Raw genomic sequence first — 56,188 nt, 5'->3', positions numbered from 1 at the left:
CGAAGGCAAGTTCGCAACGCTGCAGTTCAAGGAAAGCCTGTCCGACTCGCAGCCGTTCCGCCGCATGCTCGTGCGCCTGAAGCGCGAGATCATCACGATGAAGAAGCCGGCGATCAAGCCGGAACTCGGCCGCGCGCCGTTCGTCGACGCCCGCACGCTGAAGACGTGGCTCGACCGCGGCCACGACGACACGGGCCGCCCGGTCGTGATGCTCGACACGCGCAACGCATTCGAAGTCGACGTCGGCACGTTCGACGACGCGCTCGACTACCGGATCGACAAGTTCAGCGAATTCCCGGAAGTGATCGACGCGAATCGCGCCGACCTCGAAGGCAAGACGGTCGTGTCGTTCTGCACGGGCGGCATCCGCTGCGAGAAAGCGGCGATCCACATGAAGGAAATCGGCATCGAGAACGTGTACCAGCTCGAAGGCGGGATCCTGAAGTACTTCGAGGAAGTCGGCGGCGCGCACTATCACGGCGACTGCTTCGTGTTCGACTACCGCACCGCGCTGAACCCGCAACTCCAGCCCACCGGGAACGTCACGTGCTTCGCGTGCCGCGCGGTCGTCACGCCGGAAGCGCAACAATCGCCGAGCTACGTGCCCGGCCAGTCGTGCCCGGCCTGCGCGCAGGCAGCCAGCGCCGCGTAACCGCGCGCTGCCCCGCGCCCCGATGACCGCCTATCGCGGCCGCTTCGCGCCGTCGCCCACCGGCCCACTGCACTTCGGCTCGCTGGTCGGCGCGCTCGCAAGCTGGCTCGACGCGCGCGCACACGGCGGCGCATGGCTCGTGCGCATCGAGGATCTCGACGGCCCGCGCACGGTACCCGGCGCGGCCGACGACATCCTCGCGACGCTCGCGCATTTCGGCATGACGCCCGACGAGCCGCCCGTCTGGCAAAGCACGCGCGATGCCGCGTACACGTCCGCGCTCGAACGGCTCGTCGCGGCGGGGCGCGTCTACCCGTGCGGCTGCACGCGCAAGGAAATCGCCGATTCGCTGCGCGCCGCGCACGAGCGCCACACGACGCTCGCCTACCCGGGCACCTGCCGCACCGGCCTGCACGGCAAACCCGCGCGTGCGTGGCGGTTGCGCGTGCCGGACGGCGACGATGCGATCGTCACGTTCGACGATCGCTGGCAGCACGCGCAATCGCAGAACCTCGCGACCGAAGTCGGGGATTTCGTGCTGAAACGCGCGGACGGCCAATGGGCCTATCAGCTCGCGGTCGTCGTCGACGATGCCGATGCGCACATCACGCACGTCGTGCGCGGCGCCGACCTGCTCGACTCGACCGCGCGCCAGATCCACCTGCAGCACTGCCTCGGCGTGCCGACGCCGCAGTATCTGCACGTGCCCGTCGTCGTCGATGCGAACGGCGAAAAGCTCAGCAAGCAGACGGGCGCGGCCGCGCTCGAACGCGACGATCCGCTACCGGCGCTGCAGGCCGCGGCCGCGCACCTGGGCCTCGCGCCCGACGGCGCGCTCGCAGGCACGACACTCGATGCGTTCTACGCAGCCGCGACGGCCGCGTGGGCGACGCGCTTCGGGCCGCAGGCCGGCTGACGCGCGGCAGCACGCCGGTTTCGCGGCGATCGGGCGCCCGCCGGGTGCCGGCTGCATCGCTCGCCGCCGGCGCCCCACGCCCTCTTCCGCTCCCCCATCGAACCACGGCCCCAATGAAAAACGGGCACATGCTCATCGCATGCACCCGCTTCTCCTGCAGCGCTCGCGCGCCGCACCGTCACGTCCGCCGGGCTTACTCCGATGGCTTGCGCGGCATCCCGAACCCGCCGAGCAGCGCGGCGACCTGACGCTTCGGCCCCTTCTTCTCGGGCTGCTGCGCAGGCTGCGCGTCGTCGTGCTGCTTCGCCGGCACCGACGGCTCGTACGGCTTCAGGAAGAAATCGTCGACCGGCGCTTCGTGGCGACGGTGATGACCGCGCTCGGAGCCGCCCGGCCGGCGCCCCGACGCGCCGCGATGTTCGTCGCGATCGCGACGGCCACCCCGTTCGCCGCCCCGTTCGCCGCCCCGTTCGCCACTGCGCTCGCTGTTGCGATCGCCGCCGCGGTCATTGCCGCGGTCGTTACCGCGCTCGTCGTGACGATGGCGTGCCGGCTTGTCGATCGCGAGCGTCTGAATGTCGAGCGGACGCTTGATCAGCTTCTCGATATCGGCGAGCTGCTTGCGCTCGTTCGGGCTGCACAGCGACAGCGCGTCGCCCGTCGCACCCGCGCGGCCGGTACGGCCGATCCGGTGCACGTAGTCTTCCGCGCTGAACGGCAGGTCGAAGTTGATCACGGCCGGCAGCTCGGCGATGTCGAGGCCGCGTGCGGCCACGTCGGTCGCGACCAGCGCCTCGATCTCGCCGCGCTTGAACGCGTCGAGCGCCTGCATCCGTTCGAGCTGCGTCTTGTCGCCGTGGATCGCCGACGCGACCACACCGTCGCGCTCGAGATTGCGCGCGAGGCGGCTCGCGCCGATCTTGCTGTTGCAGAACACGATCACCTGCTTGAGGCCGCGATCGCGCAGCAACTGCACGACGGCCGCCTGCTTGTCGCCTTCGGCGACGTCGTAGACGATCTGCGTGACGTTCGCGTTCGTCGAGTTGCTGCGCGCGACTTCGATCGTCTGCGGGTTACGCAGGTAGGTCGACGCGAGCTTCTTGATTTCCCCCGAGAAGGTGGCCGAGAACAGCAGCGTCTGGCGTTCCTTCGGCAGCAGGTTCAGGATGCGCTGCAGATCGGGCAGGAAGCCCATGTCGAGCATCCGGTCGGCTTCGTCGAGCACAAGGATCTGCACCTGGCCGAGATTCGCCGTCTTCTGCTGCACATGGTCGAGCAGGCGGCCCGGTGTCGCGATCAGGATCTCGACGCCGCGGCGCAGCTCTGCCGACTGCGGGTTCATATCGACGCCGCCGAACACGACCGCGCTGCGCAGCGGCGTGTGCTTCGCATACGCGTGCACGTTCGCGGCGACCTGGTCGGCGAGTTCGCGGGTCGGCGTGAGGATCAGCGCACGCACGGGGTGGCGCGCCGGTGACGCGCTCGTGTTGGCCTGCGGCAGCAGGCGCTGGATGATCGGCAGCGAGAAGCTCGCGGTCTTGCCGGTACCCGTTTGCGCGGCGCCCATGACGTCGCGGCCGGCGAGCACGACCGGAATGGCCTGCGCCTGGATCGGCGTCGGCGTCGTATACCCCTGCTCCGCAATGGCTTTCAGGATATCGGCGGCAAGGCCGAATTGATCGAAGGTTGCGTCGACGGGCTTGGCGACAGAATCGGACATGGTGGCGTTTCGCTCAAAAGGCGCGGCGGGGACATCGTGCGTCAGGCCGGCCGGGCCTGCGCTCATCACAATTCGGAAATAGACGGAGCCGCGGCGCGCCGCGCGGCGCCGCTCTGGCGCTTGGGACCGGTTCAATGCGAACGCTGGACGCCAGGCCGTGCGGACTCCGTTCGGCGCGAATGCCGGCGGAAAGGGGCGTATTGTAGCACTGCGCGGCCGTCTGTCCGTGACAACGCCGCGAACAGCCGCAACGATGGTTCGCGCGGCGGGCCCGGGCAGGCCGGCGCAGTCGACGGATGGCCGATCGGGCCATCTCGATTGGCCGGTGGGCGATTTCAGGGGTCTGATCGCGGATCGCCTTGCCTGACCGCCCGCTGCCAACCTGCCACCCCCGCCCGCGTGCCGGGCCGTCAGGCCCGGGAGCCGGCCGCCGGCAGGCACCGGCTGGCACGATCCACGTTCGCGCCGGGCGCTCAGCCCTTCTTCTTTTTCTTCTCGACCTGTACACAGTCGCCCAGCAGCGGCGGCGAATTCTGGTCGGCGATCTCGTCACGCAGTGTCGCTTCCTTGCCCTTCGTCCACCACGTATAGCGGCCGGCCTGGTAGCGCGCGCCCGACGCCGACACGGTGTCGACGAACAGCATTTGCTTCCCGTTGACCGGCACGAGCGCGAAGCTCTGGCCGTTGCCCGCGAGCCAGTACGACACGCGCACGGGCTGCTTCTGGTTCGCACACTGGTAGACGGCGAACTGGCGCGAATCGGCGTCGATCTCTTCGACGGTCAGTTGCGCGGCATGCGCGACGGACACGGCAGTGCCGGCAAGCGCGAGCGCGGCGAGGGTTTGGCGAATCATGCAGGTCCTCTCACGAGACGGGTGAAAACGCGCCTTCGCGGGGCGCGCGATTATTGTTGGCGATCGCGTCGGGTATCGTGATCAGGGATCGATGACGTCGGCACACGCGTCGGTCGGTGCGGCCGCGACATGGCCGACCAGCGGTACGATCTTGAGCCCGGCCGAGGCCACCCGGCACGGTGCGGCCGCGAGGCCGCAACCCGCGAGACTCGCGGCAAGCGCCAGCGCGGCGGCCAGCTTTCCGATACGCAGCCACGTCGGCGTCATCGTCCTCTCCTGGTTACGTCAGCGAGCCGACACGGGCCGGACGGCCGCGGCGGCACGCTTCGCGCGTTCGCGGGCTTCGTCGACGGTCGCACCGGTCGCCAGCGCGACGCCCATGCGCCGCTTCGCAAAACTTTCCGGCTTGCCGAACAGGCGCAGGTCGGCGCCCGGCACCGCGAGCGCGTCGCGCACGCCTTCGAAGGCGATCCCGCGCTCGTCGAGCCCCCCGTAGATCACGGCCGACGCGGCCGGCGTACCGAGCGCCGGATCGACCGGCAGCCCGAGAATCGCACGCGCGTGCAGCTCGAATTCCGACTGGCGCTGCGACGCGAGCGTGACGAGGCCCGTATCGTGCGGCCGCGGGCTCACCTCGGAGAACCACACGTCGTCGCCGCGCACGAACAGCTCGACGCCGAACATCCCGCGCCCGCCGAGCGCCTCGGTAACCTTGTGTGCGATCTCGCGCGACTTCTCGAGCGCCGCTGCGCTCATCGGCTGCGGCTGCCACGACTCGACGTAGTCGCCCGCGACCTGCACGTGGCCGACCGGCTCGCAGAAGTAGGTACGCGTGGCGTTCGTCGCCGGATCGATCGCGCGCACCGTGAGCTGCGTGATCTCGTAATCGAAATCGATGAAGCCTTCGACGATCACGCGGCCGTGGTTCACGCGGCCGCCCGCCATCGCGTAGTCCCACGCCGGCTTCACGTCGGCTTCGGTCTTCACGACCGACTGCCCCTTGCCCGACGACGACATCACGGGCTTCACGACGCACGGCATGCCGATCTTCGCGACGGCCGCGCTGAACGCTTCGAACGAATCCGCGAACGCATACGGCGACGTCGGCAGGCCGAGTTCCTCGGCGGCGAGCCGGCGGATCCCTTCGCGGTTCATCGTGAGCTGGGTCGCGCGCGCGGTCGGGATCACCTCGGCGAGGCCGGCCGCCTCGATCGCCGCGAGCGCGTCGGTCGCGATCGCCTCGATCTCGGGCACGATCAGGTGCGGGCGTTCGGCTTCGACGATCGCCCGCAGCGCGGCGGCGTCCGTCATGTCGATCACGTGCGCGCGATGCGCGACCTGGTGGCCCGGCGCATCCGGATAGCGGTCGACTGCGACGACTTCGACGCCGAGCCGCTGCAACGCGATGATGACTTCCTTGCCGAGTTCGCCGGCGCCGAGCAGCATGACGCGCGTGGCCGAGGGTGAGAGCGGCGTACCGAGCCGCTGACCGATCTGCATGTGATTTCCCGCTTCTGGTGGAGGACGAAAACGGCTCCGATGTTAACACGCGCGTTGGTGCCCGTTTTGGGCGTTTCGACGTGCCGGTGCCCGGCCGCGCACGGCGCGTGGACGGGCCGCGAACGTTTTCATGCGCGAAGTGTCGGCTCGCCTGCCGCGGGGCGGGTGCGTTACTCTTACGCCTTGATCAGAATCCGATGAGGAACGAGGCTCATGTCCCACCTGTCTGCCGCCGCACGCGCACGCACCGGCCTGCTTCGCCCGTTGCGCGCGCCGCTCTGCGCGTTGACGCTTGCCACGCTTCTCGCCGCCTGCGCGATGCCGACCCACCCCGATTCCGCCGCCCCTGCGCCCGACCCGTACAACCCGGCCGCCGTCCAGCTGCTCGACGACACGAGCTGGGAACTCACCAGCTGGCTGAACGCCGACGGCACGCAGCGCGCGATCCCGCACGGCGACAACGGCGAGCCGATCAAGCTCGCGCTGTCGACCGACTCGGGCATCCGGCGCGCCAGCGGGTTCTCGGGCTGCAACCGCTACATGGGCACCTACGCGATCAAGAACGGCCTGTTGAGCTTCGGGCCGCTCGCCGGCACGCGGATGGCCTGCCCGAATACGCTTGGCGGCCAGCTTGAGGCTGCGTACCTCGACGCACTCGCCCACATCGACAAGACCGGCGTGCAGATGCGCGAGCCGCAGCAACTGCAGATCGTGACCGCTTCCGGCGCAACGCTGACCTTCACGCACCGGAGCCCCTGATGCACGGCGCGCGCGCAGGCCGACCGACCGCCTTCGCGTGGCGCGCACACGCGTCGCGCGGCGTGAATCGGATGCACGCCGCGTTAGAGTCTTGTTCCCCAGCCGGTTAAACTCGGCGGGTCGCGCCCCGCGCGCCCCTCCCCACTCCTGTTTCAAAGCATGCACACGGTTGTCTTCGGCTGGTTCGGCATCTCCGCCGTCTGGTTCCTCCTTCTCTTCTGGCGTCTCGTGCAGGCAATGCTGCCCGGCGGCGGCGGGCTCGCCGGCCGCGGCTCGATCCGCCTGTGGCTCGGCTTCGCTGCCGTGTTCGCGGCAAGCTGCACGCTGACGAGCCCGCTGTCGGGCCCCGACACGAACGCGCTCGGCCATGCGTTCTCGGCAGGCTTCGCCCACGTGCTCGGCCCGATCGGCACGCCGGTCGCGATGGTCGTGCTGTTCTTCGCCGGGCTGCCCTGGCTGACCGGCATCGGCTGGCGGCAGTTCGCCGCGTGGGTCGACACGTCGTTCGGTGTCAAGCTGTCGCGCGACGGCGGTGACGACGAGGCGCGCGGCATCGCCGACCTGCCGCGCAGCGCGCTGCATCGCGACGACGACGTCGTCCAGCCGGCCACCGCGCATACCGTCAATTCGATGGCGCCACGCCAGAACGGCCGGTATTCGCGCCCGACGCTGTGGAAACCCGACCCGCAGGCGCGGCCGAAGCCGCGCAGCAGCACGCCCGCGCGACCTCACGTGGAACCCGTCGCGCCGTCGGGCTGGTTGAAGCCGACTGCGTCCCAACGCAGCATGCCGACACCGCCCGCGCCGCCTCCCCCGGCCAGCGCGATGCCGCCGCCCACGACCGGCAGCACCGCCAGCCTCGCGCGCGCAGCAGCGAACTCGCAAGTTCCGCGCCCCGATCCCGCCCCGCTTCCTGTCGGATTCGAGCCCGTCCGCCCGCGGCCGACTGCCGCGCGACCGGCCACCGCCGCGTTGAAGCCGACCCCGCCGCGTACCGCGGTCACGCCGCGGCCGGCCCCTACGCAGCCGCAGTCGCAGCGGCCGCCGGTACGCCCAGTCGCAGGAGCCGGTTCGGCCGGCCTGCCACCGGATGCGGCACGACGTCGCCCGGCGCCGCAAACGCCGGCGCGTGCGCCGCTCTATGCATGGACGGAAAAGCCCGCCGCGCCGATCACGCCGGCGCCGAGCGTTCACGACACGCTGCGCTCGATCGAGGCCAGCACCGCGCAATGGGCGACGCTGAGCGGTGCGCAGTCGGCCGACGCAGCGCACGCGGCGGCCGCAGCCACCGTGGCTGGTGTGGCTGGTGTGGCCGCTGCCAGCATGGCAACGCCGGCAGCGGCGGCCGTGCCGGCCGGGATCGCCTCTGCGACCCACGGCTTCGCGGCGCATGACGCCGCTGTTCCGCTCGCTCACGATGCGGCGCCGGCGTACGACGACAACGCACCGATCGTGCTCGACGCATTCATGCCGGCAGCGCCCGCTGTCCATGCGCCGGTTGCCGATGCGGGCGCCGTGGCGTTCGACGCCGCCGCGCCACACGGGCTGTCGAATACCGGCATCGACGATGCCGCGTTCTCGCATCACGCCGATGACGAGATCCGGCACACCGACGATGCCCCCGCCGCGCCGGGATCGGAAGTCACGCCCGCGCCGTCGTTCGACGCGCCCATCGACCTCGCGCCGTGGGAAGACCTCGCCAGCCAGCCGGTTTCCGCGGTCGACGCGTCCGCCTGGAACCCGGTCGCCGAGTCATTGACGGCCGCGACGGGATCGGCCAATGCCGCCGCCGCGCAACCCAGGGCCGAGGCGGTTCGCGACATCGCCGCAAGCAACCCGCCGGCGTCCATCGATACCGACGACAAGGACACGGCGCAACCGGCTCCCGCAATCGATCGCGCGGCACCGGCTCGCGTGCCGCAGGGCAGCGCCGATACGCACACCGACGTGAAGCCCGCCGCGAACATCGCACCATTCGCGGCCCTCCCCTCTTCGCAGATCGCCGAAGCAACGCCGCGCGCAAGTGCCGAAGCCAGGCCGTTTGCGGCAGCGTCGGCACCAGCCGCATCGAGTATTGCACCGGAAGCCGCCAAGGATGACATGGTGGAACCTGCTGCACCGCTGTCGGTCACTCGGGGCGCCGCGCCTGCAGCGGCATGGACGTGGACGCCGTCGACGGCGCAACCTGCCGCGACGAATACGCCCATCGCCACGGAATTGCAGAAATCGCCGGCCGCTGCTCAACCGTTTGCCGCTGTGCAAACGGCTTCGGCTACCGCTGCGTCGCCGCTCGTCGGCACCGCGCACGGTTCGACCACGCAAGCACCTGCCTCCACATCGCGCGTTGCATCGGTCACCGCTGGCGCTTCACCGGATGGCGTGACCGGTACTGCATCCGGTTCTCGTGTTCAACCGGCCGTGCCGGCATCGACCGCTGCATCCGTCGCGTCGGCCTCTCCGATCGGCATGACCGGCGCTTCGTCGGCTTCGCTTTCGCAGCAGACCGCTTCAGCATCGATCGCGGCTTCCGTCGCGCCGGCATCCCCGATCGACGTACCCGGCACTGCGCCGGTGACGCCGGTCAGCGTGACGGGTACAACTTACGGTTCGTTCCCCCGCGAATCGTCGCCCGCATCGTCCGTTGTGCCCGCCGTGACGCCGTCTGCGACCGGCACGTCGGCTTCGACATCCGGCTCGACCGCACCGGCGCCCGCACCGGCTGCCACGTCAGCGATCGCTACCGCGACGCCCGTGAATGTGCCGGGCTCGATCACGGCACCGTCCTCCTCACCCGTACCGGCGCTTCAGGTCAACCCGGCAACCTCGTCGACGGGCACGGGTACGGCATTCGGCACATTCAGCACTTCCGGCGCAGTCACACCGATCACTATCGCCACGGCAACTCTGGCGCAGCCGATCGCCGGCTCGCCCGTCGCTCCAGCCGGCTCGCCGCCCCCCTTCAGCGCAACCGCCGCGACGCAAGCTCCATCGATCGCGTCCGCACCTGCAGCAATCGAGGCCACGACGTTCGCAGCCCCACTCGCCCCGGCCTCGTCGCCGGCAAGCTGGTCAATGTCGAATGTCTCCGCAACACCGGCGGCCCAATCGACCGCGGCATCGCCGCAGCCCGCAGCGAGCCTGTCCACACCGGTGGCTTTAGCGGCCGTACCGGCGACCCCCGCGGCCCCGCCGGCCGAAGCAACCACGGCCACGGCAATCGAACCTGCCGCGCCGGCCGCAGCCGGCTCACCGGCCCCCGACACCCCCGCGCGCCAGCCGCGCCCGAACGCGTTCGAATTCCACGCGCCCGCGTCGTTCAACGTCGAACTGCCGACACTCGACCTGCTCGAGCCCGGGTCCGGCGACATCGAAACGATCACCGAAGAACACCTCGCGCAGACGGCGCAGGTGATCGAACAGCGGCTGCAGGAATTCAAGGTGCCGGTGACGGTGGTCGGCGCGTCGGCCGGCCCCGTGATCACGCGCTTCGAGATCGAGCCCGCGCTCGGCGTGCGGGGCAGCCAGATCGTCGGGCTGATGAAGGACCTGTCGCGCGGCCTCGGCCTCACGTCGATCCGCGTCGTCGAGACGATTCCCGGCAAGACCTGCATGGGCCTCGAACTGCCGAACGCGAAGCGCCAGATGATCCGCCTGTCGGAAATCATCGAGTCACGCCAGTACCAGCACTCGGCCTCGCAGCTGACGATCGCGATGGGCAAGGACATCACCGGCCACCCGGTCGTCACCGATCTCGCGAAGGCGCCGCACATGCTCGTCGCGGGCACGACGGGCTCGGGCAAGTCGGTCGCGATCAACGCGATGATCCTGTCGCTGCTGTACAAGGCGACGCCCGAGGATGTGCGGCTCATCATGATCGACCCGAAGATGCTGGAGCTGTCGGTCTACGAAGGCATCCCGCACCTGCTCGCACCGGTCGTCACCGACATGAAGCTCGCAGCGAACGCGCTGAACTGGTGCGTCGGCGAGATGGAGAAGCGCTACCGGCTGATGTCGGCCGTCGGCGTGCGCAACCTCGCGGGCTTCAACCAGAAGATCCGCGACGCGGAAGCGAAGGAAAAGAAGATCGGCAACCCGTTCTCGCTGACGCCCGAGGATCCCGAGCCGCTGTCGACGCTGCCGCTGATCGTCGTCGTGATCGACGAGCTGGCCGACCTGATGATGGTGGCCGGCAAGAAGATCGAAGAGCTGATCGCTCGCCTCGCGCAGAAAGCGCGCGCGGCCGGCATCCACCTGATCCTCGCGACGCAGCGTCCGTCCGTCGACGTGATCACGGGGCTGATCAAGGCGAACATCCCGACGCGCGTCGCGTTCCAGGTGTCGTCGAAGATCGACTCGCGCACGATTCTCGACCAGATGGGTGCCGAATCGCTGCTCGGGATGGGCGACATGCTGTTCCTGCCGCCGGGCACCGGTTATCCGCAGCGCGTGCACGGCGCGTTCGTCGCCGACGAGGAAGTGCACCGGATCGTCGAATACCTGAAGCAGTTCGGCGAGCCGCAATACGAGGAAGGGATCCTCGACGGGCCGGCCGCCGATGGCGCGACGCAGGACCTGTTCGGCGATGCGCCCGACGCGGAAGCCGATCCGCTGTACGACGAAGCCGTCGCGTTCGTCGTGCGCACGCGGCGCGCGTCGATCTCGTCGGTGCAACGGCAACTGCGCATCGGCTACAACCGCGCCGCACGCCTCGTCGAGCAGATGGAGGCGGCCGGGCTCGTGTCGCCGATGGGCATCAACGGCAGCCGCGAGGTGCTCGTGCCGGCCGCGGCCGACTGAGCGCGGCGGCCGGGCGGCCGCCCGTCAATCGATACGGGCTCACCGGGAAACCGGCCGCCCCGGAAAACACAGGGCGCTGCCTCGGCAGCGCCCTTTTTCATTTACTGCACCGGCACCAGCTTGAAGTCGACCGGCTTGCCGACCGCCACCTTCTGCGGATTCGCGCCGAGCTGCCCCGTTTCGACATTGCGGCTGAACACGTAGAACGTATCGCTGTCCTGGTTGCCGACGATCAGCCACTTGCCGGTCGGATCGATCAGGAACTCGCGCGGCGTCTTGCCGAGGCTCGACTGGCGGCCGGCGTGCTTCAACCGGCCATCGGCCTGGTTCACCGCGTAGATCACCAGGTCGTTCGCGTCGCCACGGTTGCTGACGTACAGGAAGCGGCCGTCCGGCGACAGGTGGATCGCGCCGCCGCCGATCTTGCCATTGAAGCCCGGCGCGGTCATCGACACGGTCTCGACCGGCGTCAGCTTGCCGTCGTGGTAGCCGAACACCTCGACCGACGCATTCAGCTCGCTCGTCACGTACGCGAACCGGCCGTCGGCGCTGAACACCATGTGACGCGGGCCCGAGCCTGCCTTCACCGGCGTGTAGCGCGTGTCGGTCGGGCTGATCAGCCCGCGGCTGCCGTCCACCGTGTAGCGGTAGCCGTAGATCTTGTCCGCGCCGAGATCCTGCACGAACAGGTAATGGCCGTCCGGCGAAAACACCGTCGAGTGCACGTGCGCACCGTCCTGGCGGCCCTTCACCGGCCCCGCGCCTTCGTGATGCACGGTCAGCACGGACTGGCCGGCCGCGCCGTCGTCGCGCAGCGGAAACACCGCGAAGCTGCCGCCCGGATCCTTCGCAACCGAGTAGTTGGCCGTCACGAGGTACTTGCCGTCCGGTGACAGCGCGAGATAGCAAGGATCGTTCCCTTCCGACGACACGCGATCGATGAAGCTCAGTGCGCCCGTCTTCGCATCGAAGCGGAATGCGCTGACGCTGCCGCGCTGCGACGCGGGCCCGTCGTCGCCGGGCAGTTCGTTGACCGCATAGACGGTGCGACCGTCGCGGCTCGGCAACAGGTATGACGGATTCACGGTCTTCGCCGATGACACGGGCGCCACGCTGCCGGTTTTCGTATCGAAGCGGTAAACATAGATCCCGTCGCTGCCGCCGCCCGTGTAGGTGCCGACCAGCAGGTTGTAGACGCCGTCGGCCGGGGCGGGCGATTGCTGCGCAAATGCGTGGGTCGCGGAAAGGGAGAGCACGATCGCGAAACCTTTCATCCAGTGAGCGAGCCTAAGCGGGAACCCTCGTGTCGAAGCGCGTGCGTCACGCTCGCGTAAACGGTTGGGCATTGAATCCTCCTTGCATCGAGTCGCTTCAAGTGTTGAGATAGGACGAAACGCCGGCCATTCATGCGCTCCGCCGCCCGGCCGAGTATACGGGGCGGGGCGCCAGTGCGTGAAGCCTTGGCCACCGCCGTCCGCATTGTGAACTCGAAACCAAGGATCGCCTGCCCATGCCCGCCCTGATCGAAGACTACGCCCTCGTCGGCGACGGCCATACCGCCGCGCTGATCGCTAAAGACGGCTCCGTCGACTGGCTGTGCTGGCCCCGCTTCGATTCGGGCGCCTGCTTCGCGGCGCTTCTCGGCACTCCCGAGCACGGCCGCTGGCTGCTCGCGCCGGCCGCCGACGCCGCGATCACGCACACGACGCGCCGCTATCGCGGCGACACGCTGATTCTCGAAACCGACTACGAAAGCGCCGACGGTGCCGTCACCGTGATCGACTTCATGCCGCCCGGCAACGGCTGGTCCGAACTGGTGCGGATCGTCGTCGGCCGCCACGGCACGATGAAGATGCGCATGGAGCTCGTATTGCGCTTCGACTACGGCTTCTCGATCCCGTGGGTCACGCAGCTGACCCGCGAGGACGGCATGAAGGCGATCGCGGGCCCCGACACTGTCGTGCTGCGTACGCCGGTGCCGCTCGCCGGCAAGAATCTCCATACGCTTGCGGAATTCACGGTCAGCGCCGACGAGCGCGTGCCGTTCTCGCTCAGCTATGCGGCGTCGCACATGCGGCTGCCGCCCGCGCGCGATCCGCTGTCGATGCTCGCGCGCACCGAAAACTACTGGCTAGAATGGTCGGGCCGCTGCCAGGTGCAGGGCCGCTACGCGGCGGCCGTGCGCCGTTCGCTGATCACGCTGAAGGCGCTTGCGTACGAGCCGACCGGCGGCATCGTCGCGGCGCCGACCACGTCGCTGCCCGAGAAGATCGGCGGCAACCGCAACTGGGACTACCGCTACTGCTGGCTGCGCGACGCGACGATCACGCTGCTCGCGCTGATGCGCGGCGGCTACTACGACGAGGCGCGTGCGTGGCGCACGTGGCTCGGTCGCGTGATGGCCGGCTCGCCCGAGCAGATCCAGATCATGTACGGGATCGCCGGCGAGCGCCGGCTGCCGGAAATGGAGCTCGACTGGCTGCCCGGCTATCAGGATTCGAAGCCGGTGCGCGTCGGCAACGGCGCCGCGAACCAGCTCCAGCTCGACGTGTTCGGCGAGGTGATGGCCGCGCTGCACCTCGCGCGCGTGGGCGGCCTGCAGGCCGACGACACGGTCTGGTCCGTGCAGTGCGCGCTGCTCGACCATCTCGAGAAGATCTGGCAGGAACCCGACGAAGGGATCTGGGAAACGCGCGGCGGCCGCCTCCATTTCACGTTCTCGAAGGTGATGGCGTGGGTCGCGTTCGACCGCGCGATCAAGTCGGCGGAGATGTTCCGGCTGCCCGGCTCGCTCGACCGCTGGCGCGCGCTGCGCGACCAGATCCATGCCGACGTGTGCAACAACGCGTGGCACGAAGGCAAACAGGCGTTCGCGCAGAGCTACGGCAGCGACGAGCTCGACGCCAGCGTGCTGCTGATGCCGCTGCTCGGCTTCCTGCCGCCGGAAGATCCGCGCATCGTCGGCACGGTTGAAGCGATCGAGCGGGAATTGCTGCATGACGGCCTCGTGATGCGCTACCGCACGACCGATTACGACGACGGCCTGCCGCCCGGCGAAGGCACGTTTCTCGCGTGCAGCTTCTGGCTGGTCGACAACTATGCGCTGCTCGGCCGGATCGACGACGCGCACCGCCTGTTCAGCCGGCTGCTCTCGCTGTCGAACGACCTCGGGCTGCTGGCGGAAGAGTACGACCCGGTGGACGGGCGGCTCGTCGGCAACTTCCCGCAGGCGTTCTCGCACGTGGCGCTCGTGCATACTGCAATGAACCTGATGCACCACGAAGACGCGATGGCGCGCGCAGCCGGCCAGCCCGCGCCGGCCGTGGCGACGGGGCGCTGAACGGGGCGCAAACGGCTTGTTCAGAGAACGTCAAATCGCAAAACTTTGATGAAAAATCGGGGAAATGTTGCATTGCACCACCCATCGTTGTCCGATATGATCGACGCGATTGTCCGGCTGCAGTGCAACATGGCCGGCCACTGACCCACACGGCACGCCGCGACGCCTCACGCCGCCCTTGCGCACCGTCCCCCACGCGGGAGTAGTCTGCATGCTTTACCAACTGCACGAATTCCAGCGGGCCATGCTGAGCCCGCTGACGGCCTGGGCCCAGGCCGCGTCCAAATCGTTCGCCAATCCGTCCAGCCCGTTCTCGCTGATGCCAGGCGCGACGCGGATGGCCGCCGCGTACGAACTGATGTACCGGCTCGGCAAGGATTACGAGAAGCCCGAATTCAACATTCATCAGATCGTCAAGGACGGCCACAACATCCCGATCGTCGAGCAGACGATCGTCGAGAAGCCGTTCTGCCGGCTGCTGCGCTTCAAGCGCTATTCGGACGACGCCGACGCCGTCACGCAACTGAAAGATGAACCGGTCGTGCTGGTCTGCGCGCCGCTGTCGGGCCATCACTCGACGCTGCTGCGCGACACCGTGCGCACGCTGCTGCAGGATCACAAGGTCTACATCACCGACTGGATCGACGCGCGGATGGTGCCGGTCGAGACCGGCCCGTTCCACCTGCACGATTACATCGCGTATATCCAGGAGTTCATCCGTCACATCGGCGCGCGCAACCTGCACGTGATCTCGGTATGCCAGCCGACGGTGCCGGTGCTTGCGGCGATCTCGCTGATGGCGAGCCGCGGCGAGGACACACCGCTCACGATGACGATGATGGGCGGCCCGATCGATGCGCGCCGCAGCCCGACATCGGTGAATTCGCTCGCGACGCAGCACTCGACCGCGTGGTTCGAAAACAACGTGATCCACACGGTGCCCGCGAACTACCCGGGCGAAGGCCGCCAGGTGTATCCGGGCTTCCTGCAGCACACGGGCTTCGTCGCGATGAACCCGGAGCGGCATGCGCAATCGCATTGGGACTTCTACCAGAGCCTGCTGCGCGGCGACGAGGACGACGCCGAAGCGCACCGCCAGTTCTACGACGAGTACAACGCGGTGCTCGACATGGCGGCCGAGTATTACCTCGAGACGATCCGCGTCGTGTTCCAGGAATTCCGGCTGGCCGAAGGCACGTGGGACGTCGAAGGCGAGCGCGTGCGTCCGCAGGACATCAGGCACACCGCGCTGATGACGATCGAGGGCGAACTCGACGACATCTCCGGCAGCGGCCAGACACACGTCGCGCACGAGCTGTGCACGGGCATCCCGCAAGACGATCGCCGCAGCCTGACCGCCGAGAAGTGCGGTCACTACGGGATTTTCTCGGGCCGCCGCTGGCGCACGATCATCTATCCGCAACTGCGCGACTTCATCCGCGAGCATGCACCGGAGCCGAAGCACGGCGCGACGAAGGATGTCCCCGATGCGCCGGCTACCACGACGCTCGCGGCCGTACCGGCCAGCAACGCACCGGCTGAAGCAACGCGCGCCACCGCGGCAAAGCGCACGCGCGCGAAGGCGCCGGCCAAGGCCGCCGCCCCTGCCACGGCCGCACCGGCCGCAAAACGCGCCGCCGGCAGCAGCCCGCGCGCCAAGACCGTGCGCGCGCGCAAGGCCGCCTGACGCACCGCGTTCCGACGAAAAAACGCCGCCGTTGCCTGCGCACGGCGGCGTTTTTACATCCGGCGGCCGCGTCAGCCCGGTCGGCGCATCAGCGGCGCAGCAGATACGCGAGCAGCACCTCGGTGTTCATCCGAACCATTTCGGCGCGCTCGTCGGTGTCGGTGAAATCCCGGCCGAGCGTCGCGGCGAGCGTGAAGCGGTTCGACACGATGTAGTAGCCGAGCCCCGACAGCGTCACGTAGAAGCGCAGCGGATCGACGTCGGTGCGGAACAGCCCGGCCTTCTGGCCGCGCGACAGCACGTTGCCGAGCTTCGCGACGATCGGCGACATCATCTCGCGGATCCGCGTCGACTTGTGCAGGTAGCGCGCTTCGTGCAGGTTCTCGTTGTTGATGAGCCTGAGCAGCTCCGGATGGTCGCGGTAGTAGTCCCAAACGAAATGCGCGAGCCGCGTGACGGCTTCGACCGGCGCGACGCCGTCGAGGTCGAGCACGCGTTCGGCCTCGGTCAGCGCGGAGAACGCGTGTTCGAGCACGGCCGTAAACAGCTGCTCCTTGCTGCCGAAGTAGTAATAGAGCATGCGCTCGTTGGTTTCCGCCCGGCGCGCAATCTGGTCGACGCGTGCGCCGAACAGCCCTCCACTCGCGAACTCTTCGGCTGCCGCCATCAGGATGCGGCGGCGCGTACCTTCAGGATCTCTTTTGATTTTTGGCTGATTCATGGTGGCGTTTTGCTATGTGAGCCGCGTGATCCGGACCGGCACCCCCACCGCCTCGGCGCCGGCCGCCCTGGAACGGGCGCGCCGCGGACGGCCGCCCTCCTGCTGAGCCCCTGCAAAAAAGCGGTTCGATTATGCGCACAGACGGCGTCCAGCGCAATGCGGGAAATCGGCGATAATCGAGCTTTGGCAAACCTTTCCGGCCGCGTCCGACGCGGCCGAGAGCCATTCGGCGCCGCTGCGCCCGTTGTCACCGTGACCGACTCCAAAACACTCGCAGATCGCATCGAAGATCTGCTTCCCCAGACGCAATGCACGAAGTGCGGCTATAACGGCTGCCGCCCGTACGCTGAGGCGATCGCCGCCGGCGAGGCGAACTACAACCAGTGCCCGCCCGGCGGCGCCGAAGGCATCGTGCGCCTCTCGAGCCTGCTCGGCAAACCGGTGATTCCGCTGAACCCCGTCAACGGCAGCGAGCATCCGCGCGCCGTCGCCTTCATCGACGAAAGCCTGTGCATCGGCTGCACGCTGTGCATGCAGGCGTGCCCGGTCGACGCGATCGTCGGCGCGCCGAAGCAGATGCACACGATCATCGAGTCGCTGTGCACCGGCTGCGACCTGTGCGTACCGCCCTGCCCGGTCGACTGCATCGCAATGCTGCCTGTGACCGGCGATCGCACCGGCTGGGACGCGTGGTCGCAGGAACAGGCCGATGCCGCACGTGAACGCCACGACCTGCGGCTCGCGCGCCAGCGCCGCGAACGCGAGGCCGCCGAAGCCCGCGCCGCTGCACGCCGCGCGGCCAGCGCCGCGAAGCCGGCCGCGTCACACGCGGAAACGCAATCCGCCGCGCCAGCCGCCGCACCGGCCGCAGACGACGCCGAAGCGAAGAAACGCGCGATCATCGCCGCCGCGCTCGAACGTGCGCGCAAGAAGAAGGAAGAACTGTCCGGACAAGGCACCGGGCCGAAGAACACCGAAGGCGTGAGCGCGGCCGTCCAGGCGCAGATCGACGCGGCCGAGGCGCGCCGCAAACGGCTCGCCGAGCAGCAGGCCCAACGCGACGCCGAAGCGGCGGCCGCGAGCGGCAACGACGAAGAGAACGACGCAGGCAACGACGGCCCAGGCGGCCCGTCCGCACCGCCCGACCAGAGCGCTCCATGAACGCCAGCAAACGACACGCGATCTACGAAACGCTGCAGAGCCTCAATCCGCATCCGACCACCGAACTCGAATACTCGACGCCGTTCGAGCTGCTGATCGCCGTGATGCTGTCCGCGCAGGCGACCGACGTTTCGGTCAACAAGGCGATGCGGAAGATGTTTCCGGTCGCGAACACCCCGCGACAAATCGTCGCACTCGGCGAAGAGGGCGTCACCGAGTACATCAAGACCATCGGCCTGTACCGGACCAAGGCGAAGAACGTGGTCGCGACGTGCCGGATCCTGCTCGAGCGCTACGACGGCGAGGTGCCGGCCGATCGCGAAGCGCTGGAAGGCTTGCCGGGCGTCGGCCGCAAAACCGCGAACGTCGTGCTGAACACCGCGTTCGGCCAGCCGACGATCGCGGTCGACACGCATATCTTCCGCGTCGCGAACCGCACGGGGCTCGCGCCGGGCAAGGACGTGCGCGCCGTCGAGGCTGCGCTCGAGAAGTTCACGCCGAAGGAATTCCTGCAGGACGCGCATCACTGGCTGATCCTGCACGGGCGCTACGTGTGCAAGGCCCGCAAGCCCGAATGCTGGCACTGCGCGATCGAGCCGCTGTGCGAATTCCGACCGAAGACGCCGCCGCCCAACGAGTGACGCGCAACCGCGGTTGACGCGCCGCAAACCACCCGGCGGCCTGCGACAGGACACTCGATGCACGCGCCATCGGCCGTGGTTCTGCGGGCAAACCGCAGCCGCGACAGCGCGTAGCCACCCACGCCGCCGCTTTCCCCTTCCCGGCTACGCGTTGGACGTCGCCGTCGCATCGTCAGCCGCCGCGCCGCCCGCGCGCACGAGCGCCAGCACGGCGGCCAGAATCGCAACGCCGCCCGCCCACTGCAGCGGCGACAGCGCCTCGCCGAACAGCAACGCCGCGAGCGCGACCGTCACGACCGGTTCGAGCGTCGACAGCATCGACGTGCGCGCAGCCCCGAGCCGTTCGAGCCCGGCAAAGAACGCGAGCATCGCCGCGACCGTCGACACGAGCGCGATCGCAAGCATCGACGCCCAGCCACCGGCCGTCGCGGGCCAGCGCGGCGGCGCACCGAACGCCGCGGTTCGCACGACGGCGATCGCCACGAGCGTCGCGGTTGCCGACAGGCAGATGATCGCGGTGGTCGCGAGCGGATCGACGCCGCGCGTCGCCTTCGTGCCGCCGACGATGTACAGCGAATAGATCACCGCGGCGGCCAGCGCCAGCGCGATCCCGAGCGGCTCGCCATGCCCGCCGCCGACCATCAGCGCCGAACCCGCAACGCACAGCACGAGCGCAACGGCCTTCGCGCGCGTAAGGCGCTCGCCGAGCCACCACGCGGCCAGCAGCGTAACGAAGGCCGGATACAAGTACAGCAGCAGCGCGACGAGGCTCGCCTGCGCGTGCTGCAGCGCGCTGAAATAACAGAACGACTGCCCGACGTAGCCGAGCGCACCCATCGCCACGAGCGGCACAAGCGCGCGCCCGCGTGGCCACGCGACGCGGCGATGCCGTGCAATCGCCGCGAGCACCGCGCCGCCGATCGCGAAGCGCACGATCAGCAGCCCGAGCACGTCGACGCCGGCCGCATACGCGTAGCGGCCGAAGATCGCCATCGCGCCGAACGCGGCAGCGGACAGCGCAACGTAGAGCGTGCCCTGCAGGGCGGCGGACGACGGGCGGGGAGTGGCAGTCATGACGGAACGGGTGCGAACGGCGTGGTGACGTAAATCGTCGGAGTGTAACGGCGCGGCGGCGCCGAGCCTAGCCCGCGCTTACCCGTTCCCGGGCACCGGTGAAGGGCGGCAGGCAACCGGCCTGCGCCGCGCACCTGCGCGGCCCGCGGGCCGCCGCCACCACCACCGCCTCGCAACCCGCTCCCGCCCGCCGCCAGCGCCGCCCGCCGACCCGGCGTACAATGCGCGACGCGGCACCACGCCGTCCGAATCACGACGTTTCCCCACCATGTTCAATCCAAGCCGCGACGAAGTGCGTCGCTTTTTCACCGAGACCTGGCGCAAGCAGCGCGCCGGCGAGATCCTGACGCCACTGGAAGCGATGGCAGCCGACTGGATCGTCGAGCATCCCGAATACCACGACGAACTCGCCGACGCCGATGGCGCCACCGCGCGCGAGTACACGCCCGAGGAAGGCCGCACGAACCCGTTCCTGCACCTGTCGATGCACCTCGCGATCAGCGAGCAGCTGTCGATCGACCAGCCGCCCGGCATCCGCGCCGCGCACGACAAGCTCGCGGCCAAGCTCGACTCGACCCACGACGCGCAGCACGTGATCATGGAATGCCTCGGCGAGACGATCTGGGAAGCCCAGCGCACGAACACGCCGCCCGATACCGACGCGTACCTGCAGCGCATCCTGCGCCGCGCATCGCGCGACTGACCGCCGCGGCTCCGGCCCACGGGCGCCGGAGCGCGGGCAAAAAAATACCCCGCCGAGGCGGGGTATTTTTGCTGCGCGGGCCCGTCGGGCCCGTCGCACTTACTTCTTGAACACGAGATCGGTTTCTTTCAGCGACTCGATGTAGGCCGCGATGTCCTTCATGTCGCTGACCGACAGGCTCTGCACCTGCGCCTGCATGATCGCGTTATTGCGACCGAGCAGCGGATTCGTCAGGCCCATCTGGTACTGGCGCATCGCCCACACGAGATAGTCGGCATGCTGGCCGGCGAGGCGCGGATATTCGGCGTTGATCGGCTTGTTCATCTGCGCGCCGTGGCAGGCGGCACAGTTGTGCGATTCGACCAGTTCCTTGCCTTTCGTGATGTCCGCCGCGTGCGCGGTACCGATCGCGAGGCCGGCAGCCAGTGCAACCGCCGCCGTCTTGAATGCGTTGTTCATGAATGCTCCTGTCCCGCCGGTCAGATCGGCGGCGCGCGCTTTACTTGTAGGGATTGTCCTTCGTGTCGGCCTTCTGGACGGCGTAGTACGCCGCCAGATCCGCGATGTCCTGGTCGGTCAGCGAACCGGCGATCGCATTCATCGACGGGAAGTGACGATCCTTCTTGCGGTAGGCCTTCAGCGCGTTCTCGAGGTATTGCTGGTTCTGGCCGCCGAGGACAGGCACCCGGTAGACCTCCGGGTACGCCGCGCGGTAGTCCTGGATGCCGTGGCAACCGATGCACATGGCGGCCTTGCTCGCCCCGTCCTTCGGGTTGCCGACCACACCGGCCGCCTGCGCGCTGCCCGCGAGCGCCACGAGCGCTGCGACAACGACGTGTTTGCCGACGAATTTGTTCATAGCTCTTGTAACCTAGCTTGAGGGGAAACTGGCGCCGAAGCGGCAACGGCCCGCGCCGTTATGCTTGTCAGGTCGCCACGCAGGCCAAAAAAAACGGCCAGATTGTACCGCGTCGGCGGGGAACGCGTCCACCAGGCGCCCCGGGTTCGCCCCGCCACAGCCCCGCAACGATACGCGGGCGCGGCCCAACCGGACAGCCCTTCTGACTTATACTGGGTTTTTTCCCCCGATTGAGAAGAGCGCCGCCATGCGTTTCGAAGGGTCCTCGCACTACGTCGCCACCGACGATCTGAAGCTCGCGGTCAATGCCGCGCTGACGCTGCAACGCCCGCTGCTGATCAAGGGCGAGCCCGGCACCGGCAAGACCATGCTCGCCGAGGAAGTGGCCGCCGCGCTCGACATGCCGCTGCTGCAATGGCACATCAAGTCGACCACCAAGGCGCAGCAGGGCCTGTACGAATACGACGCCGTGTCGCGGCTGCGCGATTCGCAGCTCGGCGACGAGCGCGTGAAGGACATCTCGAACTACATCGTCAAGGGCGTGCTGTGGCAGGCGTTCGATGCCGAGCACCCGAGCGTGCTGCTGATCGACGAGATCGACAAGGCCGACATCGAATTCCCGAACGACCTGCTGCGCGAGCTCGACCGGATGGAATTCCACGTGTACGAAACACGTGAAACGGTCCGCGCGAAGCACCGCCCGCTCGTCATCATCACGTCGAACAACGAGAAGGAGCTGCCCGACGCGTTCCTGCGCCGCTGCTTCTTCCACTACATCCAGTTTCCCGACCCGGCGACGATGCAGAAGATCGTCGCGGTTCATTTCCCGGACATCCGCGAGGAACTGCTGCGCGCGGCGCTCGAGAGTTTCTTCGAACTGCGCGGCGTGTCGGGCCTGAAGAAGAAGCCGTCGACGTCCGAGCTGCTCGACTGGCTGAAGCTGCTGCTCGCCGAGAACATCCCGGCCGACGCGCTGCGCGGCCTGGATGCGAAGCAGATCGTGCCGCCGCTCGCGGGCGCGCTGCTGAAGAACGAGCAGGACCTGAGCCTGCTCGAACGGCTCGTCTACATGAACCGGCACAACCGGTAATCCTCCCTCACCCGCGAAGGCCCGGCCATGCTGCTCAATTTCTTCTACGCGCTGCGCGCAGCCAAGCTGCCCGTCTCGGTGAAGGAATACCTGACGCTGCTCGAATCGCTGAAGGCCGGGCTGATCTCGCCGTCGATCGACGCGTTCTACTTCCTCGCGCGAATGACGCTCGTCAAGGACGAGCAGTACTTCGACAAGTTCGACCAGGCGTTCGGCGCGTATTTCCACGGCGTGTCCGCACTGCCGTCCGAAGCATTCGACATTCCGCTCGACTGGCTCGAAAAGCGCCTCGAGCGCGAACTGTCGCCGGAGGAAAAGGCACAGATCGAAGCGATGGGCGGGCTCGACAAGCTGATGGAGCGCCTGAAGGAACTGCTCGACGAGCAGAAGGAACGCCACGAAGGCGGCAACAAGTGGATCGGCACCGGCGGCACGTCGCCGTTCGGGCACGGCGGCTACAACCCGGAAGGCGTGCGCATCGGCGGCCCGTCGAACGGCAACCGCACCGCGGCGAAGGTGTGGGAGGCGCGCGCCTATCGCGACTACGACGATTCCGTCGAGATCGGCACGCGCAACATCAAGGTCGCGCTGCGGCGGCTGCGCCGCTTCGCGCGCGAAGGCGCCGCCGAGGAGCTCGACCTGCCCGGCACGATCCGCAGCACCGCCGCGAACGCGGGCTGGCTCGACCTGCGGATGGTGCCCGAACGCCACAACAACGTGAAGGTGCTGATGCTGCTCGACGTCGGCGGCTCGATGGACGATCACATCAAGCGCACCGAAGAGCTGTTCTCAGCTGCGAAGGCCGAATTCAAGCACCTGGAGTTCTTCTACTTCCACAACTGCGTGTACGACCACCTGTGGAAGAACAACCGCCGCCGCCACTCGGAACGCACCGCGACGTGGGACGTGCTGCACAAGTTCACGCCCGACTACAAGCTGATCTTCGTCGGCGATGCAACGATGAGCCCGTACGAAGTGCTGCAGCCCGGCGGCTCGGTCGAATACAACAACCCGGAAGCCGGTGCCGTATGGCTGCGCCGCCTCGCCGACCAGTTCCCCCATCATGCGTGGCTGAACCCGGAGCCCGAGCGGCTATGGGAATACCGGCAGTCGGTCGCGGTGATCCGCGACCTGCTCGGCCATCGCATGTATCCGCTCACGCTCGCGGGCCTCGAAGCCGCGATGCGCGCACTCAGCAAGTAACGATCCCCACCAAGCTCGAAGGCCGCGTCCGAGCGGCCTCCCCCCGGAGATAGCATGAACCCCTCGCCCACCGCGAGCGCCAGCCGCGCCGGCGGCCGCCGCTTTTTCGCCGACACCTCCGTCTCGGCACTCGTCGCCGGCTTCGTCGCGATGATGACGGGCTACACGAGCTCGCTCGTGCTGATGTTCCAGGCCGGCCGCGCCGCCCACCTCACCGATGCGCAGATCTCGTCGTGGATCTGGGCGCTGTCGATCGGCATGGCGCTGACGACGATCGGCCTGTCGCTGCGCTTTCGCGCGCCTGTCGTGGTCGCATGGTCGACGCCCGGCGCCGCGCTGCTGATCGCGTCGCTGCCCGGCGTGCCGTACCCCGAGGCGATCGGCGCGTTCGTCGTCTGCGCGGTGCTGCTGACGGCCGTCGGCGTGAGCGGGCTGTTCGACACGCTGATGCGCAAGATTCCGGCCGGCATCGCCGCCGCCCTGCTCGCGGGCATCCTGTTCGAGATCGGCATCGAGATCTTCCGCGCCGCGCAGTTCCAGACCGCGCTCGTGCTCGCGATGTTCTTCACGTACCTGATCGTCAAGCGGCTCGCGCCGCGCTATGCAATCGTGACGACGCTGATCGTCGGCACGGCGGTCGCCGGCGGCCTCGGCCTGCTCGACTTCAGCCGCTTCCATATCGCGCTCGCGCAGCCCGTGTTCACGATGCCCGCGTTCTCGATCGCGTCGATCGTCAGCATCGGCATTCCGCTGTTCGTCGTCGCGATGGCGTCGCAGAACGTGCCGGGCATCGCAGTGCTGCGCGCGGACGGCTATCAGACACCGTCGTCGCCGCTGATCGCGACCACCGGCCTCGCATCGCTGCTGCTCGCGCCGTTCGGCTCGCACGGCGTGAACCTTGCAGCGATCACGGCCGCGATCTGCACGGGCCCGGAAGCGCACGAGGATCGCGCGAAGCGCTACACGGCCGCCGTGTGGTGCGGCACGTTCTACCTGATCGCGGGGATCTTCGGCGCGACGATCGCCGCGCTGTTCGCGGCGCTGCCGAAGGCGCTCGTCGTGTCGGTCGCCGCACTCGCGCTGTTCGGCTCGATCATGAGCGGCCTCGCGAACGCGATGCAGGACGTGAAGCAGCGTGAAGCCGCGCTCGTCACGTTCATGGTCACCGCGTCGGGCCTCACGCTGCTGTCGATCGGCTCGGCATTCTGGGGGCTCGTCGCGGGGATCGTCACGCAGGTGATCCTGAACGCACGCCGCCCCGCGTGACGCGGCGCCCGCTGCGGCGGCCATCGGACACGCCAGAACGTGCCCGACACGAATCAGGCCTAGAATAGCGGATCGGAGGCGGCGCCCGGCGCCGCTTCGCTTCGCCGCCGCGCTCGCGCGGCCCGTGAGAACCCGGCGCCTTGCGCCCTTCTTCCGAATCGCCATGACTACCGCACTCGACCAGCTGAAGCAGTACACGACCGTCGTCGCCGACACGGGCGATTTCCAGCAGCTTGCGCAATACCAGCCGCAGGACGCGACCACGAACCCGTCGCTGATCCTGAAGGCCGTCCAGAAGGATGCGTACAAGCCGATCCTCGAGAAAACCGTCCGCGATCATCGCAACGAAAGCACCGATTTCATCATCGACCGCCTGCTGATCGCATTCGGCACCGAGATCCTGAAGCTGATCCCGGGCCGCGTGTCGACCGAGGTCGACGCACGCCTGTCGTTCGACACGCAGCGCTCGATCGACAAGGGCCGCGAGCTCATCAAGCTGTATGAAGCAGCCGGCATCGGCCGCGAGCGCATCCTGATCAAGCTCGCATCGACGTGGGAAGGCATCCGCGCGGCCGAAGTGCTGCAGAAGGAAGGGATCAAGTGCAACATGACCCTGCTTTTCTCGCTCGTGCAGGCCGCCGCCTGCGCGGAAGCCGGCGCGCAGCTGATCTCGCCGTTCGTCGGCCGCATCTACGACTGGTACAAGAAGCAAGCCGGCGCAGCGTGGAATGAAGAGAACGACGGCGGCGCGAACGATCCGGGCGTGCAGTCGGTGCGCCGCATCTACACGTACTACAAGACGTTCGGCTACAAGACCGAAGTGATGGGCGCGAGCTTCCGCACGACCAGCCAGATCACCGAACTCGCCGGCTGCGACCTGCTAACGATCAGTCCCGATTTGCTGCAGAAGCTGCAGGACAGCAACGAGACGGTCACGCGCAAGCTGTCGCCGGAAGCGCTGCAGGACAAGCCCGCCGCGCGCGTCGCGATCGACGAATCGTCGTTCCGCTTCCAGCTGAACGACGACGCGATGGCAACCGAAAAGCTCGCCGAAGGCATCCGCGTATTCGCCGCCGATGCGGTGAAGCTCGAGAAGCTGATCGACTCGTTGCGCTGAGCCGCGATACGCGTCAGCGGCTGTCAGCAACCCTGACAACAGCCGTCAGCAAGCGCGCCGCACACGGCCGCGAACATCATGTTCGCGGCCGTTTTATTTTTCATTCCATCGTCAAGCACGCGCACTACAATCCACGTCACGGGTGCGCCGGCCGCCTCCCGACGCCCCCTTTCCCAGTCAGTCTTGCACGACGCCGAACCCGCGCAGATGCGCAGGCCGGCTCATTACAGGAGACAGCGATGCAAGTTCAACCGTACCTGACGTTCTACGGTCGTGCCGACGAAGCCCTTCAGTTCTACGAAAAGGCACTCGGTGCGAAGACGATGTTCAAGATGCACTTCAAGGACGCGCCGCCGAATCCCGACTATCCGATGACGCCGGAGATGGCCGACAAGGTGATGCACGCGAGCTTCACGATCGGCGACTCGATGATCATGTGCTCGGACGGCGACTGCAGCCAGCCCGGCGGCGGCATGCATGCCGGCTATTCGCTGTCGCTGAACCCGGCGACGGTCGAGGAAGGCCAGAAGCTGTTCAATGCGCTCACCGACGGCGGCGAAGTGACGATGCCGTTCGGCAAGACGTTCTGGGCGCTCGGCTTCGGGATGGCGAAGGATCGTTTCGGCGTGCACTGGATGGTCAACGTCGAGGACCTGTCGCAGCGCGAGGACCTCGCGAAACGCGCGCAGGGATAACACGAAAAACAAAGCCCGCCACCTTGCCGGTGGCGGGCTGTTTCATTGCGCGGCCGTGCAGGCGGCGTCAGCCTTCCACCACGTCGAGATAGTCCTCCGGCCGCGTGCGGTCCTCCGCATGCGCCATGCCCATCACGCGCACCAGCACGCTCACCACTACCGCGACCACCAGGTTCACGATCAGCGACCACACGGCCGCGTAGCCGGGAATCGCGAGACCGAACAGGTGGATCGTGAAGATCGATCCGGCCAGCTTCAGCGAGATCGCCATCCACGTGCCGCACACGATGCCTGCCGCCCAGCCGGCCAGCAGGCCGCGATGGTCGAGCACGCGCGTGTACAGGCCGAGCACGATCGCGGGCAGCGTCTGGATGATCCAGATCCCGCCGAGCAGTTGCAGCTGGATCGCGTAGGTCAGCGGCAGCCCGAGGATGAACGCGACCGCGCCGACCTTGACGATCAGCGACACGAGCTTCGCGACGTGCGTCTCCTGCTCGTGCGACATGTTGCGGTTCACGAACTCGCGGTGAATGTTGCGCGTGTACAGGTTCGCGGCCGCAATCGACATGATCGCCGCCGGCACCAGCGCGCCGATGCCGATCGCCGCGAACGCGACACCGACGAACCACGACGGGAAATACTGGAGGAACAGCGCGGGCACCGCGAAGTTCGGGCCGAACGCCTTGAAGTACGGCGCGTACTGCGGCATGTCCTTCACGCCCGACGCGAGCGCCATGTAGCCGAGCAGCGCGAGCAGGCCGAGCACGAACGAATACGCGGGCAGCATCGCCATGTTGCGGCGGATCGAGTTGCCGGACGACGACGACAGGATGGCCGTCACCGAGTGCGGATACAGGAACAGCGCGAGCGCCGAGCCGATCGCGAGCGTCGCATACGCGCTGTAGCCATTCAGGCTCATCGCGTCGGGCGCCTTCAGCAGCAGCTTCGCGGGCGGCACGCTCGCGAAGATGTGCCCGAAGCCGCCGAGCTTCGCCGGGATCACGATGACCGCCGCGGCGATCGTGATGTAGATCAGGATGTCCTTGACGATCGCGATCATCGCGGGTGCGCGCAACCCCGACGTGTACGTGTACGCGGCGAGGATCGCGAACGCGATGATCAGCGGCAGGTCGCCGACGAAGCCGGTCGTGTCGAAGCCGAGCGCACCGATCACGACTTCGATGCCGACGAGCTGCAGCGCGATGTACGGCATCGTCGCGAGGATGCCCGTCACCGCGATCGCGAGCGCGAGCATCCGGCTGCCGTAGCGCGCGTTGACGAAGTCGGCGGCCGTCACGTAGCCGTGCCGCTTCGCGATGCTCCACAGCTTCGGGAACACGACGAACGCGAACGGATAGATCAGGATCGTATAAGGCAGCGCAAAGAAGCCCATCGCGCCGGCGCCGAACACGAGCGCGGGCACCGCGACGAACGTGTAGGCCGTGTAGAGATCGCCGCCGAGGAGGAACCACGTGACGATCGTGCCGAAGCGGCGGCCGCCGAGGCCCCATTCGTCGAGATGGGCGAGATCGCCGCGCCGCCAGTTCGCGGCCAGGAAACCGATGATCGTGACGCCGATGAACAGCAGGACGAAGACGAAGGTTGCGCCGAGATTCATCGCGCACCTCCCTGCGGGCCGCTCGCCTTCCACGCGTTCTTGGTCTTGAAGTACACGAACGCGGTGATCACCGCGCTAATGAAGACCCAGAGCAGCTGGTACCAGTAGAAAAACGGAAAACCCAACCATTGCGGTTCGATCTTGCTGTACGACGGTACCCAGACCATCGCGATCAGCGGCAGTACCAGCAGCCAGAGCCAGCGCTTGGCGGCCCGGTTGGCGTCGGCATCGTGAGCCATGACGTCTCCTCATCTTTCCCGGTTATCGATCTTGTTGAGCGGGTACGGCGCCGAGAGGAGCGCAAAACGGGTAGGCTGCGGCTTCCCTGGCTTCGCGCCAGTATAGGAGCCGCGAGCACGCGGTCAAGCGGGGGCGAACCCGAGGTGATCCGCCCCTTGTCGCGTGGTTGCACCGGCATGCCGCCGGTGCATGAAGCGTCAGATCGCGAACGAGGCGTCGCGTGCGCCGGTCGTTTCTTTCAAAGCTTTCACCCACTTGCGTGCGGGCAGCTTCAGCGTGTCCTCGATCAGCTTCGCACGCGCGTCGAGCTGGGCGAACGACACATCGAGCGCGGGGCCCGAGAACGCGATCGCGATCCGGTTGCCGTCGTGCACTTCGGGCAGCGCGATCACGCGATGATCGAACGCCGCGTTCAGGTGCTTCATGTTGCGCACGAAGCTCGGATGATCGCCGAACAGGTTGATCGTCGCGATGCCCGCGTCGGCGAGGCAGCCGCGCACCGCGCGGTAGAACGCGACGCTGTCGAGCACGGGGCCGCGCGCGGTCGCGTCGTACAGGTCGATCTGGATCGCGCCCGTCGAGCCGCGGTTGGCCGGATCGTTGACGAAGTCCCATGCGTCGGCTTCGTGCACGGCGAGGCGTGCGTCATCGGGCGGCAGCGCGAACATCGTGCGTGCGGCGACGATCACGGCCGGGTTCAGCTCGACGGCGTCGACCTTCGCGTGCGACAGGAAGCGGTGCGAGAATTTGGTCAGCGCGCCGGTACCGAGCCCGAGCTGGACGATCCGCTCGGGCGTTTCGAGGAACAGCAGCCACGCCATCATCTGCTGCGCGTATTCGAGCTCGATGTGCAGCGGCTTCGAGATCCGCATCGCACCCTGCACCCACTCGGTACCGAAGTGCAGGAAGCGCACGCCGCCCTCTTCCGAGAACGTGACGGGCGCGAAGCGCGGCTTGCGCGGCGTTTCGAGCACGGGCACGTCGTCGTGTTCGTCGATGTCCGCGCGGCGCTTTACGCGCGGCGGCTGGAGTTTTTCGGAGCCGTTGTAGGCGGACGGTTTGCTGCGCTTGGACGCACGCGCCTCGGCGGACGCGCGCTTGATCAGTCGGGTCATGTTGAATCTCGCTGGGTGAAGCTGGTTTTAGCGGACGAGAGGATAGCATTGGCGGGAAGATGGTCGCAGCCAAAGATAGATCCGCCACTACGCACCGTTGATCTGTCACCTGTACTAACGCTCTGCGTGAACGACAATGCATCGCGATCGTGTTTGAGGAAGTTGCCCGATGAATACCGCCACCTGTCCATCCATCCCCGCCGATCCTGAACTGCTCACCGTTGCCGAACGCGGCCTGCGTGACGGCGAAACGCCGTCAAGCTTCGTCGAGCAATTGATCGGTGAAGGCATCGCGTGTGGCCGGCTTCGAAGCGAGTTCATCGCACGTGGCATTGCAGCCCGCGACGAGGCGCTATGCACGGGCCGGTATGTTTCGTCATCCGACGTGCTCGCGTGCGGCTGGAACGCCGGCTCGACGCGATGGGTGTTCGCCAGCGACACACTCGCTGACAAGAAGCCCGCGTAACAATCATCCGACGATGAGGAACCACATGGCCTCGAACGACAAGAAGATCTGGTTTCCGGCCAAACGCTACGGCTGGGGCTGGGGATTGCCTGTCGCGTGGCAGGGCTGGGTCGTGTTGTTGCTGTTCGCGATCGGGGTCATTGCAAGCGTGTGGCTGCTGCCGCCGCGCCGGTCGCCGATTGCGTACGGTGCCTGCATCGTCGCGTTGGTCGCGCTGCTGACCGCGGTGTGCTGGATCAAGGGAGAGACGCCCAAATGGCGATGGGGCAAGGACGATTGAGCATCAGGCGCGATATGCTCGCTTGCCCGATCGGCAAGTGAATTCGAACCTCCGCAACGACGCGAAGTCGTTCGGCTTCGCATTGCGAATCGCGGAATCGAGACTGCGTTGCCGATGGCAGGCATCGAGCACGTCCCGGATGCCGATGCCGTGCGACAGCACGCACTCGAGGCGCGCGTCATACGCAAGCTCGTGCAGCCCGGGCTCACCGAGCACCGCACCGAGCAACCGCCAGAACCGATTGATATTTTGTCCGGTTTGACACCCCTGTCGATCACACAGCATGCTGCTGCCACGCACGCATTTCGTTTCGACGTGAGCTGTTTCGTCGTTACGTCACCGAAACCGGCTAACGTCGGTTTCAGCCACACCAGCTCCACCACACGGGATCCGTAAGCATGAGCCACATCCACTTCATCGGCGGGGAAAAAGGCGGCGTGGGCAAATCGCTCGCCGCTCGCGTGCTAGCCCAGTATTTCATCGATCGGAGCGTGCCCTTCCTGGGCTTCGATACCGACCGATCGCATGGCGCGCTGCTGCGGTTCTACTCCGACTTCGCCGCGCCTGCCGTTCTCGACCAGCATGACAGCCTCGATCCCGTCCTGGAATCGGCCGTCGAAGATCCGCAGCGACGCATTCTGGTCGATCTCGCCGCCCAGACGCAGCGGGCACTCGCCGAATGGCTCGACGATTCGGACGTGTTCGGTTTTGCCGAAGAACACAACCTCACGCTCACGTGGTGGCACGTCATGGACACCGGACGCGATTCGGTCGACCTGTTGCGGCGGTGGCTCGACGAGTTCGGCGGACGAATCAAGCTGATACTCGTGCTAAACGAAGTGCGCGGCGATCGTTTCGAGATTCTGGAGGCATCCGGCGAGCGCGAACGGGCCGAAGGGCTTGGCGCCAGCGTGATAACGCTGCGCCGCCTGCCCGATACGACCATGCAGAAGATCGATCGACAGAGCGCCAGCTTCTGGGCGGCAGTCAATCATCCGGACCGTGCCGCCACCGGGCTCGGCTTGCTGGAGCGGCAGCGCGTCAAGGTATGGCTGCATCGCACATATGCGGAACTGGACGGGGTCACGTTGTAGGCTGATCCCACTCCGCGCGCGGTGCATGGGGAGTGATCCGGTCCCACGGCAAGCAGCGAGCGAGGAAGCCCGCTGCCTGACACGCTACAGGTTGATCGCGCGCCAGAGTTGCAATTTCTGCTCGAACGACAACATCGCATTCGCCGGGCTCGACGACGGCAGCACCAGCGTTTCATACCCGGCCTGCCCGATCACGTCGGCAAAGCGCCCCGCTGTCTTCCCGTTGAAACACACCTTCTTCAGCAACGGCGCATGCTCGCGCAACGACGCGAAGTCGTTCGGCTTCGCATTGCGAATCGCGGAATCGAGACTGCCTTGCCGATGGCAGGCATCGAGCACGTCCCAGATGCCGATGCCGTGCGACAGCACGCGCTCGAGGCGCGCGTCATACGCAAGCTCGTGCAGCCCGGGCTCGCCGAGCACCGCACCGAGCAACCGCCAGAACTGGTTGCGCGGATGCGCGTAGTACTGCGCGGCATCGAGCGACGCCTCGCCCGGAAAGCTGCCGAGAATCATCGTGTGCGTGTTCGGCCCGACGACCGGCGCAAAGCCTTGCAGCATCACGCGGCTCCGCGCGGCCCGTCGCCATGCGCGTCGAGATGGCGCCACAGCGCCGGCAGCATGCACTCGGTGACCATCAACGGCTTGCCGTGCCGCTGGAACACCGAGCGCCGCGCGACGAACGCGTGTGGCGCCCGCGCACCCTGCAACGCATGGCTCGCGAGCGCATACAGCGGATGACCGGCGATCACGCGCCGGCTGACGAGCGCCGAGCGCTCGACCTGCGGATCGCTGTACAGCAGCTCCGCGAGCGGCCGCGTGCGCAACCGCCGCATCGCCTGCCATACCCCCTTGCTGGCCGCGAGCGGCGCGATGCTGTGCGCGGCGACGTACGGCGTGCCGTCGACCGACAGGATCACCTCGCGCACCCACATCGGCGCGCGCGGCGCACTAGCGAGCGCGTCGGGCTCGTCGAACCACGGACAGTCGACGGCCTCGCGCGTCACGCGCACGCTCACGCTGCCGAGCCGCGCGAGATGCGCGGTCAGCGAACCGCCGCGCGTCAGCCAGTCGCGCTGGTCGAGCGTGCAGCCGGGCCGGGGCATTGCGCGCCAGCCCGCCTGTGCGCCGTCGAATCGGATCCGCGTGCTCACGCAGTGCGCGACAGCAGCAGCGCGTTGGTTCGCTTCACGAAGCTCGCCGGATCGTCGAGCATCCCGCCTTCGGCCAGCAATGCCTGGTCGAACAGCAGATGGCACCAGTCGCCGAAGTTGGCGCTCTCGGCGTTCAGCTGCTTCACGAGCGCGTGCTCCGGGTTGATCTCGAGGATCGGCTGCATCGCCGGCGCGTTCTGACCAGCCGCTTTCAGCATCCGCTGCAAGTAGCCGCTCATGTCGTTGTCGTCCGCGACGAGGCACGACGGGGAATCGGTCAGGCGGAACGTGACGCGCACTTCCTTCACCTTGTCGCCGAGCGCTTCCTTCATCTTCTCGACGACCGGCTTGATCGCCTCGCCCGCCTGCTCCTGCGCCTTCTTCTCCTCGTCGTTCAACTCGCCGAGGTCGAGATCGCCGCGTGCCACGCTCGCGAGCGGCTTGCCGTCGAATTCATGCAGGAACGACAGCATCCATTCGTCGACGCGATCGGTCAGCAGCAGCACCTCGACGCCCTTCTTGCGGAACACTTCCAGATGCGGGCTGTTCTTCGCGGCCTGCCACGTATCGGCGGTCACGTAGTAGATCTTGCTCTGCTCCGGCTTCATGCGCGACACGTAGTCGGCGAGCGACACGTCCTGCGCATCGGTGTCGCCGTGCGTCGATGCGAAGCGCAGCAGCTTCGCGATGCGCTCGCGGTTCGCGTGATCCTCGCCGAGGCCTTCCTTCAGCACCTGGCCGAACGCGTTCCAGAACGTCTTGTACTTCTCCTTGCCGGCATCGTCTTCCGCGTTCGCGAGTTCCTCGAGCATCGACAGCGCGCGCTTCGTCACGCCTTCGCGGATCGCCTTCACGTCGCGGCTTTCCTGCAGGATTTCACGCGACACGTTCAGCGGCAGGTCGGCCGAATCGACCACGCCCTTCACGAAGCGCAGGTATTGCGGCAGCAGCTGCTCGGCGTCGTCCATGATGAACACGCGCTTCACGTACAGCTTCAGGCCGCCGCGGTAGTCGCGGTTCCACAGGTCGAACGGCGCGTGCGCCGGCACGAACAGCAGCTGCGTGTATTCGCTGCGGCCCTCGACGCGGTTGTGCGTCCACGTGAGCGGATCCTGGTGGTCGTGCGCGATGTGCTGGTAGAACTGCGTGTACTGCTCGTCGGTGACGTCGCTCTTCGAACGCGTCCACAGCGCGCTCGCCTGGTTGACGGTCTCGTCCTCGTCCTTCACGACCATCTCGCCCTTTTCCTGATCCCACTCTTCCTTCTGCATCAGGATCGGCAGCGCGATGTGATCGGAATACTTCTGGATGATCGACTTCAGGCGGTGCGACGACAGCAGCTCGTCCTCGCCTTCGCGCAGGTGCAGCGTGATCGTCGTGCCGCGCTGCGCGCGCTCGATCGCGTCGATCGTGAAGTCGCCCTCGCCCGCGCTTTCCCAGCGCACGGCTTCGTTCGCCGGCAGGCCGGCGCGGCGCGTCTCGACGGTGATCTTGTCGGCAACGATGAAGCCCGAGTAGAAGCCCACGCCGAACTGGCCGATCAGCGCCGCGTCCTTCTGCTGGTCGCCGGACAGCTTCGTGAAGAATTCCTTGGTGCCCGAGCGCGCGATCGTGCCGAGGTTCGCGATCGCCTCGTCGCGGCTCATGCCGATGCCGTTGTCGTCGATCGTGATCGTGCGTGCGGCCTTGTCGAAGCCGATGCGGATGCGCAGGTTCGGATCGTTCTCGTACAGCGCGTTGTCCGCGAGTCCTTCGAAACGCAGCTTGTCGGCCGCGTCGGACGCGTTCGACACCAGTTCGCGCAGGAAAATTTCCTTGTTGCTGTAGAGCGAATGAATCATCAGGTGGAGAAGTTGCTTGACCTCTGCCTGAAAGCTCATCGTTTCGTGTGCCATGGATACTGTTTCCTCTTACTTGAACTTGAATGGTGTGGCGCGGGCGCCCGGCGCGCGATGCCGGAGGGCCCGTCAAGGACGACCGCCTGGCGCAAGCGGTTTGCGCGGGTATCTGGGGCCGGGCGACCGGATTTCAAGGGGCGGCGTGCCGCCCCGTCACGACGCGCGCCGCGCCGCCGACTCGATATAGCGCGCGAGAAAACCCGGCAGCGCCGGATCGCCGCAGTTCGCGACGTTGAAGCGCGTCCATGTCGACGACGACTGCTGAGGCGAGAAGAGGCTCCCCGGCGTCAGCAGGAATCCTTCCTCGTGCGCGGCGGCCGCGAGCGCGTCCGAATCGACGCCCGTGTCGGCCCACAAGAACATCCCGGCTGCCGGCATCGTGAACAGCCGCAGCCCGGTGCGCTCGAGCATCCGCGCGGTCTTGTCGCGCACGCCGTCGAGTCGCGCGCGCAAGCGCTCGACGTGGCGCCGGTAATGCCCTTCGGTCAGGATCTTGTAGAGCACGCGCTCGTTGAGCTCCGGCGTCGTCATCCCGACCAGCATCTTCTGGTCGGTGATCGCCTTCGCGATCTCCGGCGCGCAGGCGACATAGCCGACCCGCAGGTTCGCCGCGAGCGTCTTCGAATAGCTGCCGAGATAGATCACGCGCTTCAGCTGGTCGAGGCTCGCGAGTCGCGTGGCCGGGTAGCTCGGCGGGCACAGGTCGCCGTACACGTCGTCCTCGACGACGAGAAAGTCGTACGCCTCCGCGAGCTTCAGGATCCGGAACGCCTGCGCGGCCGACAGCGACGTGCCGGTCGGGTTCTGCAGCACCGAATTGATCACGAGCATCTTCGGCCGCCACATCTGCACGAGCGTTTCCAGCGCGTCGAGATCGGGCCCGTCGGGCGTATAAGGCATGCCGACGAGCTGCGCGCCCTGCGACGCGAAGCGGCCGAACATCTGGAACCACGCGGGATCGCCGACGATCACCGCGTCGCCCGGCTGCACGTAGATGCGCGAAATGAGGTCGATCGCCTGCGTGATGCCCGACACCATCACCAATTGCTCGGGCTTCGCGCCGATCTCGACTTCCGCGAGCCGTGTCTGCAGTTGCTGGCGCAGCGGCAGGAAGCCCTGCGGCGTGCCGAAGCCGAGCATCTGAGCGCCGGACTGGCGCCCGAGCGCGCGCAGCGAGCCGGTGATCAGCTCGCCGTCGAGCCAGCGGCCCGGCAGGTAGCCGAGACCCGGCCCCTTTTCCGGGCTGGCGGTGTGCAGCATGTTGCGCAGCAGCCAGACGACGTCGATCGTGTTGTGCACGGGCGCGGCCTCCGCCACGCGTGCGACGCCGTCGGCCGGCTGCGGGCCCGCGGCCGTGCGCTCGCGCACGTAGAAGCCCGAGCCGCGCCGCGAATCGAGGTAGCCCTGCGCAACGAGGCGCTCGTAGGCTTCGACGACGGTGAAGCGCGACACGCTCTTGTCGAGCGCGAGCTTGCGGATCGACGGCATCCGCATGCCGGGCCGGAACACGCGCTCGTCGATACGCCGTCGCGCCCACTGGACAAGCTGGTCGACGAGCGTGAGCGTGGCCGTATCGTGCGGCGCGGGAATCTGGGCGAGAGGAACGGTGGACACGGGCGGCAACTCCAACTGTACCGAAGGCTATCGCACCGATTGTACCGTTACTGTGCCGGTGCCGACGATTACAGTTGACCGGAATGGCGACCGTGCGGCCGTCGTTCCGGCTCCGCCGCACCTGGCGCCGCGCCCACCGGCCTGCATCGCAGGCCGGCACGCCGGCCGGTCCGGCCACCGCCCGGCGCATCGCCCGCCCACCATGACACTTTCGCTTCCCGACCGACGTTCATGCCAGCCCGCTCCCTGACACTCGACCATCTCGTGATCGCCGCGCGTACGCTCGACGAAGGCGTCCGCCACGTTACCGACGCGCTCGGTATCGAACCGGCCGGCGGCGGCCGCCACCCGCTGATGCGGACCCACAATGCGCTGTTCGGCGCGTGGGGCGGGCTCTATCTCGAAGTGATCGCGATCGACCCCGACGCGCCGGCGCCGAGCGACGGAGCGGAGCCGCCCCGCGCGCGGCTGTTCGGGCTCGACGATCCAGCCATGCAAGCGCGGCTCGCGCAAGGCCCGTTTCTCGCGCACTGGGTCGCGCGCGTCGACCGCCCGCGCCAGCTCGCGCTGTGGCAGCGCCAGTACCCGGCGCGCATCGCGCCGGTCGTCGCGATGCGGCGCGGCGACCTGGGCTGGGGCCTCACGGTGCCCGACGACGGCGCGTTCCCCGCATGGCAAGGCGCCGGCGACGGCCTCGCGCCGTCGCTGATCCAGTGGGACGGCCCGCGCCATCCAGCCGAATCGCTGCCGGATAACGGCGTCGCGCTGAAGTCGCTCAAGGGTGTCCACCCGCGTGCGGATACGATCCGCGAGCAGCTCGACTGGCTCGGTGCCGGCCATCTGCTCGATGTCGAAACCGGCGACGGCCCGCCCGCGCTCGTCGCGGAATTCGACACGCCGCAAGGCGCCCGCACGCTGCGCTGACCGCCCGGCCGCCGCTTCGATCACACGAACTCAGCAATACGGAGACACCCAGTACATGAATTCGCGCGAAACCCGGGGCATGCTGCTCGGCCTCATCGGCGTCATGATCTTCAGCCTGACGCTGCCGATGACGCGTATCGTCGTCTCCGAACTCAATCCGCTGCTCAACGGGCTCGGCCGTGCACTCGCCGCCGCAGTGCCGGCCGGCCTGCTGCTGTGGTGGCGCCGCGAGCCGCTGCCGACCCGCGCGCAACTGAAAAGCCTCGCGATCACGTCGGCCGGCGTGATCATCGCGTATCCGGTGTTCTCCGCGTGGGCGATGAAATCCGTACCGGCCTCGCACGGCGCGGTGGTCAACGGCCTGCAGCCGCTGTTCGTCGCGCTGTACGCGGCATGGCTGTCGCACGAGCGGCCGTCGAAGGCGTTCTGGGCCAGCGCGGTGGCCGGTAGCGCGCTCGTGATCGCGTTCGCGCTGCGCGACGGCGGCGGCACCGTGCAGGCCGGCGACGCGCTGATGCTCGTCGCGGTCGGCATCGGCGCGCTCGGCTATGCGGAAGGCGCACGCCTCGCGCGCCAGATCGGCGGCTGGCAGGTGATCTGCTGGGCGCTCGTCGTGTCCGCGCCGTTCCTCGTGCTGCCGGTCGGCTGGCTCGCCTGGATGCAGCATGCCGCGCATCCGGGCCCGCTCGCCCTGCGCACGTGGCTCGCGTTCGGCTACGTGACCCTCTTTTCGCAATTCATCGGCTTTTTTGCGTGGTATGCGGGGCTCGCGATGGGCGGCATCGCGCGCGTCGGCCAGGTGCAATTGCTGCAGATTTTCTTCACGATCGCTTTTTCAGCCCTGCTGTTCGGCGAAACGGTCACGTCGTCGACTTGGCTGTTCGCAGCCGCGGTGATCGCCACCGTGGTGCTCGGGCGCCGCTCGGCGGTCGCCACCGCCGCGCAACCGGCTCGCGCCGGCTGAACAGGTGCGCCATAATGGACGTTTTGCCTGATCGGTTTGCCCACCCGGCCGCGAAGGCTCGATCGCGCTCGCGCGTGCCCACCCGGCCGCGTCGAAGCGATTTGCCCGAACGACCTTTCTTGACTGACCACGATATCCGAACGAGGAGACTATGAATCCGAGCGACCTGCATCCGCCGCACTGGCAGCTTTCCGAGCGCGCCCGCAAGCTGACGAGCTCTGCAATCCGCGAAATCCTGAAGGTCACGGAACGCCCCGAGGTCATCTCGTTCGCCGGCGGCCTGCCCGCTCCCGCGACGTTCCCGGCCGAGCGCATGCGCGCCGCCGCCGATCGCGTGCTGCGCGACGCGCCGGCCGCCGCGCTCCAGTACAGCGCGACCGAAGGCTACCTGCCGCTGCGCGAATGGATCGCCGAGCGCTACAGCGTGCGCGTGTCGCAGGTGCTGATCACGACCGGCTCGCAGCAGGCGCTCGACCTGCTCGGCAAGGCGCTCGTCGATCCGGGCAGCCCGATCCTCGTCGAAACGCCGACCTACCTCGGCGCACTGCAGTCGTTCTCGCTGTACGAGCCGCGCTACGTGCAGGTGCCGACCGACGAGCAGGGCCTGCTGCCGGAAGGCCTCACCCCCGAACTCACGCAAGGCGCGCGCCTGCTGTACGCGCAGCCGAACTTCCAGAACCCGACCGGCCGCCGCCTGCCCGTCGAGCGCCGCCGCGCACTTGCCGCGTTCGCGCAGTCGAGCCCGTTCCCGGTGCTGGAAGACGATCCGTACGGCGCGCTGAACTACCGCGGCGAGCCGCTGCCGACGATGCTGTCGATGGCGCCCGATCACATCGTGCATCTCGGCACGTTCTCGAAGGTGCTCGCGCCGGGCCTGCGGATCGGCTACATCATTGCGCCCGAAGAACTCCACTTCAAGCTCGTGCAGGCCAAGCAGGCCACCGACCTGCACACGCCGACGCTCACGCAGCGCATCGCGCACGAAGTGATCAAGGACGGCTTCCTCGACGAGCACATCCCGACGATCCGCGAGCTGTACAGCGCGCAGTGCGACGCGATGCTCGGTGCGCTCGAGCGCCACATGCCGGAAGGCGTCACGTGGAACCGGCCGGAAGGCGGGATGTTCATCTGGGTGAACCTGCCCGCGCAGATCGACGGCATGAAGCTGCTCGCCGCGGCCGTCGACAACCACGTCGCCTTCGTGCCGGGCGCGCCGTTCTTCGCGGACAACGCGCAGCAGAACACGCTGCGCCTGTCGTTCGTGACGGTGCCGCCCGAGAAGATCGAGGAAGGCGTCGCCCGCCTCGGCAAGCTGATGCGCGAGCGCCTCTGACCCTTTTTCCTGTCACGACTCTCTACGAGGAATCGAACACATGGCTAACGTCTACGACAAACTGAAGTCGCTCGGCATCGAGCTCCCGATCGCCGGCGCACCGGCTGCCGCCTACGTGATGAGCGCGCAAAGCGGCAATACGGTCTACCTGTCGGGCCACATCGCGAAGAAGGACGGCAAGGTCTGGGCCGGCAAGCTCGGCGCGGATCTGCAGACGGAAGACGGCAAGGCGGCTGCCCGCTCGATCGCGATCGACCTGCTCGCGACGCTGCACGCACACACCGGCGACCTGAACAAGGTCACGCGCATCGTCAAGCTGATGAGCCTCGTCAACTCGACGCTCGACTTCACCGAGCAGCACGTCGTGACGAACGGCGCGTCGGAACTGATCGCGGAAGTGTTCGGCGACGCGGGCAAGCACGCGCGTTCGGCATTCGGCGTCGCGCAGATCCCGCTCGGCGCGTGCGTCGAGATCGAGCTGATCGCCGAAGTGGCATAACGGGCGCGCCGCGATGTCCGGTCGTCTCGTCCGCTTCAAGCAGGTCGACGTGTTCACGTCGGTGCCGTTCAAGGGCAATGCGCTCGCCGTGGTGTTCGACGCCGATTCGCTCGGCGACGACGACATGCTCGCGATCGCCCGCTGGACGAACCTGTCGGAAACGACGTTCGTCTGCACGCCGACCGATCCGGGAGCCGACTACCGCGTCCGGATCTTCACGACGGAGGGCGAACTGCCGTTCGCCGGCCACCCGACGCTCGGCACCGCGCATGCGTTCCTGGAAAGCGGCGCGCAGCCGCGCACGCCGGGCCGGCTGATCCAGCAGTGCGGGGTCGGCCGGGTCGCGCTGCGCGAACAGGCCAGCGGCTGGGCGTTCGCCGCGCCGCCGGCACGCGTCACGCCGCTCGACCGTTCGGACTACGCGGCGCTGGCTGCCGCGTTGCGCAGCGACGCGATCGACCTGGAGGCCGAGCCGTGCGCGGTCGACAACGGCGCGCCGTGGCTCGTCGTGCGGCTGAAGTCGGCCGACGCGTGCATCGGCCTGTCGCCCGATCCCGCCGCGCTGGGGGCGCTCACCCACCGCTACGGCACGGACGGCCTCGCGGTCTACGGGCCGCACGCCGAAGGCGGCCCCGCGACGTTCGAAATCCGCTGCCTGATGACGGGCGGCAACTTCGGCTTCGGCGAGGATCCGGTCACGGGCAGCGCAAATGCGGCGCTGGCCGGGCTGCTGACGCGGCAGGAACGCCGCCCCGGCCAGTCGTATACGGCCCGCCAGGGCACGGCGATCGGCCGCGACGGCCGCATCTTCGTCAGCTACGACGAAGACGGCACCACGTGGATCGGCGGCGATGTCGTCACGGTCGTCGACGGCACCTTCCGGTCACCCGCCTGACATTTCGCGATGTGCGATGGCGCCGGCCCGTCCGGCGCCCCTTTTACGATTCGCCCAGCTATCGCAAAAACGTTCCAGCCAGTAATATCGGGCCTAATCCGTTGTTTCGGAGGTCTGTCCATGGTTGCGTGTCCCGCGAACGAACAGACGCCGGGACAACCCGAACCATAGCCGGCCATCCATGCGGATGGCGCACGCGAGCAGGACGCCACCCTCTTCGATGAGCTCCGCCCGGTCCAATCACACGCCGCCGACCCGGCCGATACGCGCGCCGCGCAAATCGCGCCGGCGCGCGCTTTTTGCGATCCCGCTGCTCGGGATGCTGGCGCTCGCGCTGCTGTGGGCCGTGATCATCGCGCGTCTGTCGGTGGAAAAAGACAGCGCGTACAAGGAAGCAGCGGCTTCCGCGGCGATCCTGTCCTCCGCGCTCGAGCAGCATACGGTCAAGGCGATCCACCAGGTCGACCAGATCACCCGCTTCGTCAAGTTCGAATTCGAGAAGTCGCCCGCGCGCTTCAACCTCGCGAGCGCCGTCGAGAAAGGCGTCGTGCCGAGCGACACGCTGATCCAGGTATCGCTCGTCAACGCGAAGGGCATCCTGTTCGCGAACACGGCCGAGCTTCATCCGCAGCCGATCAACCTGTCCGACCGCGAGCACTTCAAGGTCCACCTCGCGCACAACGACGACCGCCTTTTCATCAGCAAGCCCGTACTCGGCCGCGTGTCGAGCCACTGGACGCTGCAGATGACGCGGCGCCTGAACAACCCGGACGGCAGCTTCGCGGGCATCGTCGTCGTGTCGGAAGACCCGAGCTACTTCACGAACGACTTCTACAACAACGCGGCGATCGGCAAGGAAGGCGTGATCGCCGTCGTGTCCGACACGGGTGCCGTGCTCGCGCGGCGCACGGGCTCGGTCAGCAACGCGCCCGGCGCGTTTTCGGCGTCGGGCGTCTACCCGATCGCCGAGCGCGTGACGGGCACGATCATCGACCCGATCGACGGCGTGACGCGCATCGTGTCGTACCGCCACCTCGACGGCTACCCGCTCGCGGTGATGGTCGGGCTGTCGCAAACCGAAGAATTCGCGGACTACTACCACACGCGCAACGTCTACCTGCTGATGACGAGCTTCATCACGCTCGCGATGCTCGCGTTCTTCGGCGTCGCGACGGGCCTGATCGGCAAGCTGCTCGGCCGTGAGCGGGAAATGACGCAGCTCGCCGAATACGACCTGCTCACGGGCCTCGCGAACCGCTACGCGACGCTGCGCGGGCTGCGCAACGACGTGTCGATGCCGACGAGCCTGTCACGGCTCGGGCTGCTGTTCATCGATCTCGACAATTTCAAGACCGTCAATGACACGCTCGGCCACAACGCCGGCGACATCGTGCTGCAGATGACCGCGTCGCGCCTGTCCGATGCGGTCGGCGACGAAGGCTCGCTCGCGCGCATCGGCGGCGACGAGTTCGTCGTGGTGATGAAGGGCGACGACGTCGAGCGGCGCGCGGTGCGGCTCGCGGAAGCGATCATCCGGATGTTCGGCGAACCGTTCGACGTGCGCGGCAGCTCGTTCGTGCTGCATGCAAGCATCGGCATCGCGCTGCACTCCGTCGCAAACGAAAGCGAGATCGACCTGCTGAAGAAGGCCGATCTCGCGATGTACAGCGCGAAGGACGCCGGCAAGAACTGCTACCAGTTCTATGCGCCGCACCTGTCGCATCGCGCCGACCACCTGATGCGCTGGGAACAGCAATTGCGCGTCGCGCTCGCCGAGGGGCAATTGTTCCTCGCGTACCAGCCGAAGATCGACCTCACGCACCGCCATATCACCGGCTTCGAGGCGCTCGCGCGCTGGGATCACCCCGAGCACGGGATCATCTCAGCGAACGAATTCATTTCGATCGCCGAATCGACCGGCCTGATCGTGCCGATCGGCGACTTCGTGATCCGCACCGCGTGCGAGCAGATCGCGCGCTGGCGCGACGAGGGCCACGACACGCTGACGCTCGCGGTCAACATCTCGCCGGTGCAGTTCTGGCGCGGCGACCTGATCGAGACGATCTCGCGCACGCTGCAGGAAACCGGCATCGACGCGAACCGGCTCGAAATCGAGATCACCGAAACCGCGATGATGGAATATCCGGAGCTCGTGTCCGAGAAGATCGTCGCGCTGAAGAAGCTCGGCATCCGGATCGCACTCGACGATTTCGGCACCGGCTATTCGTCGCTGTCATACCTGCACCGCTTCTCCGTCGATACGCTGAAGGTCGACCGCTCGTTCGTGCAGGCGATCCCGAACGATCGCAGCGTGTGCGTGATGGTGTCGTCGATCGTGCATCTCGCACGCTCGCTCGGCCTGACCGTCGTCGTCGAAGGCACGGAAACCGAGGAGCAGATCACGTGGCTGTCCGCGCTCGGCGAGATCGAGGCGCAGGGCTTCCTGTTCTCGCGACCGGTACCGGCCGACGCGATTCCCCCGCTGATCGCACGCTTCGGCGTGCGCGGCGACCCGCGGAACGTGATCGTGCACCGTGCGACGGGCAGCACGGGCGTGTGAGCGCGCTGCGGCCGTGACGCGCGTTGCGCGCGCCGTCATTGTTTCGTTTTCCGATCTGATTGATTCGTTCGTGAACTAGCGTTTTCGCGCATGGCAGTGTCACGGTGCGCGGCGGACAATCAGGAGGGCCGACGTGTCGGCGGGCCGCCGGCATGGCCACACGCGAGAGATCGGGCCCCGTGCCCACACCACTAACATGACCACCGCCGAAATCGAAGCGACCGCTGATATCGAACAGGCACAGGCGTCCCTGTGGGACCTGTTCAAGGTCGTCGCCAGCATTTCGGCAGTCTCGTGGGGCGGGCTGTCGATGATGGCGCAGCTCGAACGCCACTACGTGGAACGGCTGCGGCGCATCGAGCCCCACGTATTCGGCGACCTCGTTGCGCTTGCCTGGCTCGTGCCGGGCCCCGTCGGCTGCAATGTGGCGATACAGGTCGGCCAGATACTGCACGGCCGCATCGGCGCATGGATCGCCGGCATCGCGAGCGTGCTGCCGTTCTCCATCCTGATGACGCTGTTCGCGATCTTCTATCGCACGCCGCTCGTGCGCTCGCTGGCCGCGCCGATGCTGATCAATCACTTCGGGATGGTGCTCGCCGCGCTGATCGGCGTCACGTGGGTCAAGCAGCTGCGCTCGCTCGCGCGCACGCGACGCGAACAGCTGATCGCCGCAATGTCGACGATTCTGCTCGGTTTCGCGCATAATCCGGCCGCCTTCGTCGGGATTCTTTTCGCTGCATTCGCAGCGGGCTGGCTGACGGGCCCGCCGCAACGCGACGCAGTCGATGTCACGCTGTCGACCCGCGACCGCAACCTCCTCGTGCTGCTCGGCGTGCTCGTCACGCTGTTCGCGGTGCCGCTGCCCGGCGATTACCAGGCGACGCTGCTGTGGCCGCGCCTCGCCGGCGCCGGCATGACACTGTTCGGCGGCGGCTTTTCCGCGCTGCCCGTGCTCAAGACGCTGTTCGTCACGCCGGCAACGGGCATCTCCGATCACGACTTCACGCTTGCGTTCGCGCTGTCGCCCATCGCGCCGGGGCCGTTGCTGAACGTCGTGCCGTTTCTCGGGTACCTGACCGACGGCTGGGTCGGTGCACTGCTCGCGACGGCCGCGCTGTTCATTCCGTCGGGGTGCCTCGTCGTGTTTGCGCAGAACCACCTGTCCCGGCTCAAGCGCCATTCGCGCTTCGAGCACGGGATGCGCCTGCTGCGCGCGGCAACCACGGGTTTTCTCGTCGTCGCCGTCGTGAGGATCCTGCATCGCGAGCCGGCCGATCCCGTTTACTGGCTGACTGGCGTCTTCGCGACGCTGTGCTTCGCGCGCTTCAAGGTGCCCGTCTATGCCGTGTACGGCACGGTCGCGGTTGCGTGCGGCGTGTGGCTGGCCGCCGCGCGCTGACGGGCGACTGCCGCCGCCCCGCCGGGCTCTGCCGGCATTCGCCCCCGCCCGTCCTCAACCTGCCTGCACCGCGACCCGGCGTGCCATCCAGCGGGCGCGCAGCGCGTCGTATGCGAGGTTGAAGCAGAACGTGTAAGGCAGGAAGAACAGCACGATGCCGAGGTCGAGCAGCAACGCCTCGACGAGGCTCACGTTCAGCCACCACGCAGCAACCGGCACCACCATCGCGACGAGGCCGAGCTCGAACATGACCGCATGCGCGATCCGCATGCCGAGCGTGCGCGTCAATCCCGCCCGTCGCTCGATGCGGTCGAACAGCGTGTTGAACGCCATGTTCCACGCCATCGCAATCAGCGACACCATCACCGTCAGCACGCCGACGTGCGACACCGGCATGTCGAGCAGCCACGCGCCGATCGGCGCGCACAGCGCGATCGCGACCAGCTCGAACGTCAGTGCATGCAGCAGCCGTTCCGTCACCGTTTTGTTGACCTGTTTCATGATTCCCTCCGATTCGTCTGCTTCGTTCATGGTCGCCATTTTGATCGGCGTAACCGTATGAATCCAGTTTGATATCATCGGTTTTACCGATATAACGCCGCCAGGAGCGCCGCATGCGCCACGCCCCCGAAGCCCTGCTCGCATTTGCCGAAGCCGCGCTGCTCGGCTCGTTCACGGCCGCCGCGCGCAAGCTCGGCAAGCGCCAGTCGACCGTGTCGGAGGCGATCGCGAACCTCGAGATCGATCTCGGCGTGCAGTTGTTCGACCGCTCGACGCGGGCGCCGACGCTGACCCACGCCGGGCGCGCGCTGCTGCCGCAAGTGCAGCGCGCGCTCGAGGCCGGCGCGGCGATCGACCGCACGGCCGCGCGGCTCGCGCGTGGCGAGGAAGCGCGGCTGACGCTCGTCGTGTCCGATACGTACCAGTCGAAGCGCTACGAGGAAACGTTGATGGCGCTCGAACGGCGCTTTCCGGCGCTCGAGCTCGAATGCCAGATCGCCGAGCACGAGGACGTGCTCGACCTGATCCAGCAGGGGCGCGCGCAGCTCGGGCTGATGGCCGCGCGCGCGGCCTACCCGGCCGATATCGGCGCGGCGACGATCGCGGAGGAATCGGAGATCGGGCTGTTCGTCGGCCGCACGCACGCGCTCGCCGAATACGGCGACGCCGACGTGCCGCACGCCACGCTGCGCGACGTGCGCGAACTGCGCCTCAATACCTATGTGAAAACGGAAGGCCGCAGCGCCGACGACCGGATCGTCGTCGGCACGCAGCACTGGCTGGCACCGAGCTACCTGATGCTGCTGGAGATGGCCGTGCTGGGGTTCGGCTGGGCCGAACTGCCGCGCTGGATGGTCGACCACTTTGCACGCGATCGCCTGTGCGAACTGCGCGCGCGCGGCTGGCCGCGCCGCGTGCGGGTCGATGCGGTCTGGTCGCGCAACCGGCCGCTCGGCCCGGTCGGCTCATGGCTGCTCGATGCGATGCTGGCCGCGTAGCGGCGCTGGCCGCCGCACCGGCGGCCAGCGCCCATCGGCTCCGGTCAATCAGAAGCCGCGCGACAACACTGCCGCGCCGATCGTGACGACGCCGAGCACGAGGTTCACGAGGACGAGCAGGCGCACGGTATTCACCGCGCGGGCGCCATCCGGCCACTTCTGCGCCTGCACCGCACGGCGGATGCGCGGGAACAGCGCGAACCGGATATGCCCGAAGATCAGCATCATCACGACGCCGAGCCCGGCCATCGCGTGCAGCGACCAGGTCGCGTGCGCACCGCCGAACTCCACGAGCAGGAAGCCGCCGGACAGCAGGATCACGATCACGGAGCCCGATACCCAGTTGAAGAAGCGGCCGAACACGCCTTCGATCAGCGGCAACCGAAGCTGCGGCGACAGGTCCGACAGCGCCGGACGCAGGCAGAAGTTGGCGAAGACCATCCCGCCCACCCACACGGCGACGGCCAGCAGATGAAGAAACAGCGCGACGGAGACAGCATGGGACATGACGGCAATCCTGTGAGGAGTTGGGTGCGGCGAACGGCCGCGTCGCACGCGGCATCGAGCGACGTTCGACCGGATTGTCGCTGCGCGGTTCAGACCCCAGGCGCGATTTCACACTATTTTGCAAGTTCCGCGTAACAGCGCCACGCTTGCTTACCCGAATCTCCACGCCAAAAGAAAAGGCCGCACGTCCGCCGAAGCGGAGGTGCGGCCTTCGATCGCGGCCGAACCGGCCGATCGAGCGCGCGTCGCGTCAGCCGAGCAGCGGACGCAGCTCGTTGACGACCTTGAGCTTCGTCTCCGGCACGCGGCCCTTGCGTGCGCGCTTGCCGACGTGCGGCGCAAGCCCCGCATACGACAGCGTCTCGTCCTGCGCCTTGCCGCCGCGGCCGGTGCCGATCAGCACGACGCCCGCCGGATCGATCGCGAGTGCCTGAACGAGCGTCTCCTTGTCGTCGAGCGCCATCAGGATCACGCCGCGGCCGCCGCCGGACAGCGTCTTCATCTCGTCCATCCCGAACACGAGCAGGCGGCCGCCGCTCGACAGGCACGCGACCTGCGTCGCGTTCGGCAGCACGGGCATCGGCGCGAGCGGCACCGCGCCCGTGTCGATCGTCATGAATGCCTTGCCGGCCTTCACGCGGCTCACCATGTCGCCGACCTTCGCGAGGAAGCCGAAGCCGTTGCTCGACGCGAGCAGCAGTTGCTGGTCGGCCGGCGCCGCGTAGTAGTGCATCAGGTGCGAGCCCGATTCGAGCTCGATCAGCGACGTGACCGGCACGCCGTCGCCGCGGCCACCCGGCAGCACCGACACGTCGACCGAGTACACGCGGCCGCTGCTGCCCCATGCGATCAGGCGGTCCGGCGTGCGGCACTGGAACGCCGCGTACAGGCTGTCGCCGGCCTTGAACGAGAAGCTCGCCGGGTCGAGTCCGTGGCCCTTCAGCGCCCGCACCCAGCCCTTCTGCGACACGACCACCGTCACCGGCTCGTCGACCACCTTCGCCTCGAACGTCGCGCGCTTTTCCTGCTGGATCAGCGTGCGGCGATCGTCGCCGTACTGCTTCGCGTCGGCCTCGATCTCCTTGATCATCAGCCGCTTCATTGCGCTTTCGTTCGCGAGCAGCTCCTCGAGCTTCGCCTTCTCGTCGCGCAGCGCTTCGAGTTCCTTCTCGATCTTGATCTTCTCGAGACGCGCGAGCTGGCGCAGGCGGATTTCAAGGATGTCCTCGGCCTGCCGGTCGCTGAGGCCGAACGCGCTCATCAGCGCGGCCTTCGGCTCGTCCGATTCGCGGATGATGCGGATCACCTCGTCGATGTTCAGGAAGACGATCATCCGCCCTTCGAGGATATGGATGCGGTCGTCGACCTTCGCGAGACGATGGCGGCACCGGCGCGTCATCGTCAGCTGGCGGAACTTCACCCATTCGTCGAGGATCGTCAGCAGGCCCTTCTGGCCCGGCCGGCCGTCGGCACCGATCATCACGAGGTTCAGCGTCGCGTTCGATTCGAGGCTCGTGTACGCGAGCAGCGTGTTCACGAATTCCGTCTGGTCGATCGTGCGCGACTTCGGCTCGAACACGAGTCGCACCGCCGCTTCCTTGCCCGACTCGTCGCGCACCGCGTCGAGCAGGTCGAGCATCGCCTTCTTCGTGTTGAGCTGCTCGGGCGTCAGCGTCTTCTTGCCGAGCTTGAGCTTCGGATTCGTCAGTTCCTCGATTTCCTCGAGCACCTTCTGGCCCGACGTGCTCGGCGGCAGCTCGGTGACGACGAGCTGCCACTGGCCGCGCGCGAGATCTTCGATCTTCCATTTCGCGCGCACCTTCAGGCTGCCGCGGCCGGTTTCATAGGCCGCCGCGATTTCGGTGTCGCTCGAGATGATCTGGCCGCCGCCCGGGAAATCCGGGCCGGGAATCAGGTTCATCAGCTCCGCGTGCGTGAGCTTCGGGTTGCGGATCAGCGAAACCGCCGCCGCCGCGACTTCACGCAGGTTGTGCGACGGGATCTCGGTCGCCAGGCCCACCGCGATGCCCGACGCGCCGTTCAGCAGCACGAACGGCATGCGGCTCGGCAACGTCTTCGGCTCCTCGAACGAGCCGTCGTAGTTCGGCATGAAGTCGACCGTGCCCTGGTCGATCTCGTCGAGCAGCAGCTTCGCGATCGGCGTGAGGCGCGCTTCCGTGTAACGCATGGCCGCCGCGCCGTCGCCGTCGCGCGAGCCGAAGTTGCCCTGCCCGTCGATCAGCGGGTAGCGCAGCGAGAAATCCTGCGCGAGACGCACGAGCGCGTCGTACGCCGACTGGTCGCCGTGCGGGTGGTATTTACCGAGCACGTCGCCCACGACGCGCGCCGACTTCACCGGCTTCGCGTCCGGGCCGAGGCCCATTTCGTTCATCGCGTAGAGGATCCGGCGCTGCACCGGCTTCTGGCCGTCGCAGACGTCGGGCAGCGCGCGGCTCTTCACGACGCTGACCGCGTAGCTGAGATACGCCTGCTCCGCGTAGTTGCCGAGCGTCAGCGCGTCGTTCTCGGGCGCGTCGGGGCTGGCAAAGAGATCGGAAGTGTTGTCGTCCATCTGAATTCCGTATTCGTAAGTGGCGTGAGGCCGGGCCGGGCGTCGTGCCCGGCCGCGCAGGTGCTCGGCTTAGATGTCCGCTTCGACGTCGTTGCCTTTTTCCTCGAGCCAGCCGCGCCGCGCGGCTGCCTCGCCCTTGCCCATCAGCATCGTCATCCGCGCGACGGTCGCCTCGTAGTCGAGCTCGCCGAGCTTCACGGGCATCAGGCGGCGCGTATCGGGGTTCATCGTCGTGTCCCACAGCTGCTCGGCGCTCATTTCGCCGAGGCCCTTGAAGCGGCTGATGCTCCACTGGGTCTCGCGCACACCGTCCTTGCGCAGCTTGTCGAGGATCGCTTCGAGCTCGCCGTCGTCGAGCGCATAGAGTTTCTGCGCGGCCTTCTTGCCGCGCGCGGGCGCGTCGACGCGGAACAGCGGCGGCCGCGCGACGCACACATGGCCGCGCTCGATCAGTTGCGGGAAATGCTTGAAGAACAGTGTGAGCAGCAGCACCTGGATGTGCGAGCCGTCGACGTCCGCGTCCGACAGGATGCAGATCTTGCCGTAACGCAGGTTCGACAGGTCGACGCTTTCATCGGGGCTGTGCGGATCGACGCCGATCGCGACCGAGATGTCGTGCACCTCGTTGTTCGCGAACAGGCGGTCGCGCTCGGTTTCCCACGTGTTCAGCACCTTGCCGCGCAGCGGCAGGATCGCCTGGTATTCCTTGTCGCGGCCCATCTTCGCGGAGCCGCCTGCCGAGTCGCCCTCGACGAGGAACAGTTCGTTGCGCGCGATATCTTCCGTCTCGCAGTCGGTCAGCTTGCCGGGCAGCACCGCGACGCCCGAGCTCTTGCGCTTCTCGACCTTCTGGCCCGCACGCGTGCGCGCCTGCGCCTGCTTGATCACGAGTTCGGCGAGCTTCTTGCCGTGCTCGACGTGCTGGTTCAGCCACAGCTCCAGTGCGGGACGCGAGAACGACGACACGAGCTTCACCGCGTCGCGGCTGTTCAGGCGTTCCTTGATCTGCCCCTGGAACTGCGGATCGAGCACCTTCGCGGACAGCACGAACGACACGCGCGCGAACACGTCTTCCGCGAGCAGCTTCACGCCCTTCGGCTGCAGGTTGTGCAGTTCGACGAAGCTTTTCACCGCCTGGTAGAGGCCGTCGCGCAGGCCGGATTCGTGCGTGCCGCCGGCCGGCGTCGGGATCAGGTTCACGTACGACTCGCGCACGAGCGAGCCTTCCTCGCTCCATGCGACGACCCACGACGCGCCCTCGCCTTCGGCGAAGGTGTCGTCGCCCGAACGCGAATCGGCGAAACGCTCGCCCTCGAACAGCGGGATCAGCAGCTCGCTGCCGTTCATTTCGTCGAGCAGGTAGCCGCGCAGGCCGTCTTCATATTTCCATGTCTGGCGCTCGCCCGTCTTCTCGTTGACGAGCACGACCTCGACGCCCGGCAGCAGCACGGCCTTCGAGCGCAGCAGGCGCTGCAGTTCGCCGAGCGGCAGGTTCGGCGAATCGAAGTACTTCGGATTCGGCCACACCTGCACGCGCGTGCCGGATTTCTTCTCGCCGCGGCCCGCGCCTTGCGTTGCAAGCGGCTTCACGACATCGCCTTCGGCGAAGCCGAGCTCGGCGATCTTGCCGTCGCGCCAGACCGTCACGTCGAGGCGCGTCGCCAGCGCGTTCGTCACCGACACGCCGACGCCGTGCAGGCCGCCCGAGAACGTGTAGGCGCCGCCCGCGGCCTTGTCGAACTTGCCGCCTGCGTGCAGGCGCGTGAATACGATCTCGACGACCGGCACGCCCTCTTCCGGGTGCATGCCGAACGGGATGCCGCGGCCGTCGTCCTCGACCGATACCGACTGGTCGGCGTGCAACGTGACCGTGATCTGCTTGCCGTAGCCGCCGAGCGCTTCGTCGGACGCGTTGTCGATGACTTCCTGGATGATGTGCAGCGGATTCTCGGTACGGGTGTACATGCCGGGACGCTGCTTGACCGGCTCGAGACCCTTGAGCACCTTGATCGATGCTTCGCTATAGGCCGCGCTGGGTTTCTTCGTTGACATAGGCGCTGAATTTCGTCATTCATCGGGACGTTGTCCACACCTGGTGTGGATAACGTCGTGGACAAAACGTTGAGTTCCGTAAAAAAGCGAATCGAAACAACGGTGTGCTTGGACTGCTCCGAAAGCGGGCGCGCGGCGTGCGCTGCGCTGCCCGGGACGCGCGGTATTTTACTGGTTCCGCGTGGCACGCCAATCGCGGAATCGCGCGCAGCGGCCGCCCGCCGCGCGACGCGCCGTGCGTATCACGCCGGCTTGCGCTTCGCCTCGAGCGTTTCCCATCGTTCGAGCGCGGCGAGCAATTCGTCGTCGATCGCCGCGAACCGCTCGGTCAAGCGCGTGCCTTCCTGCGGATCCTTCGCGAAAATCGAACCGTCTTCGAGCCGGGCATTGATCGTCTTCTGCTCCGCTTCGAGCGCGGCGATCTTCTCCGGCAGCGAATCGAGCTCGCGCTGCTCGTTGAACGACAGCTTCACCGTGCGTTGCGCGTTGCGGCCCGCGGCGCTCTTTGCCGGTTCGTCCTTCACCGGCGCCGCTTCCTTGACCGCGCGCTTCGCGGCTTCCTGCTGCGCGAGTTGCTCCGATCGCTCGCTCTGGACCTGCCAGTCGGTGAAGCCGCCGACATATTCGCGCCACTTGCCGTCACCCTCGGCCGCGATCACCGACGTCACGACGTTGTCGAGGAACGCGCGATCGTGGCTGACGAGCAGCACCGTGCCGTCGTAGTCGGCCAGCAGTTCCTCGAGCAGTTCGAGCGTCGGGATATCGAGGTCGTTGGTCGGTTCGTCGAGCACCAGCACGTTGGCCGGACGCGCGAACAGGCGCGCGAGCAGCAGCCGGTTGCGCTCGCCGCCCGACAGCGACTTCACCGGAGAACGCGCGCGTTCCGGCGCGAACAGGAAATCGCCGAGATAGCTCATCACGTGCTTGCGCACGCCACCGATCTCCACCCATTCGCTGCCGGGGCTGATGGTATCCGCGAGGCTCTTTTCCTGGTCGAGCTGCGCACGCATCTGGTCGAAATACGCGACCTGCAGGTTCGTGCCGGTGCGCACCGTGCCTTCGTCCGGCTTCAGTTCGCCGAGAATCAGCTTGAGCAGCGTCGTCTTGCCGGCGCCGTTCGGGCCGATGAAGCCGATCTTGTCGCCGCGCATCACCGTCGTCGAGAAGCGATCGACGACCGTGCGGCCGCCGTAGCGCTTCGTCACGTCGGTCAGCTCCGCGACGATCTTGCCGGACTTCTCGCCCTGCGCGACGTCGAGCTTCACGTTGCCCTGCGCGTTGCGGCGCTCCGCGCGGTCGTTGCGCATCTGCACGAGCCGCGCGATGCGGCCGACGCTGCGCGTGCGGCGCGCTTCGACGCCCTTGCGGATCCACACTTCTTCCTGCGCGAGCAGCTTGTCGAACTTCTCGTTTTCCACGCGCTCGACTTCGAGCTGCTGTGCCTTGCGCGTCTGGTACGCGGAGAAATTGCCCGGGTACGACAGCAGCCGGCCGCGATCGAGGTCGACGATGCGCGTCGCGACGCGGTCGAGGAACGCCCGATCGTGCGTGATGAACAGCAGGCCCGCGCGCTGCGCGACGAGCAGCTCTTCCAGCCAGCGGATGCCGTCGAAATCGAGGTGGTTGGTCGGTTCGTCGAGCAGCAGCACGTCGGGCTGCAGCACCAGCGCGCGCGCCAGCGCGACACGCTTCTGCATCCCGCCCGACAGCGCGTCGACGGGCGCGTCGACGTCCGCCAGGCCGATCTGCGCGAGCGTCATCGACACGCGCGTGCGCCAGCTCCACGCGTCGTGCGCGTCGAGCGACGACTGCAGCGCGTTCATCCGCGCGAGCAGCGCATCGTGTTCGGCGCCTTCGGGTATATCCGCGAGGCGGTGTGCGATCAAATCGTATTCTTCGAGCAGTTCGCGCGTGTGTGCGAGCCCCGACGCGACTGCATCGAACACCGTCGCGCCCGGCTCGAATTCGGGCTCCTGGGGCACATAGACGGTCACGAGCTCCTGCTGGCGCGTGACCAGCCCGTCGTCGGGCTTCGCGAGCCCGGCGACGATCTTCAGCAGTGACGACTTGCCCGCGCCGTTGCGGCCGATCAGGCCAACGCGCTCGCCGGCTTCCAGCGAGAAATCCGCGTGATCGAGCAACGCGACGTGACCGAACGCGAGCTGCGCGCCGGTAATGGAATAGAGCGACATGGGGAGACGGCGAAGAGAGAAATCGGAAGCGCCCATTGTACCGGTCGCGGGCGCCGCCACCGGCATGGCCGGACGGATAAGGCCGGCAAACGGGTTGAGACGCGGATTGGAACGCGCTTTTGACGGCAGGCAGGCGGTGTCCATCAAGCGCATCGACACGATGCGATGGCACACCGGGCGCGGCCAGCTTCCGGTAGCGGGCGCCGGTCGCGGGTTCTGGGTGAAAGGGCCACCGCCGGCCGGATGCCTGCGGCCGGCCGAACGACCATTCCGCGCCGGACGCCTCGGGCGCCCGTACGCGGCACGCGCGATTACTACTTCACGTTGACGGAGATCGTCGAGCTCATTTCGGGACCGTACGACCGGTGCGCGCCGTCGCCGAACTGCAGCGTCAGCGTATGCTGGCCGGGCGGCAGCTTGATCTCGGTTTCGGTTTGCGCCCTGCCGAAGTGCAGCGAACGTTCGCCGGCAGGAATCACGTCGCCCTTCGGAATCGGCCGGCCGTCGATCAGCAGGTGATGATGGCCGGTATTCGGCGTCATGTCGCCGGCGGGCCGGAGCTCCATCCCTTCGAGCCCGAACTTCACGTGCACCGGGTTCGACACCGTCGCGCCCTCGCTCGGCGCTTCGAAAAACACGCGCGCCTCGGCCCGCGCCATCGTCGACACGGCCATCGCCGCCACGCATACCGCACCTGCGATCCACTTTCTGTTCAGCATCGCATTCTCCTTATGATTGGACAGCCCGGGAAGCATACACCGCACGCACGGCATATGTGTTTCGGTTGCATTGTTCGCGATGCGTACGTTTAAAACGACGTTGCGGAGCCGTTCGACGAAATTCCGGTACCATTGCGCCTTTCGTCCGCCGGCCAGGCTGCGGACGGCATCACCGAATTTCCATTTTTCCCGAGCACCAAATGAGCGAAGTAACCGAATACCAGAGCTGGGTCTGCCTGATTTGCGGGTGGGTCTACAACGAAGCGGAAGGGCTGCCCGACGAAGGCATCGCGCCCGGCACCCGTTTCGCCGACATTCCCGCCGACTGGCGCTGCCCGCTGTGCGACGTGGGCAAGGAAGATTTCGTCGTCGTCGATTTCTGATTCGCTGATTCGCTGGTTTTCTGGTCGCGACTGATGTCGCGATCGCGCGCGTCGGCGTGCATTCCGCCCCGCCGACGCGCCGCGCGTTTGCTATACTCTGCGCGCTGTCCACACCGCCGTCCGGCTCGCGCTTTTTGTGCGTGTCCCCCGGACATGGCTCTCCCCGTAGTTCAATGGATAGAACAAGCGCCTCCTAAGCGCTAGATACAGGTTCGATTCCTGTCGGGGGGACCAGTCATGCCCCAAACCATCCCCAAGATTCACAAGAAATCCCCCGCTCAGGCCCGTCTGGCGGACCTCTCGCGCCTATCGTTACCCAACGTTGCTCAGTGACAGCCAGAGAAAGTGTTGGTATTTTTGTTGGTATCAGCAGATACCAACAACACAGATACCAACAATGCCTCTCACTGACGTGCAGGTACGGAACGCGAAGGCCAGCGCGGCCCCGTACAAACTCACGGACGGCAACGGAATGTTCTTGCTCGTCCAACCGAACGGCGCGAAGTACTGGCGCTTCTCGTACCGCTTCCTTGGCAAGCAAAAGACGCTCGCCCTCGGCGTCTATCCGGCCGTCTCGCTCGCGACGGCACGGAAGAAGCGCGACGAGGCACGCGAGCAGATCGCGGCCGGCGTCGATCCGGGCGAAGCGAAGAAGGATGCGAAACGGGCCGCCGAAATCGCGGCGGCAAACTCGTTCGAAGCGGTAGCGCGCGAGTGGTACGACTCGCAGCGTCCAGGCTGGAGCAACGGCTACGCGGAGAAGGTGCTGAATTCGCTTGAGGTCGACGTCTTCCCGAAAATCGGCCCTCGCCCGATCGCGGAGATCGACTCGCCACAGATGCTCAGCATCGTGCGCGAGGTCGAGGCGCGCGGCGTGCGCGAGACGGCGAAGCGGATTCTCCAGCGCTCTCGCGCGGTATTCCAGTACGGGATCATGACCGGACGATGCTCCAGGAATCCGGCGGCCGACATCGATGCGCAGACGGTCTTGAAGAAGGGACCGGGCGTGCAACACATGGCCCGCGTTAAGGCGACGGAGATTCCGCAACTCATGCGCGACATCGACGCTTACCAAGGCGACCTAGTCACGCGGCTCGCGCTCCGCCTGATGGCACTGACCTTCGTGCGAACAACGGAAATGATCCGTGCAGAGTGGTCGGAGTTTGACGAGGCCGCCGCAGAATGGCGCGTTCCGCCTGAACGCATGAAGATGCGCGACCCGCACATCGTGCTGACCTGAGACGATTCTTGTAGCCATGCGGCAAGTGAGTTCTCTTTTATCCTAGAGACAAGGAGAACTCGATGAAGAAGCGATTTACCGACGAGCAGATCATCCGCATCTTGCGCGAGGCCGAGAGCCGGGATGAACCGGTGAAGGATCTATGCAAGCGCCACAACATCTCGGAACAAACGTTCTATCGTTGGCGCAACAAGTTCGGCGGCATGGATGTGG

At 67.2% G+C, this 56,188-nt stretch carries 49 protein-coding genes, 1 tRNA gene and 2 pseudogenes (1 of these 52 cut by a window edge); 29 read left to right on the top strand and 23 right to left on the bottom strand.

The genetic code is table 11. The features are described from left to right. A protein-coding gene (locus B7G54_RS28025) for a sulfurtransferase (protein WP_085042007.1) crosses the window boundary here: on the top strand, positions 1 to 652 show its 3' portion. The gene continues 203 nt to the left of window position 1, outside the view; 652 of the gene's 855 nt are visible here — the last part of the coding sequence; the start codon falls outside the window, past its left edge; the stop codon is at positions 650 to 652. Between the two features lie 22 nt (positions 653 to 674). After that, the gene (gene gluQRS, locus B7G54_RS28020; protein WP_085042006.1) at positions 675 to 1,568 is read left to right on the top strand and encodes a tRNA glutamyl-Q(34) synthetase GluQRS; all 894 of its coding nucleotides are present in this window, start codon (positions 675 to 677) and stop codon (positions 1,566 to 1,568) included. A 193-nt stretch (positions 1,569 to 1,761) separates the two neighbouring features. On the opposite strand, the gene B7G54_RS28015 is transcribed toward gluQRS, so the two are convergent. The 4 genes from B7G54_RS28015 to purT form a co-directional block, all read right to left on the bottom strand. Next, complete coding sequence (locus tag B7G54_RS28015; protein ID WP_482764052.1) at positions 1,762 to 3,288, bottom strand: DEAD/DEAH box helicase; 1,527 nt, start codon at positions 3,286 to 3,288, stop codon at positions 1,762 to 1,764. 473 nt (positions 3,289 to 3,761) lie between these two features. Further along, positions 3,762 to 4,142, bottom strand: a complete 381-nt coding sequence (locus B7G54_RS28005) for an MliC family protein (protein WP_085042004.1) — start codon at positions 4,140 to 4,142, stop codon at positions 3,762 to 3,764. 81 nt (positions 4,143 to 4,223) lie between these two features. Further along, positions 4,224 to 4,409 carry a DUF6726 family protein gene (locus tag B7G54_RS28000; RefSeq protein WP_085042003.1) on the bottom strand — a complete coding sequence of 62 codons (186 nt, stop codon included), beginning with the start codon at positions 4,407 to 4,409 and terminating at the stop codon, positions 4,224 to 4,226. An 18-nt stretch (positions 4,410 to 4,427) separates the two neighbouring features. Continuing rightward, complete coding sequence (purT, locus tag B7G54_RS27995) at positions 4,428 to 5,642, bottom strand: formate-dependent phosphoribosylglycinamide formyltransferase (RefSeq protein WP_085042002.1); 1,215 nt, start codon at positions 5,640 to 5,642, stop codon at positions 4,428 to 4,430. 213 nt (positions 5,643 to 5,855) lie between these two features. Here purT and B7G54_RS27990 point away from each other — a divergent pair, with 213 nt between their 5' ends. Both B7G54_RS27990 and B7G54_RS27985 read left to right on the top strand, forming a co-directional pair. After that, the gene (locus tag B7G54_RS27990; protein WP_085042001.1) at positions 5,856 to 6,401 is read left to right on the top strand and encodes an META domain-containing protein; all 546 of its coding nucleotides are present in this window, start codon (positions 5,856 to 5,858) and stop codon (positions 6,399 to 6,401) included. 159 nt (positions 6,402 to 6,560) lie between these two features. Further along, positions 6,561 to 11,198, top strand: a complete 4,638-nt coding sequence (locus B7G54_RS27985; RefSeq protein ID WP_085042000.1) for a DNA translocase FtsK — start codon at positions 6,561 to 6,563, stop codon at positions 11,196 to 11,198. Positions 11,199 to 11,299: 101 nt separating this feature from the next. Here the strand turns inward: B7G54_RS27985 and B7G54_RS27980 are convergent, their stop codons facing one another. Then, the gene (locus tag B7G54_RS27980; protein WP_106409035.1) at positions 11,300 to 12,544 is read right to left on the bottom strand and encodes a lactonase family protein; all 1,245 of its coding nucleotides are present in this window, start codon (positions 12,542 to 12,544) and stop codon (positions 11,300 to 11,302) included. 164 nt (positions 12,545 to 12,708) lie between these two features. On the opposite strand from B7G54_RS27980, the gene B7G54_RS27970 reads away from it, so the two are divergent. Together B7G54_RS27970 and B7G54_RS27960 are read left to right on the top strand one after the other, a co-directional pair. Then, the gene (locus B7G54_RS27970) at positions 12,709 to 14,538 is read left to right on the top strand and encodes a glycoside hydrolase family 15 protein (RefSeq protein ID WP_085041998.1); all 1,830 of its coding nucleotides are present in this window, start codon (positions 12,709 to 12,711) and stop codon (positions 14,536 to 14,538) included. Positions 14,539 to 14,749: 211 nt separating this feature from the next. Continuing rightward, the gene (locus B7G54_RS27960; protein ID WP_085041996.1) at positions 14,750 to 16,225 is read left to right on the top strand and encodes a polyhydroxyalkanoate depolymerase; all 1,476 of its coding nucleotides are present in this window, start codon (positions 14,750 to 14,752) and stop codon (positions 16,223 to 16,225) included. Positions 16,226 to 16,313: 88 nt separating this feature from the next. On the opposite strand, the gene B7G54_RS27955 is transcribed toward B7G54_RS27960, so the two are convergent. Next, positions 16,314 to 16,946 (bottom strand): TetR/AcrR family transcriptional regulator, encoded by a 633-nt coding sequence (locus B7G54_RS27955; RefSeq protein ID WP_085041995.1) that lies wholly within the window; start codon positions 16,944 to 16,946, stop codon positions 16,314 to 16,316. Positions 16,947 to 17,102: 156 nt separating this feature from the next. Between B7G54_RS27955 and rsxB the strand changes: the two genes are divergently transcribed. Both rsxB and nth read left to right on the top strand, forming a co-directional pair. After that, a complete protein-coding gene (gene rsxB / locus B7G54_RS27950; protein WP_085041994.1) occupies positions 17,103 to 18,107 on the top strand; it encodes an electron transport complex subunit RsxB in 1,005 nt (334 codons plus the stop codon). Further along, positions 18,104 to 18,748, top strand: a complete 645-nt coding sequence (gene nth / locus B7G54_RS27945; RefSeq protein WP_085041993.1) for an endonuclease III — start codon at positions 18,104 to 18,106, stop codon at positions 18,746 to 18,748. Before rsxB ends, nth begins: the two co-directional genes overlap by 4 nt. 144 nt (positions 18,749 to 18,892) lie before the next feature. On the opposite strand, the gene B7G54_RS27940 is transcribed toward nth, so the two are convergent. Beyond that, positions 18,893 to 19,822, bottom strand: coding sequence for a DMT family transporter (locus B7G54_RS27940; RefSeq protein ID WP_085041992.1), 930 nt, complete (start codon positions 19,820 to 19,822; stop codon positions 18,893 to 18,895). Between the two features lie 268 nt (positions 19,823 to 20,090). On the opposite strand from B7G54_RS27940, the gene B7G54_RS27935 reads away from it, so the two are divergent. Further along, a complete protein-coding gene (locus tag B7G54_RS27935) occupies positions 20,091 to 20,525 on the top strand; it encodes a DUF1841 family protein (RefSeq protein ID WP_027786805.1) in 435 nt (144 codons plus the stop codon). A gap of 99 nt (positions 20,526 to 20,624) precedes the next feature. Here B7G54_RS27935 and B7G54_RS27930 read toward each other — a convergent pair whose 3' ends face one another. Together B7G54_RS27930 and B7G54_RS27925 are read right to left on the bottom strand one after the other, a co-directional pair. Continuing rightward, positions 20,625 to 20,984, bottom strand: coding sequence for a c-type cytochrome (locus B7G54_RS27930; RefSeq protein WP_027786804.1), 360 nt, complete (start codon positions 20,982 to 20,984; stop codon positions 20,625 to 20,627). Between the two features lie 40 nt (positions 20,985 to 21,024). Next, positions 21,025 to 21,384: a c-type cytochrome gene (locus tag B7G54_RS27925; RefSeq protein WP_011352793.1), complete on the bottom strand. Its 360-nt coding sequence runs from the start codon at positions 21,382 to 21,384 to the stop codon at positions 21,025 to 21,027. 247 nt (positions 21,385 to 21,631) lie between these two features. Here B7G54_RS27925 and B7G54_RS27920 point away from each other — a divergent pair, with 247 nt between their 5' ends. The 5 genes from B7G54_RS27920 to B7G54_RS27900 all read left to right on the top strand — a co-directional run bounded on the left by B7G54_RS27920 (position 21,632) and on the right by B7G54_RS27900 (position 26,755). Continuing rightward, positions 21,632 to 22,474 (top strand): AAA family ATPase, encoded by an 843-nt coding sequence (locus B7G54_RS27920; protein WP_085041991.1) that lies wholly within the window; start codon positions 21,632 to 21,634, stop codon positions 22,472 to 22,474. A gap of 27 nt (positions 22,475 to 22,501) precedes the next feature. Continuing rightward, positions 22,502 to 23,677 (top strand): vWA domain-containing protein, encoded by a 1,176-nt coding sequence (locus B7G54_RS27915; RefSeq protein ID WP_085041990.1) that lies wholly within the window; start codon positions 22,502 to 22,504, stop codon positions 23,675 to 23,677. Between the two features lie 54 nt (positions 23,678 to 23,731). After that, a complete protein-coding gene (locus B7G54_RS27910) occupies positions 23,732 to 24,943 on the top strand; it encodes a benzoate/H(+) symporter BenE family transporter (RefSeq protein WP_085041989.1) in 1,212 nt (403 codons plus the stop codon). Positions 24,944 to 25,106: 163 nt separating this feature from the next. Next, entirely contained in the window at positions 25,107 to 26,060 is a 954-nt protein-coding gene (gene tal, locus B7G54_RS27905) for a transaldolase (protein ID WP_085041988.1), read from the top strand. Between the two features lie 239 nt (positions 26,061 to 26,299). Further along, positions 26,300 to 26,755 (top strand): VOC family protein, encoded by a 456-nt coding sequence (locus B7G54_RS27900; RefSeq protein ID WP_085041987.1) that lies wholly within the window; start codon positions 26,300 to 26,302, stop codon positions 26,753 to 26,755. Between the two features lie 67 nt (positions 26,756 to 26,822). On the opposite strand, the gene mctP is transcribed toward B7G54_RS27900, so the two are convergent. The 3 genes from mctP to B7G54_RS27885 all read right to left on the bottom strand — a co-directional run bounded on the left by mctP (position 26,823) and on the right by B7G54_RS27885 (position 29,728). Next, positions 26,823 to 28,373, bottom strand: coding sequence for a monocarboxylate uptake permease MctP (gene mctP / locus B7G54_RS27895; protein ID WP_085041986.1), 1,551 nt, complete (start codon positions 28,371 to 28,373; stop codon positions 26,823 to 26,825). Next, positions 28,370 to 28,612 (bottom strand): DUF3311 domain-containing protein, encoded by a 243-nt coding sequence (locus B7G54_RS27890; RefSeq protein WP_011352801.1) that lies wholly within the window; start codon positions 28,610 to 28,612, stop codon positions 28,370 to 28,372. Before B7G54_RS27890 ends, mctP begins: the two co-directional genes overlap by 4 nt. 198 nt (positions 28,613 to 28,810) lie before the next feature. Further along, the gene (locus B7G54_RS27885) at positions 28,811 to 29,728 is read right to left on the bottom strand and encodes a class I SAM-dependent methyltransferase (RefSeq protein ID WP_085041985.1); all 918 of its coding nucleotides are present in this window, start codon (positions 29,726 to 29,728) and stop codon (positions 28,811 to 28,813) included. Positions 29,729 to 29,897: 169 nt separating this feature from the next. Between B7G54_RS27885 and B7G54_RS27880 the strand changes: the two genes are divergently transcribed. Both B7G54_RS27880 and B7G54_RS27875 read left to right on the top strand, forming a co-directional pair. After that, entirely contained in the window at positions 29,898 to 30,194 is a 297-nt protein-coding gene (locus B7G54_RS27880; RefSeq protein ID WP_244289442.1) for a prevent-host-death protein, read from the top strand. Positions 30,195 to 30,219: 25 nt separating this feature from the next. Further along, a complete protein-coding gene (locus B7G54_RS27875; RefSeq protein WP_085041984.1) occupies positions 30,220 to 30,474 on the top strand; it encodes a hypothetical protein in 255 nt (84 codons plus the stop codon). A 9-nt stretch (positions 30,475 to 30,483) separates the two neighbouring features. On the opposite strand, the pseudogene B7G54_RS39840 reads toward B7G54_RS27875, so the two are convergent. Continuing rightward, positions 30,484 to 30,717 (bottom strand): annotated as a pseudogene (locus tag B7G54_RS39840) (uracil-DNA glycosylase family protein); the annotation flags it as partial. A 155-nt stretch (positions 30,718 to 30,872) separates the two neighbouring features. Here B7G54_RS39840 and B7G54_RS27865 point away from each other — a divergent pair. Beyond that, a complete protein-coding gene (locus B7G54_RS27865; RefSeq protein ID WP_085041983.1) occupies positions 30,873 to 31,568 on the top strand; it encodes a P-loop NTPase family protein in 696 nt (231 codons plus the stop codon). Between the two features lie 84 nt (positions 31,569 to 31,652). On the opposite strand, the gene B7G54_RS27860 is transcribed toward B7G54_RS27865, so the two are convergent. The 4 genes from B7G54_RS27860 to B7G54_RS27845 all read right to left on the bottom strand — a co-directional run bounded on the left by B7G54_RS27860 (position 31,653) and on the right by B7G54_RS27845 (position 36,234). Beyond that, positions 31,653 to 32,129, bottom strand: coding sequence for a DNA-deoxyinosine glycosylase (locus B7G54_RS27860; RefSeq protein WP_085041982.1), 477 nt, complete (start codon positions 32,127 to 32,129; stop codon positions 31,653 to 31,655). Next, positions 32,129 to 32,710 carry a chorismate--pyruvate lyase family protein gene (locus B7G54_RS27855; protein ID WP_085042083.1) on the bottom strand — a complete coding sequence of 194 codons (582 nt, stop codon included), beginning with the start codon at positions 32,708 to 32,710 and terminating at the stop codon, positions 32,129 to 32,131. The genes B7G54_RS27860 and B7G54_RS27855 overlap by 1 nt, the downstream gene beginning before the upstream one ends. An 8-nt stretch (positions 32,711 to 32,718) precedes the next feature. Further along, positions 32,719 to 34,617: a molecular chaperone HtpG gene (gene htpG / locus B7G54_RS27850; protein WP_085041981.1), complete on the bottom strand. Its 1,899-nt coding sequence runs from the start codon at positions 34,615 to 34,617 to the stop codon at positions 32,719 to 32,721. A 156-nt stretch (positions 34,618 to 34,773) separates the two neighbouring features. After that, positions 34,774 to 36,234, bottom strand: a complete 1,461-nt coding sequence (locus B7G54_RS27845) for an aminotransferase-like domain-containing protein (protein ID WP_085042082.1) — start codon at positions 36,232 to 36,234, stop codon at positions 34,774 to 34,776. A 231-nt stretch (positions 36,235 to 36,465) separates the two neighbouring features. Here B7G54_RS27845 and B7G54_RS27840 point away from each other — a divergent pair, with 231 nt between their 5' ends. From B7G54_RS27840 to B7G54_RS27805, 7 genes are all read left to right on the top strand, one after another. Continuing rightward, on the top strand, positions 36,466 to 37,158 hold the full coding sequence (locus tag B7G54_RS27840) for a VOC family protein (RefSeq protein WP_085041980.1): 693 nt from the start codon (positions 36,466 to 36,468) through the stop codon (positions 37,156 to 37,158). A gap of 55 nt (positions 37,159 to 37,213) precedes the next feature. Next, positions 37,214 to 38,122 carry a DMT family transporter gene (locus B7G54_RS27835; protein ID WP_085041979.1) on the top strand — a complete coding sequence of 303 codons (909 nt, stop codon included), beginning with the start codon at positions 37,214 to 37,216 and terminating at the stop codon, positions 38,120 to 38,122. 151 nt (positions 38,123 to 38,273) lie between these two features. Beyond that, complete coding sequence (locus tag B7G54_RS27830; RefSeq protein ID WP_085041978.1) at positions 38,274 to 39,455, top strand: aminotransferase-like domain-containing protein; 1,182 nt, start codon at positions 38,274 to 38,276, stop codon at positions 39,453 to 39,455. A gap of 40 nt (positions 39,456 to 39,495) precedes the next feature. Next, a complete protein-coding gene (locus tag B7G54_RS27825) occupies positions 39,496 to 39,954 on the top strand; it encodes a RidA family protein (RefSeq protein ID WP_085041977.1) in 459 nt (152 codons plus the stop codon). 13 nt (positions 39,955 to 39,967) lie between these two features. Next, positions 39,968 to 40,849 carry a PhzF family phenazine biosynthesis protein gene (locus tag B7G54_RS27820; RefSeq protein WP_085041976.1) on the top strand — a complete coding sequence of 294 codons (882 nt, stop codon included), beginning with the start codon at positions 39,968 to 39,970 and terminating at the stop codon, positions 40,847 to 40,849. A gap of 220 nt (positions 40,850 to 41,069) precedes the next feature. Continuing rightward, positions 41,070 to 43,409 carry a bifunctional diguanylate cyclase/phosphodiesterase gene (locus tag B7G54_RS27810; RefSeq protein ID WP_085041974.1) on the top strand — a complete coding sequence of 780 codons (2,340 nt, stop codon included), beginning with the start codon at positions 41,070 to 41,072 and terminating at the stop codon, positions 43,407 to 43,409. Between the two features lie 196 nt (positions 43,410 to 43,605). Next, positions 43,606 to 44,811 (top strand): chromate transporter, encoded by a 1,206-nt coding sequence (locus B7G54_RS27805; protein ID WP_085041973.1) that lies wholly within the window; start codon positions 43,606 to 43,608, stop codon positions 44,809 to 44,811. A 54-nt stretch (positions 44,812 to 44,865) separates the two neighbouring features. Here the strand turns inward: B7G54_RS27805 and B7G54_RS27800 are convergent, their stop codons facing one another. Further along, positions 44,866 to 45,312, bottom strand: a complete 447-nt coding sequence (locus B7G54_RS27800) for a multidrug/biocide efflux PACE transporter (RefSeq protein WP_085042081.1) — start codon at positions 45,310 to 45,312, stop codon at positions 44,866 to 44,868. Between the two features lie 113 nt (positions 45,313 to 45,425). On the opposite strand from B7G54_RS27800, the gene B7G54_RS27795 reads away from it, so the two are divergent. Next, on the top strand, positions 45,426 to 46,310 hold the full coding sequence (locus tag B7G54_RS27795) for a LysR family transcriptional regulator (RefSeq protein ID WP_085041972.1): 885 nt from the start codon (positions 45,426 to 45,428) through the stop codon (positions 46,308 to 46,310). A 48-nt stretch (positions 46,311 to 46,358) separates the two neighbouring features. Here the strand turns inward: B7G54_RS27795 and B7G54_RS27790 are convergent, their stop codons facing one another. The 5 genes from B7G54_RS27790 to B7G54_RS27765 all read right to left on the bottom strand — a co-directional run bounded on the left by B7G54_RS27790 (position 46,359) and on the right by B7G54_RS27765 (position 54,352). After that, positions 46,359 to 46,817: a CopD family protein gene (locus tag B7G54_RS27790; RefSeq protein ID WP_085041971.1), complete on the bottom strand. Its 459-nt coding sequence runs from the start codon at positions 46,815 to 46,817 to the stop codon at positions 46,359 to 46,361. Between the two features lie 250 nt (positions 46,818 to 47,067). Then, positions 47,068 to 49,389: a DNA topoisomerase IV subunit A gene (gene parC, locus B7G54_RS27785; RefSeq protein ID WP_085041970.1), complete on the bottom strand. Its 2,322-nt coding sequence runs from the start codon at positions 49,387 to 49,389 to the stop codon at positions 47,068 to 47,070. Positions 49,390 to 49,458: 69 nt separating this feature from the next. After that, on the bottom strand, positions 49,459 to 51,441 hold the full coding sequence (locus tag B7G54_RS27780; RefSeq protein WP_085041969.1) for a DNA topoisomerase IV subunit B: 1,983 nt from the start codon (positions 51,439 to 51,441) through the stop codon (positions 49,459 to 49,461). Positions 51,442 to 51,683: 242 nt separating this feature from the next. Further along, entirely contained in the window at positions 51,684 to 53,633 is a 1,950-nt protein-coding gene (locus B7G54_RS27775; protein ID WP_085041968.1) for an ATP-binding cassette domain-containing protein, read from the bottom strand. 314 nt (positions 53,634 to 53,947) lie between these two features. Further along, complete coding sequence (locus B7G54_RS27765; RefSeq protein WP_085041967.1) at positions 53,948 to 54,352, bottom strand: DUF4399 domain-containing protein; 405 nt, start codon at positions 54,350 to 54,352, stop codon at positions 53,948 to 53,950. A gap of 200 nt (positions 54,353 to 54,552) precedes the next feature. Between B7G54_RS27765 and B7G54_RS27760 the strand changes: the two genes are divergently transcribed. The 4 genes and pseudogenes from B7G54_RS27760 to B7G54_RS27745 form a co-directional block, all read left to right on the top strand. Continuing rightward, the gene (locus B7G54_RS27760; RefSeq protein WP_006398668.1) at positions 54,553 to 54,735 is read left to right on the top strand and encodes a rubredoxin; all 183 of its coding nucleotides are present in this window, start codon (positions 54,553 to 54,555) and stop codon (positions 54,733 to 54,735) included. A gap of 159 nt (positions 54,736 to 54,894) precedes the next feature. After that, positions 54,895 to 54,969, top strand: a tRNA-Arg gene (locus tag B7G54_RS27755). Positions 54,970 to 55,132: 163 nt separating this feature from the next. After that, a pseudogene (locus B7G54_RS27750) lies at positions 55,133 to 55,966 on the top strand (tyrosine-type recombinase/integrase); the annotation flags it as partial. A 71-nt stretch (positions 55,967 to 56,037) separates the two neighbouring features. Continuing rightward, a partial coding sequence (locus B7G54_RS27745) for a transposase (RefSeq protein WP_133059229.1) occupies positions 56,038 to 56,188 on the top strand: 151 nt, incomplete at its 3' end.

Source organism: Burkholderia puraquae, assembly GCF_002099195.1.
Classification (GTDB): Bacteria; Pseudomonadota; Gammaproteobacteria; order Burkholderiales; family Burkholderiaceae; genus Burkholderia; species Burkholderia puraquae.
This window is presented reverse-complemented; position numbering and strand designations above follow the sequence as displayed.

What these genes read in the sequence shown, in the direction of transcription:
- gluQRS (WP_085042006.1), top strand. Translation starts at nt 675, where the DNA reads ATGACCGCCTATCGCGGCCGCTTCGCGCCGTCGCCCACCGGCCCACTG.
- B7G54_RS28015 (WP_482764052.1), bottom strand. Translation starts at nt 3,288, where the DNA reads ATGTCCGATTCTGTCGCCAAGCCCGTCGACGCAACCTTCGATCAATTC.
- B7G54_RS28005 (WP_085042004.1), bottom strand. Translation starts at nt 4,142, where the DNA reads ATGATTCGCCAAACCCTCGCCGCGCTCGCGCTTGCCGGCACTGCCGTG.
- B7G54_RS28000 (WP_085042003.1), bottom strand. Translation starts at nt 4,409, where the DNA reads ATGACGCCGACGTGGCTGCGTATCGGAAAGCTGGCCGCCGCGCTGGCG.
- purT (WP_085042002.1), bottom strand. Translation starts at nt 5,642, where the DNA reads ATGCAGATCGGTCAGCGGCTCGGTACGCCGCTCTCACCCTCGGCCACG.
- B7G54_RS27990 (WP_085042001.1), top strand. Translation starts at nt 5,856, where the DNA reads ATGTCCCACCTGTCTGCCGCCGCACGCGCACGCACCGGCCTGCTTCGC.
- B7G54_RS27985 (WP_085042000.1), top strand. Translation starts at nt 6,561, where the DNA reads ATGCACACGGTTGTCTTCGGCTGGTTCGGCATCTCCGCCGTCTGGTTC.
- B7G54_RS27980 (WP_106409035.1), bottom strand. Translation starts at nt 12,544, where the DNA reads ATGCCCAACCGTTTACGCGAGCGTGACGCACGCGCTTCGACACGAGGG.
- B7G54_RS27970 (WP_085041998.1), top strand. Translation starts at nt 12,709, where the DNA reads ATGCCCGCCCTGATCGAAGACTACGCCCTCGTCGGCGACGGCCATACC.
- B7G54_RS27960 (WP_085041996.1), top strand. Translation starts at nt 14,750, where the DNA reads ATGCTTTACCAACTGCACGAATTCCAGCGGGCCATGCTGAGCCCGCTG.
- B7G54_RS27955 (WP_085041995.1), bottom strand. Translation starts at nt 16,946, where the DNA reads ATGAATCAGCCAAAAATCAAAAGAGATCCTGAAGGTACGCGCCGCCGC.
- rsxB (WP_085041994.1), top strand. Translation starts at nt 17,103, where the DNA reads ATGCGGGAAATCGGCGATAATCGAGCTTTGGCAAACCTTTCCGGCCGC.
- nth (WP_085041993.1), top strand. Translation starts at nt 18,104, where the DNA reads ATGAACGCCAGCAAACGACACGCGATCTACGAAACGCTGCAGAGCCTC.
- B7G54_RS27940 (WP_085041992.1), bottom strand. Translation starts at nt 19,822, where the DNA reads ATGACTGCCACTCCCCGCCCGTCGTCCGCCGCCCTGCAGGGCACGCTC.
- B7G54_RS27935 (WP_027786805.1), top strand. Translation starts at nt 20,091, where the DNA reads ATGTTCAATCCAAGCCGCGACGAAGTGCGTCGCTTTTTCACCGAGACC.
- B7G54_RS27930 (WP_027786804.1), bottom strand. Translation starts at nt 20,984, where the DNA reads ATGAACAACGCATTCAAGACGGCGGCGGTTGCACTGGCTGCCGGCCTC.
- B7G54_RS27925 (WP_011352793.1), bottom strand. Translation starts at nt 21,384, where the DNA reads ATGAACAAATTCGTCGGCAAACACGTCGTTGTCGCAGCGCTCGTGGCG.
- B7G54_RS27920 (WP_085041991.1), top strand. Translation starts at nt 21,632, where the DNA reads ATGCGTTTCGAAGGGTCCTCGCACTACGTCGCCACCGACGATCTGAAG.
- B7G54_RS27915 (WP_085041990.1), top strand. Translation starts at nt 22,502, where the DNA reads ATGCTGCTCAATTTCTTCTACGCGCTGCGCGCAGCCAAGCTGCCCGTC.
- B7G54_RS27910 (WP_085041989.1), top strand. Translation starts at nt 23,732, where the DNA reads ATGAACCCCTCGCCCACCGCGAGCGCCAGCCGCGCCGGCGGCCGCCGC.
- tal (WP_085041988.1), top strand. Translation starts at nt 25,107, where the DNA reads ATGACTACCGCACTCGACCAGCTGAAGCAGTACACGACCGTCGTCGCC.
- B7G54_RS27900 (WP_085041987.1), top strand. Translation starts at nt 26,300, where the DNA reads ATGCAAGTTCAACCGTACCTGACGTTCTACGGTCGTGCCGACGAAGCC.
- mctP (WP_085041986.1), bottom strand. Translation starts at nt 28,373, where the DNA reads ATGAATCTCGGCGCAACCTTCGTCTTCGTCCTGCTGTTCATCGGCGTC.
- B7G54_RS27890 (WP_011352801.1), bottom strand. Translation starts at nt 28,612, where the DNA reads ATGGCTCACGATGCCGACGCCAACCGGGCCGCCAAGCGCTGGCTCTGG.
- B7G54_RS27885 (WP_085041985.1), bottom strand. Translation starts at nt 29,728, where the DNA reads ATGACCCGACTGATCAAGCGCGCGTCCGCCGAGGCGCGTGCGTCCAAG.
- B7G54_RS27880 (WP_244289442.1), top strand. Translation starts at nt 29,898, where the DNA reads ATGAATACCGCCACCTGTCCATCCATCCCCGCCGATCCTGAACTGCTC.
- B7G54_RS27875 (WP_085041984.1), top strand. Translation starts at nt 30,220, where the DNA reads ATGGCCTCGAACGACAAGAAGATCTGGTTTCCGGCCAAACGCTACGGC.
- B7G54_RS27865 (WP_085041983.1), top strand. Translation starts at nt 30,873, where the DNA reads ATGAGCCACATCCACTTCATCGGCGGGGAAAAAGGCGGCGTGGGCAAA.
- B7G54_RS27860 (WP_085041982.1), bottom strand. Translation starts at nt 32,129, where the DNA reads ATGCTGCAAGGCTTTGCGCCGGTCGTCGGGCCGAACACGCACACGATG.
- htpG (WP_085041981.1), bottom strand. Translation starts at nt 34,617, where the DNA reads ATGGCACACGAAACGATGAGCTTTCAGGCAGAGGTCAAGCAACTTCTC.
- B7G54_RS27840 (WP_085041980.1), top strand. Translation starts at nt 36,466, where the DNA reads ATGCCAGCCCGCTCCCTGACACTCGACCATCTCGTGATCGCCGCGCGT.
- B7G54_RS27835 (WP_085041979.1), top strand. Translation starts at nt 37,214, where the DNA reads ATGAATTCGCGCGAAACCCGGGGCATGCTGCTCGGCCTCATCGGCGTC.
- B7G54_RS27830 (WP_085041978.1), top strand. Translation starts at nt 38,274, where the DNA reads ATGAATCCGAGCGACCTGCATCCGCCGCACTGGCAGCTTTCCGAGCGC.
- B7G54_RS27825 (WP_085041977.1), top strand. Translation starts at nt 39,496, where the DNA reads ATGGCTAACGTCTACGACAAACTGAAGTCGCTCGGCATCGAGCTCCCG.
- B7G54_RS27820 (WP_085041976.1), top strand. Translation starts at nt 39,968, where the DNA reads ATGTCCGGTCGTCTCGTCCGCTTCAAGCAGGTCGACGTGTTCACGTCG.
- B7G54_RS27810 (WP_085041974.1), top strand. Translation starts at nt 41,070, where the DNA reads ATGAGCTCCGCCCGGTCCAATCACACGCCGCCGACCCGGCCGATACGC.
- B7G54_RS27805 (WP_085041973.1), top strand. Translation starts at nt 43,606, where the DNA reads ATGACCACCGCCGAAATCGAAGCGACCGCTGATATCGAACAGGCACAG.
- B7G54_RS27800 (WP_085042081.1), bottom strand. Translation starts at nt 45,312, where the DNA reads ATGAAACAGGTCAACAAAACGGTGACGGAACGGCTGCTGCATGCACTG.
- B7G54_RS27795 (WP_085041972.1), top strand. Translation starts at nt 45,426, where the DNA reads ATGCGCCACGCCCCCGAAGCCCTGCTCGCATTTGCCGAAGCCGCGCTG.
- B7G54_RS27790 (WP_085041971.1), bottom strand. Translation starts at nt 46,817, where the DNA reads ATGTCCCATGCTGTCTCCGTCGCGCTGTTTCTTCATCTGCTGGCCGTC.
- parC (WP_085041970.1), bottom strand. Translation starts at nt 49,389, where the DNA reads ATGGACGACAACACTTCCGATCTCTTTGCCAGCCCCGACGCGCCCGAG.
- B7G54_RS27780 (WP_085041969.1), bottom strand. Translation starts at nt 51,441, where the DNA reads ATGTCAACGAAGAAACCCAGCGCGGCCTATAGCGAAGCATCGATCAAG.
- B7G54_RS27775 (WP_085041968.1), bottom strand. Translation starts at nt 53,633, where the DNA reads ATGTCGCTCTATTCCATTACCGGCGCGCAGCTCGCGTTCGGTCACGTC.
- B7G54_RS27765 (WP_085041967.1), bottom strand. Translation starts at nt 54,352, where the DNA reads ATGCTGAACAGAAAGTGGATCGCAGGTGCGGTATGCGTGGCGGCGATG.
- B7G54_RS27760 (WP_006398668.1), top strand. Translation starts at nt 54,553, where the DNA reads ATGAGCGAAGTAACCGAATACCAGAGCTGGGTCTGCCTGATTTGCGGG.